This is a genomic window from Pseudomonas sp. GW821-FHT07G06 (assembly GCF_058986625.1).
The window spans coordinates 1-54,803 of the sequence record NZ_JBYSVW010000025.1 but is presented as its reverse complement, the minus strand read 5'-3'; the positions used below and the strand labels follow the sequence as shown (position 1 = coordinate 54,803).

55 protein-coding genes (1 of these 55 running past the window's edge) are annotated in these 54,803 nt (G+C 62.1%); 33 read left to right on the top strand and 22 right to left on the bottom strand.

Annotated features, from left to right (window positions below; genetic code table 11):
• The 4 genes from fae to AC3WJW_RS28305 all read left to right on the top strand — a co-directional run.
• A protein-coding gene (gene fae / locus AC3WJW_RS28320) for a formaldehyde-activating enzyme (protein WP_493728296.1) crosses the window boundary here: on the top strand, nt 1-97 show its 3' portion. It extends 416 nt beyond the left edge of the window; 97 of the gene's 513 nt are visible here — the last part of the coding sequence; the start codon falls outside the window, past its left edge; it ends in the stop codon at nt 95-97.
• Between the two features lie 10 nt (nt 98-107).
• Nucleotides 108-1,142, top strand: a complete 1,035-nt coding sequence (locus AC3WJW_RS28315; protein ID WP_493728295.1) for an aldo/keto reductase — start codon at nt 108-110, stop codon at nt 1,140-1,142.
• Nucleotides 1,139-2,572 (top strand): NAD-dependent succinate-semialdehyde dehydrogenase, encoded by a 1,434-nt coding sequence (locus AC3WJW_RS28310; protein ID WP_493728294.1) that lies wholly within the window; start codon nt 1,139-1,141, stop codon nt 2,570-2,572. Before AC3WJW_RS28315 ends, AC3WJW_RS28310 begins: the two co-directional genes overlap by 4 nt.
• A 165-nt stretch (nt 2,573-2,737) precedes the next feature.
• Nucleotides 2,738-4,102, top strand: a complete 1,365-nt coding sequence (locus tag AC3WJW_RS28305; RefSeq protein ID WP_493728293.1) for an MFS transporter — start codon at nt 2,738-2,740, stop codon at nt 4,100-4,102.
• Between the two features lie 98 nt (nt 4,103-4,200).
• Here AC3WJW_RS28305 and AC3WJW_RS28300 read toward each other — a convergent pair whose 3' ends face one another.
• Nucleotides 4,201-5,067, bottom strand: a complete 867-nt coding sequence (locus tag AC3WJW_RS28300) for a LysR substrate-binding domain-containing protein (protein WP_493728292.1) — start codon at nt 5,065-5,067, stop codon at nt 4,201-4,203.
• 183 nt (nt 5,068-5,250) lie between these two features.
• The gene (locus AC3WJW_RS28295; RefSeq protein ID WP_493728291.1) at nt 5,251-6,429 is read right to left on the bottom strand and encodes a hypothetical protein; all 1,179 of its coding nucleotides are present in this window, start codon (nt 6,427-6,429) and stop codon (nt 5,251-5,253) included.
• 184 nt (nt 6,430-6,613) lie between these two features.
• On the opposite strand from AC3WJW_RS28295, the gene AC3WJW_RS28290 reads away from it, so the two are divergent.
• The 7 genes from AC3WJW_RS28290 (at nt 6,614) to AC3WJW_RS28260 (ending at nt 14,922) form a co-directional block, all read left to right on the top strand.
• Nucleotides 6,614-7,543 (top strand): LysR substrate-binding domain-containing protein, encoded by a 930-nt coding sequence (locus AC3WJW_RS28290; protein ID WP_218500477.1) that lies wholly within the window; start codon nt 6,614-6,616, stop codon nt 7,541-7,543.
• 208 nt (nt 7,544-7,751) lie between these two features.
• Entirely contained in the window at nt 7,752-9,176 is a 1,425-nt protein-coding gene (gene aldA, locus AC3WJW_RS28285; RefSeq protein WP_493728290.1) for an aldehyde dehydrogenase, read from the top strand.
• 191 nt (nt 9,177-9,367) lie between these two features.
• Entirely contained in the window at nt 9,368-10,690 is a 1,323-nt protein-coding gene (locus AC3WJW_RS28280) for an MFS transporter (protein ID WP_493728289.1), read from the top strand.
• 1 nt (nt 10,691) lies between these two features.
• Nucleotides 10,692-11,909 carry a mandelate racemase/muconate lactonizing enzyme family protein gene (locus tag AC3WJW_RS28275; RefSeq protein WP_493728288.1) on the top strand — a complete coding sequence of 406 codons (1,218 nt, stop codon included), beginning with the start codon at nt 10,692-10,694 and terminating at the stop codon, nt 11,907-11,909.
• 157 nt (nt 11,910-12,066) lie between these two features.
• Nucleotides 12,067-13,677 carry a GMC family oxidoreductase gene (locus tag AC3WJW_RS28270; RefSeq protein WP_493728287.1) on the top strand — a complete coding sequence of 537 codons (1,611 nt, stop codon included), beginning with the start codon at nt 12,067-12,069 and terminating at the stop codon, nt 13,675-13,677.
• A gap of 114 nt (nt 13,678-13,791) precedes the next feature.
• Nucleotides 13,792-14,199 (top strand): response regulator, encoded by a 408-nt coding sequence (locus AC3WJW_RS28265; RefSeq protein WP_102701961.1) that lies wholly within the window; start codon nt 13,792-13,794, stop codon nt 14,197-14,199.
• 60 nt (nt 14,200-14,259) lie between these two features.
• Nucleotides 14,260-14,922, top strand: a complete 663-nt coding sequence (locus AC3WJW_RS28260; protein WP_493728286.1) for an HAD-IA family hydrolase — start codon at nt 14,260-14,262, stop codon at nt 14,920-14,922.
• A 107-nt stretch (nt 14,923-15,029) separates the two neighbouring features.
• Here the strand turns inward: AC3WJW_RS28260 and AC3WJW_RS28255 are convergent, their stop codons facing one another.
• On the bottom strand, nt 15,030-15,689 hold the full coding sequence (locus AC3WJW_RS28255) for a methyltransferase family protein (protein WP_493728285.1): 660 nt from the start codon (nt 15,687-15,689) through the stop codon (nt 15,030-15,032).
• 72 nt (nt 15,690-15,761) lie between these two features.
• Nucleotides 15,762-16,706, bottom strand: coding sequence for a GlxA family transcriptional regulator (locus AC3WJW_RS28250; protein ID WP_493728284.1), 945 nt, complete (start codon nt 16,704-16,706; stop codon nt 15,762-15,764).
• 124 nt (nt 16,707-16,830) lie between these two features.
• On the opposite strand from AC3WJW_RS28250, the gene AC3WJW_RS28245 reads away from it, so the two are divergent.
• Together AC3WJW_RS28245 and AC3WJW_RS28240 are read left to right on the top strand one after the other, a co-directional pair.
• On the top strand, nt 16,831-17,622 hold the full coding sequence (locus AC3WJW_RS28245; RefSeq protein WP_493728283.1) for an SDR family NAD(P)-dependent oxidoreductase: 792 nt from the start codon (nt 16,831-16,833) through the stop codon (nt 17,620-17,622).
• Nucleotides 17,623-17,723: 101 nt separating this feature from the next.
• Nucleotides 17,724-18,716 carry a pyridoxal-phosphate dependent enzyme gene (locus AC3WJW_RS28240; RefSeq protein WP_493728282.1) on the top strand — a complete coding sequence of 331 codons (993 nt, stop codon included), beginning with the start codon at nt 17,724-17,726 and terminating at the stop codon, nt 18,714-18,716.
• Here AC3WJW_RS28240 and AC3WJW_RS28235 read toward each other — a convergent pair.
• Nucleotides 18,710-19,030 (bottom strand): DUF2388 domain-containing protein, encoded by a 321-nt coding sequence (locus AC3WJW_RS28235; RefSeq protein WP_493728281.1) that lies wholly within the window; start codon nt 19,028-19,030, stop codon nt 18,710-18,712. The two genes, AC3WJW_RS28240 and AC3WJW_RS28235, sit on opposite strands and share 7 nt — an antisense overlap.
• Nucleotides 19,031-19,161: 131 nt before the next feature.
• On the opposite strand from AC3WJW_RS28235, the gene AC3WJW_RS28230 reads away from it, so the two are divergent.
• Both AC3WJW_RS28230 and AC3WJW_RS28225 read left to right on the top strand, forming a co-directional pair.
• Nucleotides 19,162-20,271 (top strand): NAD(P)/FAD-dependent oxidoreductase, encoded by a 1,110-nt coding sequence (locus tag AC3WJW_RS28230; protein ID WP_493728280.1) that lies wholly within the window; start codon nt 19,162-19,164, stop codon nt 20,269-20,271.
• A gap of 72 nt (nt 20,272-20,343) precedes the next feature.
• Entirely contained in the window at nt 20,344-20,940 is a 597-nt protein-coding gene (locus AC3WJW_RS28225) for a DinB family protein (protein ID WP_493728279.1), read from the top strand.
• Here AC3WJW_RS28225 and AC3WJW_RS28220 read toward each other — a convergent pair.
• The 3 genes from AC3WJW_RS28220 to AC3WJW_RS28210 all read right to left on the bottom strand — a co-directional run bounded on the left by AC3WJW_RS28220 (nt 20,870) and on the right by AC3WJW_RS28210 (nt 23,705).
• Nucleotides 20,870-21,781: a LysR family transcriptional regulator gene (locus AC3WJW_RS28220; protein ID WP_493728278.1), complete on the bottom strand. Its 912-nt coding sequence runs from the start codon at nt 21,779-21,781 to the stop codon at nt 20,870-20,872. The genes AC3WJW_RS28225 and AC3WJW_RS28220 overlap by 71 nt on opposite strands.
• A gap of 175 nt (nt 21,782-21,956) precedes the next feature.
• Nucleotides 21,957-22,319: a DUF6124 family protein gene (locus AC3WJW_RS28215; RefSeq protein ID WP_493728277.1), complete on the bottom strand. Its 363-nt coding sequence runs from the start codon at nt 22,317-22,319 to the stop codon at nt 21,957-21,959.
• Between the two features lie 489 nt (nt 22,320-22,808).
• Complete coding sequence (locus AC3WJW_RS28210; protein WP_493728276.1) at nt 22,809-23,705, bottom strand: LysR substrate-binding domain-containing protein; 897 nt, start codon at nt 23,703-23,705, stop codon at nt 22,809-22,811.
• Nucleotides 23,706-23,821: 116 nt separating this feature from the next.
• Here AC3WJW_RS28210 and AC3WJW_RS28205 point away from each other — a divergent pair, with 116 nt between their 5' ends.
• Genes AC3WJW_RS28205 through AC3WJW_RS28195 form a run of 3 tightly spaced genes read left to right on the top strand, consistent with a single transcriptional unit; the run spans nt 23,822 to nt 26,075 of the window.
• Nucleotides 23,822-24,838: an aldo/keto reductase gene (locus tag AC3WJW_RS28205; protein WP_493728275.1), complete on the top strand. Its 1,017-nt coding sequence runs from the start codon at nt 23,822-23,824 to the stop codon at nt 24,836-24,838.
• Between the two features lie 2 nt (nt 24,839-24,840).
• Nucleotides 24,841-25,638 (top strand): SDR family NAD(P)-dependent oxidoreductase, encoded by a 798-nt coding sequence (locus AC3WJW_RS28200; RefSeq protein ID WP_493728274.1) that lies wholly within the window; start codon nt 24,841-24,843, stop codon nt 25,636-25,638.
• Nucleotides 25,639-25,664: 26 nt separating this feature from the next.
• On the top strand, nt 25,665-26,075 hold the full coding sequence (locus AC3WJW_RS28195) for an SRPBCC family protein (protein ID WP_493728273.1): 411 nt from the start codon (nt 25,665-25,667) through the stop codon (nt 26,073-26,075).
• A 147-nt stretch (nt 26,076-26,222) separates the two neighbouring features.
• On the opposite strand, the gene AC3WJW_RS28190 is transcribed toward AC3WJW_RS28195, so the two are convergent.
• Complete coding sequence (locus AC3WJW_RS28190) at nt 26,223-27,626, bottom strand: sensor histidine kinase (protein ID WP_493728272.1); 1,404 nt, start codon at nt 27,624-27,626, stop codon at nt 26,223-26,225.
• Nucleotides 27,604-28,287 (bottom strand): response regulator transcription factor, encoded by a 684-nt coding sequence (locus AC3WJW_RS28185; protein WP_020796732.1) that lies wholly within the window; start codon nt 28,285-28,287, stop codon nt 27,604-27,606. Before AC3WJW_RS28185 ends, AC3WJW_RS28190 begins: the two co-directional genes overlap by 23 nt.
• A 133-nt stretch (nt 28,288-28,420) precedes the next feature.
• Between AC3WJW_RS28185 and AC3WJW_RS28180 the strand changes: the two genes are divergently transcribed.
• Together AC3WJW_RS28180 and AC3WJW_RS28175 are read left to right on the top strand one after the other, a co-directional pair.
• Complete coding sequence (locus AC3WJW_RS28180) at nt 28,421-28,771, top strand: YdcA family protein (RefSeq protein ID WP_007973747.1); 351 nt, start codon at nt 28,421-28,423, stop codon at nt 28,769-28,771.
• Nucleotides 28,772-28,950: 179 nt separating this feature from the next.
• Complete coding sequence (locus AC3WJW_RS28175) at nt 28,951-29,880, top strand: hypothetical protein (RefSeq protein WP_493728271.1); 930 nt, start codon at nt 28,951-28,953, stop codon at nt 29,878-29,880.
• A 230-nt stretch (nt 29,881-30,110) separates the two neighbouring features.
• On the opposite strand, the gene AC3WJW_RS28170 is transcribed toward AC3WJW_RS28175, so the two are convergent.
• Complete coding sequence (locus AC3WJW_RS28170; RefSeq protein WP_493728270.1) at nt 30,111-30,716, bottom strand: glutathione S-transferase; 606 nt, start codon at nt 30,714-30,716, stop codon at nt 30,111-30,113.
• A 370-nt stretch (nt 30,717-31,086) separates the two neighbouring features.
• Between AC3WJW_RS28170 and AC3WJW_RS28165 the strand changes: the two genes are divergently transcribed.
• The 3 genes from AC3WJW_RS28165 to AC3WJW_RS28155 all read left to right on the top strand — a co-directional run bounded on the left by AC3WJW_RS28165 (nt 31,087) and on the right by AC3WJW_RS28155 (nt 33,807).
• Nucleotides 31,087-31,491, top strand: coding sequence for a TraR/DksA family transcriptional regulator (locus AC3WJW_RS28165; RefSeq protein ID WP_007935965.1), 405 nt, complete (start codon nt 31,087-31,089; stop codon nt 31,489-31,491).
• Between the two features lie 235 nt (nt 31,492-31,726).
• The gene (locus tag AC3WJW_RS28160) at nt 31,727-33,334 is read left to right on the top strand and encodes a methyl-accepting chemotaxis protein (protein ID WP_493728269.1); all 1,608 of its coding nucleotides are present in this window, start codon (nt 31,727-31,729) and stop codon (nt 33,332-33,334) included.
• Nucleotides 33,335-33,603: 269 nt separating this feature from the next.
• Nucleotides 33,604-33,807 carry a hypothetical protein gene (locus AC3WJW_RS28155; RefSeq protein ID WP_493728268.1) on the top strand — a complete coding sequence of 68 codons (204 nt, stop codon included), beginning with the start codon at nt 33,604-33,606 and terminating at the stop codon, nt 33,805-33,807.
• A gap of 5 nt (nt 33,808-33,812) precedes the next feature.
• Here the strand turns inward: AC3WJW_RS28155 and AC3WJW_RS28150 are convergent, their stop codons facing one another.
• The 3 genes from AC3WJW_RS28150 to AC3WJW_RS28140 all read right to left on the bottom strand — a co-directional run bounded on the left by AC3WJW_RS28150 (nt 33,813) and on the right by AC3WJW_RS28140 (nt 34,822).
• Nucleotides 33,813-34,049, bottom strand: coding sequence for a DUF2789 domain-containing protein (locus AC3WJW_RS28150; RefSeq protein ID WP_007973758.1), 237 nt, complete (start codon nt 34,047-34,049; stop codon nt 33,813-33,815).
• Between the two features lie 132 nt (nt 34,050-34,181).
• Nucleotides 34,182-34,412, bottom strand: coding sequence for a hypothetical protein (locus AC3WJW_RS28145; RefSeq protein ID WP_007973761.1), 231 nt, complete (start codon nt 34,410-34,412; stop codon nt 34,182-34,184).
• Nucleotides 34,413-34,573: 161 nt separating this feature from the next.
• Nucleotides 34,574-34,822: a hypothetical protein gene (locus AC3WJW_RS28140; RefSeq protein WP_493728267.1), complete on the bottom strand. Its 249-nt coding sequence runs from the start codon at nt 34,820-34,822 to the stop codon at nt 34,574-34,576.
• 412 nt (nt 34,823-35,234) lie between these two features.
• On the opposite strand from AC3WJW_RS28140, the gene AC3WJW_RS28135 reads away from it, so the two are divergent.
• The 4 genes from AC3WJW_RS28135 (at nt 35,235) to AC3WJW_RS28120 (ending at nt 37,593) form a co-directional block, all read left to right on the top strand.
• Nucleotides 35,235-35,705: a hypothetical protein gene (locus tag AC3WJW_RS28135; protein WP_493728266.1), complete on the top strand. Its 471-nt coding sequence runs from the start codon at nt 35,235-35,237 to the stop codon at nt 35,703-35,705.
• Nucleotides 35,705-35,908, top strand: coding sequence for a hypothetical protein (locus AC3WJW_RS28130; RefSeq protein ID WP_095967984.1), 204 nt, complete (start codon nt 35,705-35,707; stop codon nt 35,906-35,908). Before AC3WJW_RS28135 ends, AC3WJW_RS28130 begins: the two co-directional genes overlap by 1 nt.
• Nucleotides 35,909-36,026: 118 nt before the next feature.
• A complete protein-coding gene (locus AC3WJW_RS28125) occupies nt 36,027-37,040 on the top strand; it encodes an ABC transporter substrate-binding protein (protein ID WP_493728265.1) in 1,014 nt (337 codons plus the stop codon).
• A gap of 115 nt (nt 37,041-37,155) precedes the next feature.
• Complete coding sequence (locus AC3WJW_RS28120) at nt 37,156-37,593, top strand: DUF3995 domain-containing protein (protein WP_493728264.1); 438 nt, start codon at nt 37,156-37,158, stop codon at nt 37,591-37,593.
• Nucleotides 37,594-37,732: 139 nt separating this feature from the next.
• Here AC3WJW_RS28120 and AC3WJW_RS28115 read toward each other — a convergent pair whose 3' ends face one another.
• The 7 genes from AC3WJW_RS28115 to AC3WJW_RS28085 all read right to left on the bottom strand — a co-directional run bounded on the left by AC3WJW_RS28115 (nt 37,733) and on the right by AC3WJW_RS28085 (nt 44,979).
• Nucleotides 37,733-38,095 (bottom strand): Na+/H+ antiporter subunit G, encoded by a 363-nt coding sequence (locus AC3WJW_RS28115; RefSeq protein WP_007973772.1) that lies wholly within the window; start codon nt 38,093-38,095, stop codon nt 37,733-37,735.
• A complete protein-coding gene (locus AC3WJW_RS28110) occupies nt 38,092-38,370 on the bottom strand; it encodes a K+/H+ antiporter subunit F (RefSeq protein ID WP_493728263.1) in 279 nt (92 codons plus the stop codon). Before AC3WJW_RS28110 ends, AC3WJW_RS28115 begins: the two co-directional genes overlap by 4 nt.
• A complete protein-coding gene (locus tag AC3WJW_RS28105; protein WP_493728262.1) occupies nt 38,367-38,855 on the bottom strand; it encodes a Na+/H+ antiporter subunit E in 489 nt (162 codons plus the stop codon). Before AC3WJW_RS28105 ends, AC3WJW_RS28110 begins: the two co-directional genes overlap by 4 nt.
• Complete coding sequence (locus AC3WJW_RS28100; RefSeq protein WP_492583812.1) at nt 38,852-40,537, bottom strand: monovalent cation/H+ antiporter subunit D; 1,686 nt, start codon at nt 40,535-40,537, stop codon at nt 38,852-38,854. The genes AC3WJW_RS28105 and AC3WJW_RS28100 overlap by 4 nt, the downstream gene beginning before the upstream one ends.
• Entirely contained in the window at nt 40,534-40,878 is a 345-nt protein-coding gene (locus AC3WJW_RS28095; protein WP_007973781.1) for a Na+/H+ antiporter subunit C, read from the bottom strand. The genes AC3WJW_RS28100 and AC3WJW_RS28095 overlap by 4 nt, the downstream gene beginning before the upstream one ends.
• Nucleotides 40,878-43,796 (bottom strand): monovalent cation/H+ antiporter subunit A, encoded by a 2,919-nt coding sequence (locus AC3WJW_RS28090; protein WP_493728261.1) that lies wholly within the window; start codon nt 43,794-43,796, stop codon nt 40,878-40,880. Before AC3WJW_RS28090 ends, AC3WJW_RS28095 begins: the two co-directional genes overlap by 1 nt.
• Before the next feature lie 247 nt (nt 43,797-44,043).
• Nucleotides 44,044-44,979, bottom strand: coding sequence for a DMT family transporter (locus AC3WJW_RS28085; protein WP_493728260.1), 936 nt, complete (start codon nt 44,977-44,979; stop codon nt 44,044-44,046).
• A gap of 84 nt (nt 44,980-45,063) precedes the next feature.
• Here AC3WJW_RS28085 and AC3WJW_RS28080 point away from each other — a divergent pair, with 84 nt between their 5' ends.
• Nucleotides 45,064-45,627 carry a helix-turn-helix domain-containing protein gene (locus AC3WJW_RS28080; RefSeq protein WP_493728259.1) on the top strand — a complete coding sequence of 188 codons (564 nt, stop codon included), beginning with the start codon at nt 45,064-45,066 and terminating at the stop codon, nt 45,625-45,627.
• Between the two features lie 14 nt (nt 45,628-45,641).
• Complete coding sequence (locus AC3WJW_RS28075) at nt 45,642-47,048, top strand: FAD/NAD(P)-binding protein (RefSeq protein ID WP_493728258.1); 1,407 nt, start codon at nt 45,642-45,644, stop codon at nt 47,046-47,048.
• 26 nt (nt 47,049-47,074) lie between these two features.
• Here the strand turns inward: AC3WJW_RS28075 and AC3WJW_RS28070 are convergent, their stop codons facing one another.
• Nucleotides 47,075-47,809, bottom strand: coding sequence for a substrate-binding periplasmic protein (locus AC3WJW_RS28070; protein ID WP_493728257.1), 735 nt, complete (start codon nt 47,807-47,809; stop codon nt 47,075-47,077).
• Nucleotides 47,810-48,419: 610 nt separating this feature from the next.
• Here AC3WJW_RS28070 and AC3WJW_RS28065 point away from each other — a divergent pair.
• From AC3WJW_RS28065 to AC3WJW_RS28050, 4 genes are all read left to right on the top strand, one after another.
• Nucleotides 48,420-50,246: a DUF1302 domain-containing protein gene (locus AC3WJW_RS28065; protein WP_493728256.1), complete on the top strand. Its 1,827-nt coding sequence runs from the start codon at nt 48,420-48,422 to the stop codon at nt 50,244-50,246.
• A gap of 11 nt (nt 50,247-50,257) precedes the next feature.
• On the top strand, nt 50,258-51,595 hold the full coding sequence (locus tag AC3WJW_RS28060; RefSeq protein WP_493728255.1) for a DUF1329 domain-containing protein: 1,338 nt from the start codon (nt 50,258-50,260) through the stop codon (nt 51,593-51,595).
• Between the two features lie 158 nt (nt 51,596-51,753).
• Nucleotides 51,754-53,103 carry a DUF1254 domain-containing protein gene (locus AC3WJW_RS28055; protein ID WP_493728254.1) on the top strand — a complete coding sequence of 450 codons (1,350 nt, stop codon included), beginning with the start codon at nt 51,754-51,756 and terminating at the stop codon, nt 53,101-53,103.
• Nucleotides 53,100-54,485: a DUF1254 domain-containing protein gene (locus AC3WJW_RS28050; protein WP_493728253.1), complete on the top strand. Its 1,386-nt coding sequence runs from the start codon at nt 53,100-53,102 to the stop codon at nt 54,483-54,485. Before AC3WJW_RS28055 ends, AC3WJW_RS28050 begins: the two co-directional genes overlap by 4 nt.
• The last annotated feature ends 318 nt before the right edge of the window (nt 54,486-54,803 follow it).

Sequence of the window (54,803 nt, the reverse complement as noted above, 5' to 3'; positions counted from 1 at the left end):
CGCGATCCGTGCCGCCCTCACCGGCAAGCCGGAAACCGCACAGCTCAAGGATGTGGTCAATCACATCAGCAACCCTTTCTACACGCCGAAAGCCTGAGGTCCGCGCCATGCAATACATTCGTTTGGGCAACTCCGGCCTCGAAGTCTCCCGCCTGTGCCTGGGCACCATGAACATGGGCACCCCGGACTGGAAACCGTGGATCTTCGATGAGAAGAAAAGCGAACCGATCGTCAAGCACGCACTGGACAACGGCGTGAACTTCATCGACCTGGCGGACTTCTATTCCGCCGGTGTCGGCGAGGAAGTGGTGGGGCGCATCGTCAAGCGCCTGGCCCGGCGCGAAGACCTGGTGATCACCACCAAGGTCGGCTACGGCACCCGCAGCGGTATCAACGCCAGCGGCCACTCGCGCAAGCACATCATGGACAGCATCGATGCTTCGCTCAAACGCCTGGACATGGATTACGTCGACGTCTTCATGCTGCACTACTTCGACGTCAACACCCCGGTCGAAGAAACCATGAGCGCGATGAATGACATCGTGCGTTCCGGCAAGGCCCGCTACATCGGTGTGTCGACCATGCTCACCGGGCAACTGGCAAAAATCCTCATGGCCTGCGAGCGCAATGGCTGGGTCAAGCCGATCAACATGCAACTGCAACTGAACTGCGCCTACCGTGAAGAAGAACGCGAGATGATCCCGTTCTGCCGCGACCAGGGCCTCGGCGTCTCGGTGTTCAGCCCGTTGGCCCGTGGCCTGTTGACCGGTGACGTGCAGTCGACCCGCAACCAGACGGACTTCTTCACCCAGCAGATGTACAGCGACGAAGCCTCGTTCGAAATCGCTCATTCGGTGCAACGTGTGGCCCGTGCCCGTGGCGTGTCCAACGCGCAGATCGCCCAGGCGTGGGTGGCCAACCACCCGGGCGTGGATTGCATGCTGGTCGGCGCCGACACCACCGAGCAGTTCGACAGTGCCCTGGCGGCCCTGGAAACCAGGCTCGACGCCGAAGAACTGCATGAACTGGAGCGCAACTACACGCCGTGCGACGTGATCAACGATTACACCGCCGGCAAGCGCATCCTGCGTACCGCCCGTCCGGGGCTGGAGCGTTTCAACCTGACCGAGGCCGTGGCATGAGCGCGTTGATTCGTCACGGCAATTTCATCGATGGCCAATGGTCCAGCGGCGGGCAGACTTACCCGGTGCTGAACCCGGCCAACGGCGAGCTGATCGCCGAGGTGCAAAAGGCCGGCGCTGGAGAGACCCGGTTGGCCATCGAAGCGGCCAACCGCGCCTTGCCGGCGTGGCGCAAGCTGACCGCCAAGGAGCGCAGCCAGCGCCTCAAGTGCTGGAGCGACTTGATGCTGGGCAACCAGAAGGAACTGGCCACGCTGCTCAGCCGCGAACAGGGCAAGCCATTGGCCGAAGCCATGGGCGAAGTGGTCTACGCCGCGAGCTTCCTGGAGTGGTTCGCTGAAGAAGCCAAGCGTGCCTACGGCGACGTGATCCCGAGCCACAAGGCCGATGCGCGGATCATCGTGGTCAAGGAGGCCATAGGCGTGGTCGCGGCGATCACCCCGTGGAATTTCCCCCTGGCCATGGTCACCCGCAAGGTCGGTCCGGCGCTGGCTGCCGGTTGCACCATGATCCTCAAGCCCTCGGAAGAAACCCCGCTGTCGGCCTTCGCCCTGGGGGTGCTGGCCGAGCAGGCCGGGATTCCGGCCGGTGTGTTCAACATCGTTTCCGGTGATGCCGTGGCGATCGGTGGCGCGCTGCAAGCGTCGAGCATCGTGCGCAAGCTGTCGTTCACCGGCTCGACCCGCACCGGCAAATTGCTGATGCGCCAGGCCGCCGACACTTTGAAAAAGGTCTCGTTGGAGCTGGGTGGCAACGCGCCGTTCATTGTGTTCGACGACGCCGATCTGGACGCGGCGGTCAAAGGCGCGATGGCTTCGAAGTTCCGCAATACCGGGCAGACCTGCGTTTGCGTGAACCGCTTCTTCATTCAGGACGGCGTGTACGAAGTCTTCACCGGCAAACTCGCCGAAGCCGTTGCAGCCATGCGCGTCGGCAGTGCGTTGGACGGTGAAACCGAACAAGGCCCGCTGATCAACGGCGCCGCACTGGCCAAGGTCGAGCTGCACGTGAGCGATGCGGTGGAGAAGGGCGCCAAGGTCCTGTGCGGCGGTCGTCGTCATGCCCTGGGCGGTACGTTCTACGAGCCGACGATTCTTGCCGAAGCCAGCAGCGACATGCTGATCGCCCAGGATGAAACCTTCGGACCGGTGGCTGCCTGCTTCCGTTTCAAGGATGAAGCCGAGGTGCTGCAAAAGGCCAACGACACGCCATTCGGTTTGTCCGCCTACTTCTACAGCCGCGACATCGGCCGCGTCTGGCGCATGGCCGAAGGCCTGGAAGCCGGCATGGTCGGGATCAACGAAGGAATCATTTCCACGGAAGTGGCGCCGTTCGGCGGCATCAAGGAATCGGGCCTGGGTCGCGAGGGTTCGAAGTACGGTCTGGATGACTACCTGGAAATCAAATACCTGTTGATGGGTGGCCTGTAAGGACGCACGCCGCCCCCTGTAGGAGCGAGCCTGCTCGCGATGGACGTCAACGATATCGCGGGGAGCCTGACACCCCGCGGAGTTCTCAAGTCCATCGCGAGCAGGCTCGCTCCTACAGGGATACACGCTTCATTTCTCCGTCAATAACAACAATTGGAGATTTACATGTCCGTACAACCGGTAAAAATCGACGACCTGCCCATCGGCCGCTTTCACATCAAGATCGCCGGCCTGACCTTCGGCGCACACTTCACCGACGGCTATATCCTCGGCCTGATCGGTATCGCATTCACCTTGCTGAGCCCGCAGATGCAGCTGGATGCATTCTGGCAGGGCCTGATCGGCGCTTCGGCCCTGATCGGCCTGTTTCTCGGCAGCCTGTTCTTCGGCTGGATTTCCGACAAGGTCGGCCGGCAGAAAATCTTCCTGGTCAGCTTCGTGCTGATCACTCTCGCCTCGGTCATGCAGTTCTACGTCGAGTCGGCCATGGCGCTGTTCCTGTGCCGGGTGCTGATCGGCATCGGCCTGGGCGGTGACTTCAGTGTCGGCCACGCCATGCTCGCCGAGTTCGCACCGAGAAAGCACCGTGGCGTGTTGCTCGGTTCGTTCAGCGTGATCTGGACCTTCGGTTATGTCGCCGCGACTTTCGTCGGCACCGCCATGCTCAGCCTCGGCGACGACGCCTGGCGCTGGATGCTGGCCTCGTCGGCGATCCCGGCGGCGTTGATCCTGATCGCCCGTATCGGCACCCCGGAATCGCCGCGCTGGCTGGTCAATCAGGGTCGCATTGCCGAGGCCCGGGCCATCGTCAGGAAACACCTGGGCGAGCACGTCGAACTCGACGAAACCCCGTCCACCGAAACCCGTTCCGGCTATGCGGTGCTGTTCAGTCGTGAATACCGCAAGCGCACGGCGTTCAACTGCCTGTTCTTCGTGTGCATCGTGATGCCGTACTTCGCCATCTACACCTTCCTGCCGTCGATCCTGCAGAAGATGGGCCTGGCCGAAGGCTTTGGCACCGAGCTGATGCTGAACATGCTGCTGATCCTCGGCGCACTGATCGGCATCTGGTGCACCATCAAGTTCACCCGGCGCGGGTTCCTGATCAACTCGTTCATCATTCTGGCGCTGGCGTTGTTCCTGCTGGCGGTATTGCCGGGCAGCGCGGCGTGGCTGATGGTGCTGGTGTTCGGCGTGTTCACCCTGGTGCTGTCGGCGGTGAGCAACCTGGTGGGTGTGTTTCCGGCCGAGAGCTTCCCGACTGAAGTGCGCGCCAGCGGTATCGGCCTGGCCACGGCGGTGAGCCGCCTGGGTTCGGCGATCAGCACGTTCCTGTTGCCGGTGAGCGTGGCGGGGATTGGTTTGAGCCCGACCATGGGCATTCTCGCGGCGATTCTAGCGATTGGCGCGTTGCTGTCCTGGGCCTGGGCGCCGGAGACCAAGTCGCTGACCTTGAGCCAGGCATGCAAGGCGCAGAGTCCGGTGGAGGAGAGCGTGGTGGTAGCGGTGAAAGCCGCAACACCCATCTGACAGATTGGCACGCCCCCTGTAGGAGCTGCCGCAGGCTGCGATCTTTTGATTTTGATTTTTTAAAAACAGGATCAAAAGATCGCAGCCTGCGGCAGCTCCTACACCAGTCCCAACCACTCGGTAAACATCCGCACCTTCGACAAGCCCTGCTTGTCATTCGCCACATCCAGCCAATAGCCATACGGCCCGACCACTTCCACCGGGGTGATCGGCACCAGGCTGCCATTGGCCAGCTCCTTTTCGATCATCTGCCGGTCGATCACCGCCAGCCCGCCGCCCGCCAGCGCGGTGTGGATCACCTGGTCCAGGGTGCTGAATTCCAGCCCTTGCCCGGCATCGATGTCGTCCCGGCCCACGGCCGCCAGCCAGTTCTCCCAGACCTTCAGGCGCTTGCCGTCGTGCAGGATGTGCAGCAATGGAAATTGCCGCAGGTCCGGTGGTTGCTCGCCATTGAACAACTCCGGGCTGGCCACGGCGATGTGCCGCTCCATCACCAGTAACCGACTGCTGCAATGGCTGGCGGCTTCGAGGCCGAAGCGGATATGGCAGTCGATTTCCGCAAGACTCTCGTGGCCCATCTGGTTGGTCACGCTCAGACTGATATCGGGGTAGCGCTGAACGAAGGCACGCAGGTGTGCGGAAAGCCAGCGCGTGGCCCAGGTCGGCGGCGCGACGATGCGCAGGCGTTGACGCAGATTGGGCACGCGCACCGCTTGCAGGGCGCGTTCGATGTGGTCGAAGGCTTGCGCCAGGTGCGGGGAGAGGGCGGTGCCGGTTTCGGTCAGGGTCAGGCCCTGGGGCGTGCGGACGAACAGCGTCACGCCAAGGTAGTCTTCCAGCTGTTTGATCTGCCGGCTGACGGCGCCCTGGGTGACGTTCAGTTCCAGGGCTGCCTGGCTGAAACTGCGATGCCGCGCGACCTCTTCGAAGACGCGCAACATGTTGAGCGAGGGCAGTTGACGCATGGGAGGGGAACTCCGCGAAGGGCAGGTTTATTGTTTTGTTGGAATTTGCGGCCTATCTGACTATTCGAGATGGATTGATGCAAGTGTTGGTGGGTGCAGCGAAAAGATCGCAGCCTGCGGCAGCTCCTACAGGAGATTGCGTACCCCTGTAGGAGCTGCCGCAGGCTGCGATCTTTTCAGCGTTTAGAAGTAATACCCGATGTTCATGTACAACTGGTTTTCCCACTGATCCGTCCCGCCTGCCCCCAGGCTCTGGGTATAGCTGCTGCCACCAATGTACGGATCGTTCTTGCCGAAGATCCATTCCGTGGCGATCCACAATTTGCTGAACGAGAACGAAGTACCGAGGATCGCCCGCTCGGAGGTCTTGAAGTCATCGGCGGATTTGTCGAAGGCGCTGTAGTTGGCGTAGAGCTTGACCCCGCTGATCTGGTCGAACAGGTACTTGCCGGCCACGTCATAGCTGAGGTCCGCCACGTACAGGTTGCCGCGGCTGGCGACGTTGTAGGTGCCGTCGTAACCGCCGAAAGTCACCAGTTCATCGGTACCGGGGTTGCGTGGAGACATCTGCTGGCGCGCTGCCTGCAACTGCACGCCCCAGGGGCCGTTCTTGCCCAGGTAGTGCAGTGCGACGGCATTGCGCCGGCCGTCATTGTCGGTGTCACGGTTTTGAATGCTCGACGTCAGGCCGGACAGGCCGACCTCGGATTTCCACGGCCCCAGGTCCAGCGCCCTGGCCACGCGCAGCACCAGGGTGTGGCGTTCCTGGTTGTCGCTGCCGTCGGTCACGTAGCTGTCGGCTTCCGATACCACGCTGGAGTAGGTGACGCCATTGCTGGTGCCTTTGCCTTGCCACGCCGGACGCAGGTAGTAACCGGCCTGGACGTTCCAGTCGCCGCTTTGCTGGATGTACTTGGCGCCGACCTGCTGCACGTCTTCCAGGCCGATGACGTTGCCCAGGGTTTCGTAGAAGGTGCTGCCGAAGTACGGCTGCAATCCGAACGGCACCGAGTTCAGGCCCACTTGCACCTGCTGGTCGGGGTTGAACTTGTAGCCGGCCCACGCGTACTTGGCGAACTGGATGTCGCCGTAGTTCCTGGTGTACTGGTAGGGATAGGAGCGGCCGTAGAAACGGTACTGCGCCTCACCGATCCAGGTGTCGGAGTTGTACTTGGCACTGAGGAATACGGTGTCGAGGCCGAATTTCTGGATGTCGCGGTCCGGGTCGTAGTCCCAGCGGGCACGCACCGCGCCGCCGAGGTCGAGGTTGTCGGTGACTTGCACGGCCATGGCCGGGGCCGCAAAGGTGCAGAGTAGAGCGAGGTACAAAGGACTGAAGCGCAGGGACACAGGGAAGGGCATGTGGCAGCTCTCGGTTATTTTTATTTGAGATGCCGGCCAGTCTTGCGATCTGAGCTGCGATGAACAAACGATTAAAAATCCGCTGAAACCTTCCTCGAACGCATGTTACTGAAAAAATCCTGTAGGACAATGCATCGCCGCCATGGGATCCTTGCGTCCTGTCACTGGTCCTTGAGAGCCTTTCATGAAACGCAAAATGCCCGGCCTGAATGCGCTCAAAGCGTTCGAAGTGGCCGGTAGCACAGGCAGCTTCACCCGCGCCGCCGAACTGCTCAACGTCACCCAGAGCGCGGTCAGTCGCCAGGTGCGGCAGCTGGAAGAGCAATTGGGCGAAAACCTGCTGGAGCGCCGTCACCATCACCTCGAACTGACCAGCGCCGGCCGGGTTTTGCTGCGGGCATTGCACCAATCCTTCGACAAGATCGAGCTGACGGTGCGCAGCATCCAGCAGAAATCCCATGCCAACCGCCTGCACATCAACGCGCCGCCGACCTTCACCAACCGCTGGCTGATGCCGCGCCTGGGGCGCCTGCGCGAGAAGCATCCAGAGCTGGAATTGAGCATCACCACGCGCCTGCAGGACAGCCTGGCGGAAACCAGCACGCTGGACTGCGCGATCCGGTTCGGCAACGGCGAATGGGATGGCCTGGACAGCTCGTTACTCTTCAAGGAGCGGCACATCGCGGTGTGCGCGCCATCGCTGTATGCGCGGGAGTGGAGCGAGCAGGGTATCGACCTCAATCGCCTGACGCTGCTGCATGTGCTGGCCCGGGAAGACCAGCGCTACCTGACCTGGAAACACTGGCTGGACGCGGCACGCATCCATGGCGTCGATACTCAGGGCGGATACGAATTCGACCTGCTCGACCTGGCGATCCGCGCGGCCATCGATGGCCTGGGCATCACCATCGCCGACTGGCACATGGTCGCGCCGGAGCTGGCCAGCGGGCAGCTGACCCAGGTGCTTAACGTGCATGTCGAAGGCCATCAGTCGTATTGGCTGGTGACCCGGCCGGAACAGTCACTGCCGCAGTTGCAGGTGTTCAGCCAGTGGTTGCAGGAAGAAATCTGGCTGGCGCAAAGGCAGCTCGAACCCTCCACCGCCGTCACCTGAACCCCCCAACCCCCTGTAGGAGCTGCCGCAGGCTGCGATCTTTTGATCTTGCTTTTAAAAGCCAGGATCAAAAGATCGCAGCCTGCGGCAGCTCCTACAGGGTAACGTGCGTTTTTTGAATGTTATCTCGCTCAATAAATCGTTTGTCCAACTTGCGTCGGATGCCAAGACTGCTCGAACTGGATAAAAACAACGATGGGCGATGCACATGCGACTCGAGCGAAACTTTGTTAACGGGCAATTCAATGAGCCGGCCAGCGCTGCGTTGATCGCCGTCTATAACCCGGCCACCGAAGCGCTGATAGGCCACGTCTCGGCCGCCACCAGCGACGAAGCCACGGTTGCCGTCGAAGCGGCCGCAGCGGCGCAGAAAACCTGGGGCAAGCTGACCAGCATCGAGCGCGCCGAACACCTGCGCGCCTTCGCCGATGCCCTGGAAGCCTGCGCCGAGAACATTGGTGAAGCCCTGGCCGCCGAGTCCGGCAAAAGCGTGAGCGATGCCAGCAACGAAGCCCGTTACGCTGCGCAGATCACCCGTTATCACGCCGAATGGGCGCGCCGCATCGAAGGCGAGATCATTCCCAGCGACACACCGAACGAAAACCTCTTTCTGCACCGCGAGCCGATTGGCGTGGTCGCCTGCCTGATCCCGTTCAATTACCCGGTCTACACCCTGCTGCGCAAGATCGCTCCGGCGCTGATCGCCGGCAACACCGTGGTCGTACGCCCGAGCAACAACACGCCGACCTCGGCCTTCGAAATCGCCAAGGCTGTACAGCAATCCGGTGTGCCGGCGGGCGTGATCAATATCCTGACCATGGATCACGCCACCGCCGCCACGGTTTGCACCCACAAAGCCGTGGGGCTGATCACCCTCACCGGCAGCGTCAACGCCGGACGCATCGTGCTCGATTATTGCAAGGCCAACATCGCCAAGCCGTCCCTGGAACTGGGCGGCAAGACCCCGGCGATCATCGAGGCCGACGCCGACCTCGAGGCCGCCGCCAGTGCGATCGTCGCCTCCAAGACCACCCACTGTGGCCAGTTGTGCACGGCGGTGGAGCGGGTCTATGTGCAGGAAAGCGTCTACGACCAATTCCTCGGCCTGTTGAAAGAGAAAATCAGTGCCGTGAAATTCGGCGACCGCGCCACCGATGCCCGCCTGATGGGGCCACTGGTCAATGCCAGTTCGCAACAGAACATCCATGCCATGGTCGAGCGCGCCATCGCCGACGGCGCGGTGCTGGAAACCGGCGGCGTGCTGCCTGAAGGCAAGGGCCATTTCTATCCGCCGACCCTGCTCAGTGGCTGCCGCCAGGACATGGAAATCATCCAGGAAGAAATCTTCGGCCCGGTGCTGCCGGTGCTCAAGTACCGCGACATCGACGAAGCCCTGGCCATGGCCAACGACCACCAGTTCGGCCTGTCGTCGGTGCTGTACACCGAGAACTATCGCACCGCGCAGAAAGTCGCCAACGCCATCGAGGCCGGCGAACTGTACGTCAATCGCACCCCGGCCGACCCGTACCAGGGCTTCCACGCCGGCTGGAAACGCTCGGGCCTGGGCGGCGATGACGGCAAGCACGGCATGCTCGAATTCACCCAGACTCGTCTGGTGGTGATGAAGTACTGATTTACCGGAGCACCCCTCTCGCTTATGTGGGAGCGGGCTTGCTCGCGAAGACGTCTTATCAGTCGACATTGATGGTGCCTGACACTCCGCTTTCGCGAGCAAGCCCGCTCCCACATTGGCCTGAGTACACCTGAGTCATATAAAAACAATTATTCGAGCGCCCGGACCACCGGGTGCCAGAGGTCTACTCGATGTCCAAGCCAGCAACCACTGTTGCCGCTGTTCAGGGTTCGAACGCGGGTTCAAAAAGCCAAAGCGACAAGGGAAGTCGTTATTTCCAACTGATGCTGTTGGTGCTCGCCGCCGGTGCGATCTATCCGATCCTGTACCTGCGCCAGGTCTACCAGACCACCATGCTCGAGGTGTTCCAGATCAGCCACAGCGAGCTGGGCTACCTGTACTCGATGCTCGGCACGATCTTCCTGCTCTCGTATTTGCCCAGCGGCTGGCTGGCGGATCGCATCGCACCGCGCTTCCTGATTTTCTTCTCGCTGGTGGCCACCGGCGCCCTGGGCCTGTGGTACTCCACCGCGCCGTCGATGACCGGGTTGATGATCATCTTCGGTTGCTGGGGCCTGACCACCGGTTTGACCTTCTGGGCCTCGGTGCTCAAGCGGGTGAAGATGATTGCTCATCACACCGAGCAGGGACGGTTCTTCGGCATCCTCGACGGCGGTCGCGGTCTGGTCGAAGCCCTGCTGGCAACCGTCGCCCTGGCGCTGTTCGCCTTTGCCACCGAAACCCGTGGCGAGTCGGTGGCCGAAGGCTTCAGGCACGTGGTCTACCTGTATTCCTTCACCTGTATCGCCATCGGCTGCGTGCTGGTGCTGATCAAGGACCCGAAGGCCATGGAAGACACGCCGGCGGTGGAGAAGGGCAAGTTCAACCTGCTCAGCGACCTGACCACCTTGGTGAAAATTCCTGAACTGTGGCTGGTCACTGCCATTGTGTTCTGCGGTTACCACATCTTCTGGGCCACCTACAGTTTCTCCGATTACCTGCAGGGCGGCGGCATGACCGCGGTCATGGCCGGCACCATCACCACCATCAAGCTGTGGATGCGTCCCATCGGCGGCATCGGCGGCGGCTGGCTCGGCGACAAGTTCTCCAACATTTCGGTACTGGTCGTCGCGTTGTTCCTCGCTTCCCTGGCGATGATCGGCCTGATCGTGTTCCCGGCCCTCAACAGCCTCGGCCTGCTGATCGGCACGGTGATTTTCATCGGCCTGATGACCTACGCCATTCGCGGGCTGTACTGGGCGATCCTGGACACCTGCAACATCCCGCTGCGCATCACCGGCCTGGCCATCGGCATCGTCTCGGTGGTGGGTTACCTGCCGGATGCGTTCATTCCCTTGATCAACGGCTACCTCACCGAGCACTTCCCCGGTGCCTTTGGCTACAAGCTGTATTTCGGCTACATCGCGTTCGTCGGCCTGCTCGGGACCCTGGCGGCCCTCACACTGCGTGCGCGCATCAATCGTAAATCCATGAATAAGAAGACAGGTGCCTGAGATGAAAATCGTCGCCCTTGAAACCCATATCGTTGCTGTTCCGCCACCGCACATCGGCGGGATGTACTGGCTGTTCGTCAAGATCAAGACCGACTGCGGCATCGAAGGCGTCGGCGAAATCTACGCCGCGACCTTCGGCCCAAAGGCCATGGTGCCGATCATCGAAGACGTGTTCGAACGCTACCTGCTGAACCAGGACCCGCACCACATCGAACGCTTTTTCCGCCAGGCCTATTCGAGCGGCTTCACCCAGCGCCCGGACCTGACCATGATGGGCGTGGTCAGCGGTCTGGAGATGGCCTGCTGGGACATCATCGGCAAGGCGGCGAACAAACCGGTCTACGAGTTGCTCGGGGGCAAGGTCCACGAAAAGCTGCGTTCCTACACCTACCTGTACCCGGTCAACAGCAAGGGTGAGTACGACTACGACGACCCGGACCTGGCCGCCGAGTGCGCCATCGAAAACATGAACAAAGGCTTCACCGCCGTGAAGTTCGACCCGGCCGGGCCGTACACCGCGTACTCCGGTCACCAGATTTCCCTGGAAGTGCTGGAGCGCTGCGAAACCTTCTGCCGCAAGATCCGCGAAGCGGTGGGCGACAAGTGCGACCTGCTGTTCGGCACCCACGGGCAGATGGTGCCGTCCTCGGCCATTCGCCTGGCCAAGCGCCTGGAGAAGTACGACCCGCTGTGGCTCGAAGAGCCGGTGCCGCCGGGCCAGGAAGACGCGATGGCGCAAGTCGCGGCCAAGACCAGCATCCCGATTGCCACCGGTGAACGCCTGACCACCAAGTACGAATTCTTCAAGCTGCTGCAGGCCGGCGGCGCGTCGATCCTGCAAATGAACGTCGCACGCTGCGGTGGCCTGCTGGAAGCGAAGAAGATCGCGAGCATGGCCGAGGCGTATTACGCGCAGATCGCCCCGCACCTCTACAACGGGCCGATCGGCGCGGCGGCGAGTTTCCAGTTGGCGACCTGCACGCCGAACTTCCTGATCCAGGAAAGCATCATGACCTGGGGTGGTTTCCATGCCGAAGTCCTGACCAAACCCTTGCAGTGGGAGGACGGCTACATCATCCCGTCCACCGAGCCGGGCCTTGGTGTGGAGCTGAACATGGACGTGGTGCGCAAGCATTCGCCCTACACCGGTGAGCGGTTGCACCTGCAAATGGCGCCGACTCCGGCGGATGTCAAAGACACTTCGCCGGCCAGGGGCTGACGGGAGAGGGCGCAATCCCCCTGTAGGAGCTGCCGCAGGCTGCGATCTTTTGATCTTGCTTTTGAAAAGTCAAAAGATCGCAGTCTCGTTGCACTCGACAGCTCCTACAGGGGGAGGCGCGGTTTTTTTTGTACAACGACTTACGCGGTAACCGTGCATGACATACGACTACATCATCGCTGGCGCCGGCGCAGCAGGCTGCGTTCTGGCCAATCGCCTCTCGGCTTCCGGGAAACACACGGTGCTGCTGCTGGAAGCGGGCGGGAAAGACTCGTCCTTCTGGTTCAAGATCCCGGTCGGCTTCGCCAAGATGTATTACAACCCGACCTTCAACTGGATGTACTACAGCCGCCCGCAAAAGCAACTGAACAACCGTGAGATCTATGCCCCGCGTGGCAAGGTGCAGGGTGGTTCGGGCTCGATCAACGCGATGATCTACGTGCGTGGCCAGGCTCATGACTTCGATGACTGGGCGGCCAACGGCAACGACGGCTGGGGCTTCAAGGACGTGCTGCCGTACTTTCGCAAGCTGGAAAACCACCCGCTGGGTGACAGCGATTACCACGGCGGCAGCGGCCCGATCAGCATCACCCCGATGAAGGGCCAGACCCATCCGATCTGCGATGTGTTCCTCAAGGGCTGCGATGAGCTGGGCTTCCCCATCAGCGACGACTTCAACGGGCCGAAATTCGAAGGTGCGGGCATCTACGACGTCAACACCCGCGACGGCCAGCGCTGCTCCAGCAGCTTCGCCCATTTGCACCCGGCATTGAGCCGACCGAACCTGACGGTCGAGCATTTTGCCCTGGTCGACCGGGTACTGTTCGACGACCGGCAACGCGCTACCGGGGTCGCCATCACCCAGCACGGCGTGGTGCGCACCTTCAGCGCCAACAAGGAAGTGATCCTCTGCGCCGGTGCCGTGGACACACCGAAAATCCTGCAACTGTCCGGCGTGGCCGATCAGGCGCTGCTGGCCAGGCACAACATCCCGCTGGTCAAGCACCTGCCGGCGGTGGGACAGAACCTGCAGGACCACCTGTGCGCCAGTTACTATTACAAGGCCAACATCCCGACGTTGAACGACCAGCTCAGTTCTCTGCTCGGCCAGTTCAAGCTGGGCCTGAAGTACCTGTTTACCCGCAAGGGCGCGCTGGCGATGAGCGTCAACCAGGCCGGCGGGTTCTTCCGTGGCGACGCACAGCAGACCAACCCGAATTTGCAGCTGTACTTCAACCCGCTGTCGTACCAGATCCCGAAGAACAACAAGGCCAGTCTCAAGCCCGAGCCGTACTCAGGCTTCCTGCTGTGCTTCAACCCGTGCCGGCCGACCAGTCGCGGGCATATCGAAATCGCCTCGAAAAACCCGCGGGATGCGGCGCTGATCGACCCCAATTACCTGAGCACCCAGAAGGACATCGACGAGGTGATCCAGGGCAGTCGCCTGATGCGCAAGATCATGCAGGCGCCGGCGCTCAAGGGCATCACCGTCGAAGAGGTGTTGCCGGGACCGGTGGTCGAAACCGACGAGCAGATGCTGCAGTACTTCCGCGAAAACAGTGGCTCGATCTACCACTTGTGCGGTTCCTGCGCCATGGGCCCGGACGAGCAGAAATCGGTGGTGGACAAGCGCCTCAAGGTCCACGGGCTGGACGGTTTGCGCATCGTCGATGCGTCGATTTTCCCCAACGTGACGTCGGGCAACACCCACGCCGCCGTGTTGATGGTGGCGGAAAAGGGCGCCGATCTGATACTGCAGGACGCGTGATGCCGGTCACCTGGTTGTATCAAAAATGAATTTCCGCGGTTTGCGCTGCTCATACCTTTAGGCAGCGGATCCAATTCCGCGAAATCATTGAGGCAATCAGGGAGCGGCACGGTCATGAGTCGAGTACCGACGGCGGACGGACATCGTCCTGGCGGGTTGATTCTGGTGGTCGAGGACGACCCGCTGATCCTGGAGTTTCTCTGTGAGATTCTTCAGGAGGAGGGTTTTGTCGTCGAGCCGCACACCAGTGCGGATGCGGCAGCAGTCTATCTGGAACAACATGCGCCGCAGGTGGGCATGCTGCTGACAGACATCACCATGCCCGGCACGCTCAATGGCGCGGACCTGGCCAACCAGTTCGGCGATCGCTGGCCGGACAAGCCGATCATGATCATGTCCGGTTTCGAAACCCCTGAAAGCTCAGGGGTGCGGCACGCGGTCTCGTTCATCAAGAAGCCCTGGATGATCGGTGGGCTGCTCGATTGTGTGGGCCAGACCTTCAAGTCCAAACGACTCAACTGAGCCGTTCGCAGATGCTACATTGCCGGGCAAATCCGTCCGGCAGCTGCGAGGTTCCTTTCCTTGTCCGATCACCCTGTATTCAACTCGACTTATCGTGCCTTTCTGTTCGACATGGACGGCACTGTCCTGACGTCCATTGCCGCCGCCGAGCGGGTCTGGACCACCTGGGCCGTGCGCCATGGTGTCGATGTCGAGTCCTTCCTGCCGACCATTCACGGCGCCCGCGCCATCGACACCATCAGGCGCCTGGGCTTGCCCGGGGTGGATGCCGAGGCCGAAGCCGCGTGGATCACCGAAGCGGAAATCGACGACGTCGACGGGGTCTTCGAAGTGGCGGGCGCGGCGAAATTCCTGCGGTCCTTGCCGGCCAGGCAGTGGGCCATCGTCACCTCCGCTCCTCGGGAACTGGCGCTGCGGCGGATGGCGGCGGCGGGGATTCCCGAGCCTGAGGTGCTGGTGACTGCCGAGGACGTCACGGCCGGCAAGCCTGACCCCGCAGGTTATCGACTCGCGGCCCGGCGTCTGGGCGTGGAGCCTGTGCAGTGCCTGGTTTTTGAAGATGCCACGGTGGGGATTCTGGCAGCTGAAGCGGCGGGGGCGGATTTGGTTATTGTCACGGCGACCCATGAACAGCCGATCGAGACGGTGCATGGGACGCTGGCAAGTTATGAATCGGTGCGGGTTCTGGTGGATGCCGAAGGTTTGCGCCTGCACGCCATCTAATGTGGGAGCGAGCCTGCTCGCGAAGACGTCGTGTCAGCGGCTATTGATGTTGGCTGACACACCGCTTTCGCGAGCAGGCTCGCTCCCACAGGGGATCAGTGTTCCAGTCAGTAAAGTCCCGGAACCAGCCGCCAGGTGCGGGCGCAATAGGCTTCGTATTCGCTGCCGAACTGCGCCCTGAGCAAGGCCTCTTCCGAGTGAATCCGGGCAATCAGCGGGATCAGGGTCAACGCCGCCAGCAGCAGACCGACCCCCGAGCGAAACGCCAGCGCCCAGCCCACGGCGATGACCATCATCCCCAGGTAACTGGGGTTGCGCAGGCGCCGGTAAATGCCCTCGGTGACCAGTTGATGCCCCGGCTGGATCGCCACCAGCCCGCTGAAGCGCTTGCCCAGCACAAACACCGGCCACAACCGCAGCGCGCCGCCCGCGATGAACAACAGTGCCCCGAGCCAGCGCACGCCTTCACCTCCAAACGTCCAGAAGTCGATGCGGTCGGTATAGGCCGGCACAAAGCCGCTGAGCACGCCGATCACACCGAAGACCGGGAGGACCCAGCGATTGGCCCGGTCTTCGCGTTCTCCCGAACTCAGGTTGACTTCGGTGAACAGCGATGCGACGGCCATGACCAGGGTGGCCAGGGCGACGACAACCAGTGAGCCGTGGCTGAAGTAAGCCGCGAAACCGCCCAGTCCCCAGATCGCCAGGGCGAGGTAGGCGAGGGTGCTGACGACGGCGAAAAACGCCAGTTTGGCCGAGATTTTCATGGCGCCTCCAAAAAAGACCTCCGGTATGTTCAGTGTAGATACCGAGGGTTCCCACGCTGAGCGAGGGGGCGATCAAATCACCTCTGCTCGCGCATTGCGCCGGATCACCTGGGGCGGTTGTCCGAACACCCGCAGGAAGGTTTCGCGCATGCGTCGGCGGTCAGTGAACCCGGTTTCCAGGGCGATCTGGTCGAGGGTCAGGCGTCCGCGTTCAAGCATCTGTCGCGCCGCTTCCAGACGCAGGTTCTCGATGGCCTTGGCCGGCGATTGCCCGGTTTCGGCGCGAAACGCCCGGCTGAATTGCCGGGGGCTGAGGTTGGCCACCTGTGCCAGTTGCTCCACCGAAAGGGGTTGGGCGAGGTGTTCCCGGGCGTAGCCGAGCACGGTCTGGATGCGGTCGGATTTCGGCGCCAGTTCCAGCAGCGCCGAATGCTGCGACTGGCCGCCGGCGCGGCGGTGGTACATCACCAGTTTCTGTGCCACGGCCCGGGCCAGCTCGGCGCCGTGGTCCTTTTCCACCATGGCCAGTGCGAGGTCGATACCCGCGGTCATGCCGGCGGACGTCCAGATCGAACCGTCGATCACGTAGATGCGATCCGCCTCGACCTTGATCGCCGGAAACCGCGCCTGCAGTTCCCGGGCGTAGGCCCAGTGGGTGGTGGCCCGCCGTCCGTCGAGCAAGCCGGCCTGGGCCATCACGAACGCCCCGGAGCAGATCGACGCCGTGCGGCGCGCGCTGTGGATGCTGGTCTTCAGGTACTCCAGCACGGCCTCGGGCGCCTGCTCGATGATCGAGTCGCCGCCGACCACGATGACGGTGTCGAACACGCGCCCGTCGAAGGCCTCGGTGCAAACGCTCAAGCCACCCGAGGCGCGCAGGTTGTGACCGTTTTCCGAGAGCACGCGCACGTCATACAGGGTCTCTGCGGCACTGAAGTTGGCGTATTCGAACACCGGCATGGCGGCCAGCGCCATGGACTGGAAACCCTCGAAAACCACGAACGCCACGCTGATCATCGGCCTGTCCTCAAACGGTTATGTCCGAAAAACGTACTTTAAACGTCATTTGAGACGGGCGTAAGTCCCTTTATAACGGTCCGCACCCGGCGAATCTCTCGCCTCACCCTGGAGGAACCGCACCATGGCTCTCTCATCCAAAGGCACTGCACTGATCACCGGCGCATCATCGGGCATCGGCGCGGTGTATGCCGATCGCCTGGCCCGCCAGGGTTACGACCTGATCCTGGTGGCCCGCAACCAGGCCAGGCTCAATGCCCTGGCCAGTCATTTGAGCGACCAGACCGGGCGCACCGTGGAGGTGGTGGCCGCCGACCTGAAGAACAAGGCGGATTCGCTGCGGGTCGAACAGATCCTGCGCAACGATGCCAGCATCACCTTGTTGGTCAACAACGCCGGGGTCGGTGGCGTCATGCCGCTGCTCGCCAGCCCCGTGGACGACATGGAAGCGATGATCAACCTCAACGTGACGGCGTTGATGCGCCTGGCCTACGCCTCTGTACCCGGCTTCGTTGCCCGGGGCACCGGCACCGTGGTCAATATCGCCTCCATCGTCGCCATCGCCCCGGAAATCCTCAACGGCGTGTACGGCGGGACCAAGGCGTTCGTCCTGGCCCTGAGCCAGTCGATGCAGCATGAACTGGCGGACAAAGGCATACGCGTCCAGGCGGTGTTGCCGGGGGCGACCGCCACCGATTTCTGGAGCGAGGCGGGCAACCCGGTGGAAAACCTGCCGCAGGAGATCGTGATGTCTGCCGAAGACATGGTCGATGCCGCGCTCGCTGGCCTGGCGGCCGGTGAAGCGGTGACCATCCCGGGCCTGCACGATGGCAGCCAGTGGGATCGTCACGAAGCCCAGCGCAAGACGCTGTCCGGGTTGTTTGGCAATTGCGTGGCGGCGCCGCGTTATCGCTGAGACTGTCCCCGGACCGGGTGAACTAAACTTGCAGGAGAGGACCGTTCACCGCTGGCTCGTCGACCTGTTCGGCTAGCCGGTGGCGTGTAACAGGAACCGACATGCTTCATATCCGCACGCCTTTGATCCTGCACCCCGGCCTGTCGACCCCGACCCGCCGTATCTGGCTGAAACTGGAGAACCTGCAACCTGGCGGCTCGTTCAAAATACGCGGCATCGGCTTGCTGTGCAGCCGGGCGGCACAACAGGGCAAGCGCAAGGTGGTCTGTCCCTCCGGCGGTAACGCGGGACTGGCCACGGCCATGGCTGCGGCATGCCTGGGGCTCAAGGCCTGCATCGTGGTGCCGCACACCACCCCCCACAGCACCCGGGCGCGGATCAGCAAGACCGGCGCCGAGGTGATCGAGCACGGCAAGGTCTGGGACGAAGCCAATCAACGGGCCCGTGAACTCGCCCAGGATCCACGCTGTGAATTCGTGCCGGCCTTCGACCACCCGGTGTTGTGGGAAGGGCACAGCACGATGGTCGATGAAATCCTTGCCGACTGCCCGCCGGTGGACGTGCTGGTGGCATCGGTGGGCGGCGGTGGCTTGCTGGCCGGGCTGCTCACCGGGCTGATTCGTCATCGGCACACCGATTGCCGCATCGTCGCCTGCGAAACCGAAGGCGCGGCGTCGTTCGCTGCAGCAGTCGCGGCCGGGCATCCGGTCAGATTGCCGAAAATCGACACGGTTGCCACGTCCCTGGGGGCTGCGCAAGTGGCCGCCTGGCCGGTCAGGCACATCGACGATTTCCCCCATGAGTGCGTGGTGCTCAGTGATGATGAGGCGATCATGGGCGTGGTGCGTTACGCCAATGATTTGCGTCAGCTGGTCGAGCCGGCGTGCGGCGTTTCATTGGCGATCGCCTACCTGGATCACCCGGCGATTGCCGACGCCCATGACGTAGTGATCGTGGTGTGTGGCGGGGTGAGTATCAACGCGCAGCTGGTGGCCGGGTGGGCACGCATGTCCACCGGCACACACGCGAGGCAGGGCTGGAAACGCTATCCCGGTGTCACAAGCCCTACCGCTGGCGATGACGGTCTTCAGTGATCGGCGGCAACGCCTTCCTGGACGAGGATGGCGCGGGCCAGGTCTTCGTCGCTTGCGTTGTTGAGGGCGGGATTGTCCTGACGGAGCTTTTTCAACACCGACTCCAGATAAGCACCACGAATCGCACCGCCGCTGGCGACGAAGCTGGAGGCGTCATCCCGGGCGGGAATCATGAGTTTGTGGTCTTTGAATGTTGAGTACAGCGAGGCGGAAACCCCGGCCGAGGTAGCGACATCTTTGGCATCCACATCGGCCAGAGCCGAACCTGCGGGCAAACAAAGTACCAGTGCAGAGATGATAAATATGCGGCGCATGACGGTGTCCTCCGACAGCATGAAGCATAAGGGATGTACTACATAGTTTAGGATACGTGGCAGTCGACGAGAGTTCCGTGACGGGAGCTCTGAGGCATCGCCGCCGAGAACAGGTGTGGGAGGCAGGGTCGTTGAGCGTCGATATTCAAAGCGTGGTGATCGGGGCCGGAGTCGTCGGGTTGGCGGTGGCCAGGTGCCTGGCCATGAGCGGGCGGGACGTGCTGGTCGTCGAGGCCGGGGCGGGCATCGGCACGGGCATCAGTTCGCGCAATTCGGAAGTGATTCATGCCGGTATCTATTACCCGGGAGGCAGCCTCAAGGCGCAACTGTGCGTGGAGGGCAAGCAGCGTCTTTACGCTTTTTGCGATGAGCACGCCGTTGAATACCGGCGCGTGGGCAAGCTGATCGTGGCCACCGATGAGCAGCAGCGCGCGGCGTTGCAGCGCCTGTTGCAGCAGGGGCGTGTCAATGGTGTCGATGACCTGCAATGGCTGGATGGCCCGCAGGCCCGGGAGCTTGAACCGGCGTTGTCCTGCGTCGCGGCACTGTGGTCGCCCTCTACCGGCATCGTCGATTCCCACGGGCTGATGCTGGCACTTCAGGGCGACGCCGAGCGGTTCGGTGTGACGCTGGCCTTGCACACGCCATTGCTGTCGGCCCTGTGCATCGACCAGGGCTTCGAGCTGCGCATGGGCGGCAGCCAACCCATGACCCTGCACTGCCGCGAAGTGATCAACTGCGCGGGGCTGTCCGCTCCCGAGGTGGCGCGCGCTATCGTCGGTCTGCCTGCACAGTGCGTTCCCCAGGCGCATCTGTGCAAGGGCAGCTATTTCAGTTTCAGCGGTCGGGCACCCTTTCGGCACCTGGTGTATCCGGCCCCGGAGAGTGCGGGACTGGGCGTGCACATGACGCTCGACCTGGGCGGGCAGGCGCGCTTCGGGCCGGATGTCGAATGGGTCGAGCACATTGATTACCGCGTCGAACTCCGTAGGGCCGAGGGTTTTTATCAGGCGATCCGCCGTTATTGGCCGGGCTTGCCGGACAATAGCCTGCAACCGGCCTACAGCGGCATTCGCCCGAAAATCAGCGGGCCGACCGAGCCGGCCGCCGATTTTCTCGTCAGCGGATGTGCCGAACATGGCGTGCCGGGGCTGGTGAATCTGTTCGGCATCGAGTCACCGGGGCTGACCAGTTGCCTGGCGCTTGCCGAGTACGTGGTGAAACGCCTCGACGACCGATGATCAGTGCTGGCCCTGCCTTGCGGGCATCGGGTCTATGCTAGGGAGTGCGCTTACTGCCATCGGAGACCTCTGATGATCACCGTACGCACTGCCTGCCTGCTGGCCGATTACAAACGCTGGGCCAATCAGCGACTGTTTGACAGCCTTGCGGCGCTTCCTCCGGGCGAAGTCAAAAAACAACGGGTGTCGGTGTTCAACAACATGATCGGCACCCTCAATCATGTCTACGTGGTGGACTGCATCTGGCGGGCGCACCTTGAAGGCCGGGGACATGGCTTCAAGACCTCGCACGATCTGCTGCATGCCGACCTGTCGGAACTGCGCCAGGCGCAAAAAGAGATCGATCGCTGGTACTGCGACTGGAGCGCCCGGCAAACCGATGCCTCCCTGGACAAGCCTGTGGAGTTCACCTTTGTCTCGGGCGAAAGCGGCACCATGAGCGCCGGCGCGATGCTGATGCATGTGGTCAACCACGCCAGCTATCACCGCGGCTGGGTGGTGCAGATGTACTTCGAGATTCCGGCCATGCCACCGGTGACCGACATGCCGGTGTACCTGCGCGAATCCGAGCCGGTGCTCCTGCAGTCGATCAACGCCCCTACGGTGGCGCCGCCATGTGCTGTGCAATTTTCGAGCGCAACCAGCGTTCTGCCGGATCGTTATCGCTGACCCCGTTCCAGACCATCGACAGTTCGGACAGGTTGATCTCAAAGGGCGCATCGTCCGCCCGTAACTGGTTGCAGCCTTCGATCAGCGCGCTGGCCGCGTAATCCGGTACGGTGGCGAGCATGTCAGTCCCCGCCAGCAAGGCCCGCAAGCCCGCGAACTGTGGCACCGCCAGCACCACCCGCCGCGAACGGCCGATGCGGGCCAGGTCATTGTCGATGGATCCGCTCAGATCCCCGGAAAACGACACCAGTGCGTGAGGGCGTTCGCAGAACTCGTCGAGGGTCAACGGACCGGGACGGTCATCGCCGCGCAGGATCTTCACACTCAGGTCGCGCAATTTCTTGCGCTTGGCGTTGGCCGGCAATTCCGTGGTGTAGCTGATGCCGACGGAAATCTCGCCGCTGGCCAGCATCGACGACATCAGCAGGAAATTCACCCGGCGCACCACCACCACAACGTTCTGCGCCTCTTCGCGAATCTGCTTGAGCAGCGGCGGAAAGAGCCCGAATTCGGCGTCGTCGGACAAGCCGATGCGAAACACATCGCGACTGGTGGAAGGCTCGAAATCCTTGGCCCGGCTGACCGCCCCGGAAATGGTGTCCATCGCCGGCTGCAACTCCTTGAGAATCTGCAACGCCCGCGGGGTCGGCTCCAGGCTCCGACCGTTGCGCACCAGCAACGGATCGTCGAACAGATCGCGCAGCTTGGCCAGCGACGCACTGACAGCAGGTTGACCGAGGAACAGTTTTTCCCCGGCCCGGGTCAGGTTCTTCTCGAACATCAGGGTTTCGAAAATCACCAGCAGGTTCATGTCCACGCGGCGCAGGTCGTTGCGGTTCATTGTGGCGGGCTCGGTGGGGGTGGGTTTTTTCAGTAAAGCAGCAAACCCTGCGGAATCTAGCGTTCGCTGAATACCTGTGGGAGCGAGCTTGCTCGCGATTGCGGTGCATCAGGCACATCATCGTTTACTGATGCTCCCTCATCGCGAGCAAGCTCGCTCCCACAGGTTCGGCGCTTTATTCAGACGGATCAAGTCGATCCAGCGCCCGGTTCACCGCCAGTTCACCGAGCATGATGACCTGAGCAATGCCCAGCAGCGTGTTGCGATGCGAGCCCTCCAGAAAACCCGCCAGATCGTTGGTCATCACATTGGCCGAGGCCAGCGACTCGCAGGCGTGGGCCAGCAGGGTTTCGGTGTCGAGGTCGGGGTTGATGGTGAACATCGTGGACGGTTTGTGGGGTGTGGCCATGATGTTGGTGGCGGGGTTGAGGTAGTGATTGAGGGCGTGTTCGGCGGCTTCTTGGAATTGCTTGGAGTCGGGGCTTTCGTAGGGGGAGGCTGGATCGGTTTCTGGCGGGTTGGGTGTTGGTTTGATCATCGATAGAACTCCAGTACTGTAAAAATTGGAGCCATCACTTTCGCTACCAAACGAAGGGCGGTGGCCATGCACAGGTTGGTAGACCGGAGTACTGGAACCGGCGCCCCCGAAGAGGCCCTGCGCATGACGACCATAAAAGCAGCAACTGCTTGAAGTGGCGCTACGCGCAGTACTCCGGGCTACCAAACCCGATCGCTGTTTTTCAGCGACCGGCTAACGATAAAGCCCGGACCCAAGGCGCGTAAGCCGGCGGATTCTGGCGTAACCGTAGGCAATGACGCAAGGCGCTGTAGCTTTCATCAAGTAACGCTGACAGCCGTTAAACAAGGTCGGTCAGTCGATGTTTAATATGCGGTTGTCACGACAAAAACATGGCTTTGGGCTGAGCACGAAACCTGTGGGAGCGGGCTTGCTCGCGATGGCGGAGTATCAGCCGAGGCTTTTGTTGGCAGGTAGATCGCAATCGCGGGCAAGCCCGCTCCCACAGTGTTATGTGGTGGACTCTGGCTCCGTCAGCACCTTCCTGAACGTCTCCACCAACGGCCGCAAATTGATCCGGTGCCACGCCGCCCACAGCGGTCGGGTGAGGGAAATCCATGGCACTTCCCGCAGCACCACACCCGGCGGTGCGTTGCGGCTCAAGCCTTTCTGGATCATGGCGATGCCCAGTCCCGAGGCGACCAGTGCCATTGCGGTGAACGGGCCGGTGGCTTCCATGCGGATATCCGGGGTGAAGCCGGCGCGGATGCAGGCGCTGACGAAGTTTTCGCGGCTGGCGACATTCTGGTGTTGCACGCCAATCCACTCCTGACCGGCGAGGTCCGCCGGGGTCAACACGGCCTGTTGTGCCAGCGGATGGTGCTCGGGCAGGGCCAGCAGCATCGGGTCGTCCAGCACCTGAAAACCCAGCAGGTCCGGGTCGTCTTCGGTCGGTGGTTCGCTGACCAGGGCGATGTCCAGGCTTCGCTGGCGCAAGCCTTCGAGTTGTTCGGCCGAGCGCAGGTTGTACAGCGCCACGTGTACGTTCGGCCGGTTGACCCGCAGCACGCGCAAGGCATTGGGCAGCACGCCGGCGTGCATGGCATTTTCGATGTAGCCGATGCACAGGCCGCCTTCCTCGCCGCGCCCCAGGCGTTTGCCGAGGGATTCCAGGCGATTGGCGTGGGTCAGCAGGGCGCGGGTTTCGGCGAGGAAGGTCTGGCCGTCGCGGGTCAGGCGGATGCGTTGCTGGCTGCGCTCGAACAGGGTCAGGCCCAGGCGCTCTTCGAGCTGGGCGATCTGCCGGCTCAGGGGCGACTGGGAAATGTGCAGGCGTTCGGCGGCGCGCCCGACGTGTTCTTCCTCGGCGACGGCGACGAAGTAGCGCAATTGGCGGATGTCGATCATGTCAGACCTTCAGGGACTCAAGTGCTGCACATTATGTCTTGGACGGTCCGATGCTCGCAATCTAGGATCGGCTCAACGGTCAGCCACCTGACCTCTGATACTCAAGAGGATTCACCATGAGCTTGAAAGACAAACTGCCCGGTGCGCTGGGCCTGGGCACCGCACCACTGGGCAACATGTTCCGCGCCATTCCCGAAGACGAGGCGATGGCCACCGTCCATGCCGCCTGGGACGTCGGCGTGCGTTACTTCGATACCGCGCCGTTCTACGGATCCGGCCTGTCGGAAATTCGCCTCGGCGCCGCATTGGCCCGCTACAACCGCGACGACTATGTACTGAGCAGCAAGGTCGGCCGGGTGATCCTCGATGAAGTCGAAGACACCGCCGCCCGTGACCTGGGCGAGAAGAGCGGGGTGTTCGAGCACGGCCTGCCGAACAAAATCGTCAACGACTACAGCGCCGACGCGACCCTGCGTTCCATCGAAGACAGCCTCAAGCGCCTGCAAACCGATCGCCTGGACATCGTCTGGGTCCACGATATCGCCCAGGATTTCTACGGCGATCAATGGCTGGAGTACTTCAACCAGGCCCGCACCGGCGCGTTCAAAGTGCTGACACGCTTGCGCGAAGAAGGCGTGATCAAGGGCTGGGGCCTGGGGGTGAACAAGGTCGAACCCTGCGAGCTGACCCTTGATCTGAGCGAAGCGCAGCCGGACGGTTTTCTGCTGGCGGGTCGCTACACTCTTCTCGACCATGATCGCGCCTTGCAGCGTTTGATGGACGCCGCTCTGGCGCAGCAGGTCGAAATCGTGGTCGGTGGTCCTTACAGCTCGGGCATTCTGGCCGGTGGCGCGCACTTCGAGTACCAGAAGGCCAGCCCGGCGATCATCGACAAGGTCGAGCAGATCAAGCGTATCGCGGCGGCCCATGGCGTCGACGTCAAGGCCGCGGCATTGCAGTTTTCGCTGGCTAACCCGGCAGTCGCCGCGGTGATTCCGGGTTCCAGCCGTCCGCAGCGGATTGCCGAAGACGTGGCCGCGTTGTCGGCGGTGATTCCCGCTGATTTCTGGCAGGCGTTGCGTGAGGCGAAGCTGGTCTCCGAGCGAGCGCCCTTGCCCCTCACTGGAGCTTGAACATGAAGATTGATTTGAGTGGAAAACTGGCAGTCGTCAGTGGCAGCACCGCCGGCATCGGCCTGGGCATCAGCCAGGCACTGGCCGTGGCGGGCGCCACGGTGGTGGTGATCGGTCGCGATACGGCCAAGGTCGAGCAGGCACTGGCGAGCATCCGTCAGCGTGTTCCCGCTGCGCAATTGCGTGGCGTGACCGCAGACCTGGGCACCGCCGAAGGCGCCGAAAAACTGTTCGCCGCCGAGCCACGGGCAGACATCCTGGTGAACAACCTCGGGATCTTCAACACGGTGGACTTCTACGACGCCCCGGACAGTGAGTGGACGCGCTTCTACGAGGTCAACGTGATCTCCGGTGTGCGCCTGTCCCGGCACTACACACCGGGCATGGTCAAGCAGGGGTGGGGGCGGGTGATCTTCCTGTCTTCGGAATCCGGCGTGGCGACACCGGCGGACATGATCAACTATGGCGTGACCAAAAGCGCCAACCTGGCGGTGTCCCATGGCCTGGCCAAACGCCTGGCCGGCACCGGGGTGACGGTCAACGCGATCCTGCCCGGGCCGACCTTTACCGATGGCCTGGAAGACATGCTCAAGGACGCCACGGCCGAATCCGGGCGCAGCGCCCGGGACGAAGCCGATGCGTTCGTGCGCAAGGCCCGGCCGACGTCGATCATCCAGCGCGTGGCGGACGTCGAGGAGGTTGCCAATCTGGTGGCCTACATCGCTTCGCCGTTATCCTCGGCCACCACCGGTGCTGCCTTGCGGGTCGACGGCGGTGTCGTCGACAGCCTGGCCATCTGAACCTTATTGATTGGAGAAAGCATTTCATGGCAACTGCAACAGCCTTCATCGACATCCCGGCTTCGGCCGATCAGGTCTGGCAATTGATTGGCGGGTTCAACTCGCTGCCGGACTGGCTGCCGTTCATTCCCAGGAGCGAACTCAGTGACGGCGGGCGCGTGCGCAGCCTGCAAACGGCGGATGGCGCGGTGGTGATCGAGCGCCTGCAAACCTTCGACAACGCGGGCCGAACCTACAGCTACTCGATTGAGCAGGCACCCTTTCCGGCGACTGATTATCTGGCGACGATCAAGGTCGAGGCGCAAGGCGAGGGCGCGCGGGTGACCTGGTCCGGGCGGTTTGAACCGGTGGGTGTGAGCAATGAGGAAGTGGAGGCGTTGTTCACTGGCATCTATCAGGGTGGACTTGAGGCGCTGCGGGCCAATTACCCGGCCTGATTCACCCAGCGGAAAACACCACCAATCCCCTGTGTGAGCGAGCTCGCTCGCGATGACGGTGTATCAGGTAAAAATATATCGCCTGACACTCCGCTATCGCGAGCAAGCTCGCTCCCACAGGGGGTGATCATTGTTTGTAAGAGTTTGTCAGGCCGGTGGAATCAAACTCTCCCGACAATCAAGCACCAGCCGCGCACCGCCCAGTTCGCTGCTGCCCACCTCCAGCGTAAATCCGTGCAGGCTGACAATCGCCGCGACGATGGACAGGCCCAGCCCGAAGCCGGTTTTTTGATTGCCGGCCTCGGCGCGATAGAAACGCTGGAATACCGCTTCACGCTCCGCCTCGGGAATGCCGGGGCCGGAGTCGAGCACTTCGATCCGTGTATGCCCGCCAGCATTGACCCCGCGCAGGATCACCGCACCACCGGGCGGGGTGAATTTGATCGAGTTGCTGAGCAGGTTCGCCACGGCTTCAAACATCAGCGCCCGGTCGCCATTGAGGGAGGGCAATGACGCGGGCAGGTGCAGCTGGAAAACCAGGCCGTCGTCTTCCGCCAGGGGCAGGTAGAACTCATGCAGTTCCTGCAGCAACGCCACGGGGTCCAGTTGCACGAACCCGGAGCGGCGCCGGCGATCTTCCAGTTCGGAAATCCGCAGCAGGCCACGGAAACGCGCCATCAGCGTATCGGCTTCGGCCAGCACCAGATCCAGTTGCATGGCCTGCGGCGAGCCTTCGCCGGCTTGCTGCTGCATGCGGTAAAGCTGCGCGCGCAGGCGGGTCAGGGGCGTGCGCAGGTCATGGGCGATGTTGTCGCACACGCCCTTGACCTCGTGCATCAGGCGCTCGATGCGTTCGAGCATGGCGTTGACGATGGCGGCGAGCATGTCCAGTTCGTCACGCCGATTGGACAGTGGCAGGCGTCGGCTCAGGTCGCCCGCGACTATGGCTTCGGCACTGGCCTGGATCCCGCGGATGCGGCGCAACGGCCGGCGTCGCAGCAGATACCAGCCGACGATACCCGGCAGGATGGTCAGGGTCACCCCCCAGAACAGTGCGTGAAGAATGATGCGGGTCACGGCGAACAGCGAGCCGTTGTCGCGCACCAGCACCAGCCAGCGGCCGTCGAGGGTGCGGGTCGCCACGGCGTCGCAACTGTCGGCGGGCAGCGTCTGGTCATCATTGTCGCCGTAGGCATCGCAGTCGCGCAGCATGTGGATCTTGCCATCGAGCGGCAAGCCGTCCGGAATGTAGCGCAGGGCGCCGCTGAGGTAATGGTGCCGGGCATCGAACAGGCCGTAGGCGTCGATGCCGCGGATGTCGAAGGCCATGCTGACGGCGAGGGCGTCCACCAGTTGCTCGCCCGAGAAACGCGAAAAAAGGTGCTGGCGCTGCATCAACGAATGCTTGGCCAGGTTGTCCAGGTAAGCGGAAACCTCGTAGTACATGACCCCCATGAGGATCCCGCTCCAGATCACGAACAGCGAACTGTAGAGCGCCAGCAAACGGCTGCTGGAAGAGCGCCAGCCTTTAGACGGGTTCGGCAATGACATAACCCGAGCCTCGCACGGTCCGAATCAGTGGGACATTGCCAGGCGGGTCGATTTTCTTGCGCAGACGGCCGATGTGTACGTCGATCAGGTTGGTGCCGGGGTCGAAGTGGTATCCCCAGACTTCTTCGAAAATCATCATCCGCGAGAGGATTTGCCCGGTATTGCGCATCAGGAATTCCAGCAGTTTGTACTCGGTGGGCAGCAGCGTCAGCAGTTGGCCGTCGCGGCTCGCTTCGTGGCTGATCAGGTTCAGCTCCAGGTCCGCCACCCGCAACGTGGTGGCCTGGGCGGTCACGGTGTTCTGCCGGCGCAGCAGGACTTCGACCCGGGCGGCCATTTCATCGGTGGCGAAGGGTTTGGTCAGGTAGTCGTCGCCGCCGGCGCGCAAGCCGCGCACGCGTTCATCGACGTCGGACAGTGCGCTGATCATCAGGATCGGTGTCGCCACGCCCATGGTCCGTAGCGTGGTGACGATCGCCAGGCCATCGAGCTCGGGCAACATGCGGTCGAGGGTGATCAGATCATAGTTGCCGCTGACCGCCCGCTCCAGCCCTTCGCGGCCATTGTCGACCCAGTCGACGTCGAGGCCGTGGCTACTCAGTTCGGCGACAATTTCCCGGGCGGTCACGGCGTCGTCTTCGATGGTCAAGATGCGGGTCATAAGGCTGGCCTGATTTGCAGTTCAATACGAAGTTGCGAGCATTTTGCCAAGAAAAAACTGCGACTTAATAAATTAACTTTCATCTGGGCGGGGTCCTCGTTCGCAACATTGATATCATTGAGCCATAACTTCAATGGGGTGCTGCATCGTGCGTAACTCGATCCGCCATGGCTGGATGCCGATTTGTCTGTTGTTGTTCAGTGTGTTCAGTTCATCTGCCTGGGCTGGCAATACACCCTGCTCCGGCAAGAAGGGTGGAATCGATCGCTGTGACGGCGATCTGTTCCTGTGTAACGACGGCTCCATCAGCGGCTCGAAAAAAAGTTGCTCGGCCATGTTCGGCGGTCAGACCCAGGCACGTCCACAAGCGTTTATCCAGGACACGCAGGGCTGCTCCTGTGGCACCGGTTCGTTTTGTACCGGGCCAAGAGGCGGCGTTTACTGTCTGACCCCCAGCGGCAATAAAAGCTATAAGCGCAAATAACCAATGCATAAAACCCGTTGGATAGACCTGTTCCTTGCAGTTTGCATGGATCCGGGAAGTTCAAACTTTCTAAGCGATTGAAGCACAACGATTTATTCAAAGTGCGTGACTGGCACGGTGACTGCAATTCCTTCCTCGAAGAGTTGTAACACCATCTTTCTGCCTGGAGCGATATAACAATGAATAGATCCTCTGACGGTTTCTATCCCGCCATGGACGAGTCAACCACGCTGTCCGGCGTGTCCTGGGGAGCGATTTTCGCGGGTGCCGCTGCCGCGGCGGCGTTGTCGCTGATCCTGGTGTTGCTCGGCTTTGGCCTGGGTTTTTCGGCGGTATCGCCCTGGGCCAATGAAGGCGTGAGCGCCAAAGGCCTGGGGATCTCGACCATTGTCTGGCTGGCCTTCACCCAGATTGTCGCTTCGGGGCTTGGCGGTTACATCGCCGGGCGACTGCGGGTGAAGTGGGCGTACATGCACGGCGATGAAGTTTACTTTCGCGACACGGCCCATGGTTTTCTGGCCTGGTGCGTGGCGACGCTGGTGACGGCCACGCTGGTCGCCGGGTCGGTCAGCAGTCTGGTCGGCGGAGGCGTGCAGGCCGGGGCGAACATGGTCGGCGGTGCCGCCAGTGCCGCGACGCAAGCCGTGGGCACTGCGGCGGGCAATACCCAAGGCGATGAGTACGGTTACTTCGTCGACAGCCTGTTCCGTGATGATCGCCCGGTTGCCGTGAGCGATGATGCGGCTCGGGGCACCGTCACCCGGATCTTTGTGCGTTCCCTGAACAGGGGTGAGCTGGCCGCCGAAGACCGGACTTACCTGGCGCAATTGGTCGCGCAGCGGACCAACCTCACTCAGGTCGACGCCGAACGTCGCGTCGATGAGGTCTATGCCCGCACCCAGAAAGCCGTGGCCGACGCCAAGCTGGCCGCTCAACAAGCCGCTGACACCGCTGCGAAAGTGGCGGCGTGGACCACGCTGTGGATGTTCGTTGCGCTGTTGGCCGGTGCGTTCTTCGCCAGCCTTGCCGCAACCTTCGGCGGTCGTCGTCGGGATGCGGTGGTGTATCTGGAAACCGATACCTACGTCACCGCTGCACCGATTCGTTAATCCAGGAGAATTACCATGCGTTCATTACTGCTGTTCTTTCTCGGCGTGCCGATCCCGATCATTATCCTGATTGCGTTGTTTGTGCATTGATTCGACTGCCGCTTCTGCCTTTGGGTGAAGCGGCGCTTTTGCTTAAGCCATCGCGAGCAAGCTCGCTCCCACAGGGAATCACGCTTTCCTGTGGGAGCGAGCTTGCTCGCGATGGCGGTCGATGAGGCGAAATGAATCCGTCAGTCAATCGGCGTACCGACAAACACCTCAAGCCCTTCGGCATACGCCGTGAACGCGGCGATCCGCGGAAACTGCGCCGCACTCACCTGGTCCGGCACCACCAGGTTGGTGAAGCTCCAGGCCACCGCCAGTGTTATGCCGTCCTGCCCGATCGCACCCTCAGTCTTCAGCGGCTGCTTTTCCAGCTCCCGCTCCAGTGCCGACCAGGCCGCCACCAGCTGTCCTTCGACCCGCTGCACCCAAGGCTCGAATTGAATTTCCGCCGGCCGCAGGTTGCGCTCGTAGTAAAGCTGCACGGACTTTTCGCTGGCGGCCAGCGCCAGGCCGATCAGGCGCAACGCGCGCAGACGCTGAGCCGGTTCGACGGGCATCAGGCTGTTATCGGCCAGGGATTCCAGGTAGTCGATGATCAGCGTCGAGTCCATCAACACCTCACCATCATCCAGCACCAGGGTGGGCGCCTTGACCACCGGGTTGATCTCCCGGAATTGTTCGAAGTGGCGGAACACCGAAACCGATTGATGTTCCAGCGTGATTCCCAGGCATTTGGCAGAAATGGCGGCGCGCCTGACATAGGGCGAGTCCAGCATACCGATCAGCTTCATGGTCCTTTCCTTTATATGGCCATTTCGGGAGGGACAACCTTAGCTGAGGTTCGCAGCCGTGCAAATGGCAGGGAAAATGGCCCCGTGCAGGCCGTTTGTCTTCTATATACAGCCGCTCGATTGAATTTCTTGCTATAAACGCACTCCGATTACCGCCTCAAAGCCTGCTGTAGAGCATTTTCAGGGCTTTGTCGGACAAATTCGCTGTCTTTTCAGTTGCTGAGGCCTCAAGTCGGCCGTAGACTGCCGCCCCTCGTAAATTGAGTGCCGGGTGGCGCTTGGAACAAACGGCGCCTTTCCGATGGCCTGCCAAGGTCTGCCGGAACGCTCCCTTATTCGCCTTAATGCACGTTTTTTTATAGAGATATCAATGACAAAGGACAAGTTGCTGGCCATGCCGGCGGATGACTACATGAATGCCGAGCAACATGCTTTTTTCTCCGAGCTGTTGCAGAACATGAAAGTCGAAACCCATGAGCGCATCGAACAGAACCGCATCGCCATCGAAAGCCTGGACACCCCGGCCGATCCGGCAGACGCGGCTTCGGTCGAAGAAGAGCGCACCTGGCTGGTGAACGCGATCGATCGCGACCAGCGCATGCTGCCTCAGTTGGAGCAAGCCCTTGAGCGCATCAAGGAAGACAGCTTTGGCTGGTGCGACGACAGCGGCGAGCCGATTGGCCTCAAGCGCCTGCTGATCAGCCCGACCACCAAGTACTGCATCGAAGCTCAAGAGCGTCACGAGCAAATCGACAAGCACCAGCGTCAGGCCTGATTCTGTTAGGCAGCCCCGTTAATCCGGGGCTGCCTGGAAAAGATCGCAGCCTTCGGCAGCTCCTACATTTGTTCCGTAGGCGTTGCTGAAGGCTGCGATCTTTGTTTTCTGTCGTCTGCGATTTCCCGATTCTTCTATTGATCTGCTGCAACGTTCGCGACTAAAGGCTCATGGATAATGGCCTTATGCCGGCGTTTAATGCGAAGACAACAATTAGAAGTTTTCCGGGGTGACGATGATGACAAGAGACGGGTTTCTGGCTGCGGCAGTGCCTGCACCAGTGCTGTTGCCGAAAAACCGCTGGCTGACACCGACGCTGCAAAGCATCGCCCTGATGCTGTTGTTATGTGGCATGACGTTGGGCGGTTGGTCGCTCTACCTTGGCCTGCCCCTGGCCGTAATGATCATCTGGCTGCCTCGCTTGCGTTCGCGCGCGACCCCACAGGCGGCTTCTCCCGACAACTCCGATGCCATCGGCGAGTTGACTCGCGATCTTTCCTACACGACCAGCCATAACGCGCTCTCGGCCGCCGGGGTGGCGTTCTCGGTTCGGCAACTGGCGGAAAAACTGCAATCGCAGCTCTCGGCGGCGGCACAGATCGTCAGCAACGCCGAGGTCATGATTACTACCGAACACGCCACCTCGCTGCTCAGTCGCCAAGCGCTGAGCGCCGCCAGCGAGGCTCATCAAAGCGGCGCGGTGGGGCGTACGGAACTGATCGAGTCCATTGCCCGCATGCATCAGCTCAGCCAGCGCGCCAGCAACAGCCGTGAACTGATCGAAGCCTTGAGCCTGCGCAGCGATGATATCCAGCGCGTGACCCTGGTGATTCAGTCCATCGCCAGCCAGACCAACCTGTTGGCGTTGAACGCCGCCATTGAAGCGGCGCGGGCGGGGGAGCACGGTCGCGGGTTTGCTGTGGTGGCCGACGAGGTGCGCGGGCTTGCCGCGCGCACGGCGACCGCGACGGGCGAAGTCGGCGAGATGGTGGCCGATATCCAGCAACGTACGGCGCAGGTGGTGGAGCAGATCCGCCAACTGTCCAGCGACCTCGACACCGGCGTCGAGCAGGTCGAGCGCACGGGACAGCACCTGGAGAACATTGCCCGTCTGGCGGCCAGTGTCGAGTCCCAGGTCGGGGAAATCGCCCAGGGCGCAGACACCAACCGTGAACAGCTCGACAGCCTGTTTCACGCCATCGAACAGATGCGCAGCGACCTGGCGGTCAGCGACCAGCAGACTCAGCGTCTGGCCCAGGCCGCGGTGCAAATGGAAGGGCAGGCCGAAACCATCAGCGAGCGACTGGCCGAGGTCGGGCTGGATGATTATCACCAGCGGATCTACGACCTGGCCCGGGAAGGCGCGAGCCGGATTGCAGAGCGTTTCGAGGCAGATATCGAAGCCGGTCGAATCAGCCTGGACGATCTGTTCGACCGCAACTACCAGGTCATCCCCCATACCAACCCGGCCAAGTACCAGACGCGTTTCGACCGCTACACCGATCAGGTTTTGCCAACGATCCAGGAGCCGTTGTTGCCGCGTCACGAAGGATTGGTGTTCGCCATCGCCTGCACCCAGCAGGGTTATGTGCCGACCCACAACCATGCGTTCAGCCAGCCGCTGACGGGGGACGCGCAGGTCGATGCCTTGCAGAACCGGACCAAACGCAAGTTCGCCGACCGCACCGGGATCCGCTGCGGCAGCCATCAGAAGGCCGTGCTGCTGCAAACCTATACCCGCGACACCGGCGAGTTGATGCACGATCTTTCGGTGCCGATCATGCTCAAGGGGCGGCATTGGGGCGGTTTGCGCCTGGGCTACAAGCCGGAAAAACCGCGCTAGAAGCCGCTGATGCTTGAGCGAACTACAAGTAATCTGTGGCGAGGGAGCTTGCTCCCGTTGGACTGCGAAGCAGTCCCTGCTCTTCAGGGAAAAGGAGGGGCCGCTTCGCGCCCCGACGGGAGCAAGCTCCCTCGCCACAGGTACAGTGTTCATCCTTGAGTGATTGTTACAAATCCTGCAACTGACCTGTGCAGCGTTTTGCTGTTTCCTCGTCGAGAATTTAACTAGCATACCTATTAATTAGGTTGCTAATGAAATTCGAGGTCAGCATGCAAGGCAAAGTTGATGTCGCGGTCATGATCGGCAGCGGCGTACCTGCCAATCTGCGCTCCATGGGACGCAAGGTTTGCTGGGTGGTGTTGCTCAATGGCGAGCGCCGGGGCACGGCGTTCTCCAGTCGCGACGAAGCGGAGGAGTGCAAGGCTGCCTGGTTGGCGCAATTGAACGCCGAAAAACCTGACAGCCTGCATTGAAGTGGTCAGTGGGTCTGGTGCATGCGCAGGTTCAGGTCGTCGACCACCCGCGCCCAGTCTGCGTCTTCGCGCAGTTGTTCCTTGAGGAAGCCGGCCTGCTGCGGTGACCAGAACTCGGCGTCGATGAGCTTCTTGTCGTCGGGCAGGGAATGGCCGGCAATGAAGTCGTCGATCGCTTTCTGGCTCGAGTCCAGGCCGAGCTGGTCGAACAGGCCTTTCAAGTCGTGTGTCGGTGATTCCATCTTCATCTCCTTGCAGGTCATCAGTCGGGTCGAGGGGCGAGGTGCGGTCTCCTGGTTTCGAGGGCGCCGCACGGGTGGAGTTCGATCACGATGTTCAAACGCAACACAGAGCATAGACCGCCAATCCGGCTATCAGGCTTTCAGTGCTCCGGCATCGACCGCAGCCTTCAGTTCCCTGGCCGATTCCTGGGCCGCGATGGCGGCGACATCCGGAGTTTTGAACCAGCGATCTTTTTCGACCTGGTGATAGGTCACGGTCTTGAGCGGAGGTTTGGCGCGCATGACAATCACGGCCTGGAATTCACCCTCGACTTCTCTGGCTTCACCCCGGATAAAAAACTCGCCGATATCAAATTCCGTCACGTTGCAGACTTCCCCTGGAAATACATTGTTGTTGTCAACGCCATCCGATTTTTTGCGGATTCGTTTTATTGGGCGGGCAGTATGGCAGTAGTTGCCCGTCGACGGCTGAGATAAGTCGACGGGCAGACCAAACGTCGATGAAAATCAGCGCGGCGGGCCTGTCAACCGTGTGATTCAAGAAAACGAGCGAGGGCACAGGCTTCGTTATGATTGGCTCGGAAACCTCTTACGCAGCCTGTAGAAATATCCTTGATGTGAAAGAAGGCAATGCCCGCCATCACCACCTGAAATCGCGGGCGGGAAGGGACATCGGGGAGCGGTTCAGAGCGGCCGAACGGTATCGGCTGCGAGATCGCTGTTGTTTTCGAGTCAGGCAGCAAGGGATAGGCAAAGTGTGTCAGTGTGCACATATGAAGTCCTTTTCATTGTTTTACCGACGTATGTACGTCGTTTTGGCTAGTCTCCAGGAGCATCGCTGCTCTAGAATCACCCTGACTGGTGGGTGAATGATGTTTATCTAAAGCAATTTTTTGCTGACGATATGTAGGAAATTTTTTTCTCTTGGTGAGATTTTTCCCAGAAGTTGATAGTCCATAATTTTCTGGCAGCAGGAAGGGCGTTTTCCTTCAGCCTGTGACGAACGCCAGTCAGGACGACGCGAGTGACGTTCCAGTAGTCTTCTCAAGCTTCGTGATGAATGAGTGCACTGCTCATTCAGGACTTCAATCCGGGTTCTCTGGCTACACCTTCGGCATTGCCGCTTTTTTGGCTGTGCGTTTATTTTCGCGTACGGCGCCATTTTTCAGATGTGGGGATGTTTCCTTGGCAGTAAGTAATCTCGATATGCATGCCTTGTTCGTGCTGGGCGATTTGCGCGCAAAGCTGGTCAAGCAGTTTCAGTCACGTTTCGTTTACATCACCGAACAGAACGCTGAAGGCATTTACATTGCCGAAATCGACACCGAATCAGCCCTGGTGGTGGACGACAAGCCCGGACTCAAACTCAAGGTCGGCGATCATTTCAGCGCCTCCGTGCTGCCCAGTCGCGAAGGCGGCAAGCTGGACATCAGGTTCCGCGACATCAAGCTGACGGTTTACGGAATTGGCGATTACGCCTTCGTGACCAGCGCCGACGGTCAGGGGGTCGTGTTCAAGGAAGGTCACAGCGTGGTGATGGTGTTTGCCGCCCATCAACAGTTGCAGGAAGGCCTGACCAAGACCCTCAAGGCCGTGACCGCCAAAGTGGCCAAGTGGCGCAAGGGCGAGCTGGTGACCTTCAAGGCCAGCGAGTGATGACCCTGACCCGCGCCGACTTCCACGAACAGAACCTGGCCAGCGCTCAAGACGAAGCGCGGCGGCTGTTCGAGCACAAGCCCCTTCTGCAAGGAGCCTGGCTGAACTGGGTGGCGTCACAGCTTTACCAACTGCAACCGGCGCCCTACGCCAGCATGGTCAGACGAGAGCTGACGCGTTTGCAGGAAACTTCCGAAAACTGATCCACGCACCTCGAAAACGGGAACCTCTACTACAGTCATTGGACTGAGTATTCAGAGGCTTCGCGGTCTACTGCCAGGCCATCCTGCTATTGCTGTGAACAGCACGAGGTGCAAAAGCATGAACGGATTACGACGGTTGCTGGCTGCTGTCCTGGCCACTTTCGGTTTGCTGGCGACACCCGCCCCGGTGTTTGCCGCCCAGGCGCCGATCCACTTCGCCGACCTGAACTGGGAAAGCGGCAGCCTGATTACCGATGTCCTGCGCATCATTGTCGAGAAGGGCTACGGGCTGCCCACCGATACCTTGCCGGGTACCACCATCACCCTGGAAACGGCGCTGGCCAACAATGACATCCAGGTCATTGGCGAAGAGTGGGCCGGTCGCAGCCCGGTCTGGGTCAAGGCCGAAGCCGAAGGCAAAGTCGTCAGCCTCGGCGACACGGTCAAGGGCGCTACCGAAGGCTGGTGGGTGCCGGAATACGTGATCAAGGGCGATCCGGCCAAGGGCATCAAGCCGCTGGCGCCGGACCTGCGCAGCGTCAGCGACCTGCCGCGCTACAAGGACGTGTTCAAGGACCCGGAAGCCCCATCCAAGGGGCGTTTCCTCAACAGCCCTATCGGCTGGACCTCGGAAGTGGTCAACAAGCAGAAGCTCAAGGCGTACGGGCTGGAGGACAGCTACGTAAACTTCCGCAGCGGTTCGGGCGCGGCCCTGGATGCAGAGATCAGTTCGTCCATTCATCGTGGCAAGCCGGTGCTGTTTTACTACTGGTCGCCCACGCCGTTGCTCGGCCGCTTCAAGCTGATTCAACTGGAAGAGCCACCGTTCGACGCCGAAGCCTGGAAGACCCTGACCGACGCCGACAACCCCAATCCACGGCCGACCCGCTCCCTGGCTTCGAAACTGTCGATCGGCGTGTCCACTCCCTTCCAGAAACAATATCCGCAGATAGCCGAGTTCTTTGCCAAGGTCGACTTTCCGATCGACCCGCTGAACAAGGCGCTGGCCGAGATGAGCGAGAAACATACGCCGCCACGTCAGGCGGCGCAGGCGTTCATGAAGGCCCATCCGGACGTCTGGCGGGCCTGGCTGCCCAAGGACGTGGCGGACAAAGTCTCCGCCGCCCTGTAGGAGCTGCCGCAGGCTGCGATCTTTCGATCTTGTCTGAAAAAGCAAAATCAAAAGATCGCAGCCTGCGGCAGCTCCTACAATGTTCTGTTCAAATCCCTTTCAAGGATTCCTGACCATGACCTTGCTGTTGGCTCAATGGCTGGTGACGATCTTCGCCGTGATCAGTCTGGTGCATGTGTATTGGGCGTTGGGTGGCGAGTGGGCGGCGGTGGCGGCGGTCCCGCAAGTACCGCAGGAGGGCAGCACAAAACTGAGGCCGGCGTTCAAGCCGCGAGGCTGGATCACGCTGGTGGTGGCCGGGGCATTGCTGTTGATTGCCGTGCTGGTGTGCCTGCGGGTGGGTTGGTGCCTGCCACCCTTGCATCACTGGTCGTTGCAGTGGGTGATCAGCGCCATTGCAATCTTGCTGTTTGCCCGGGCCATTGGCGATTCGGAGCTGGTGGGCTTTTTCAAGGAGGTCAAAGGCTCGAAATTTGCCCGGCTCGACACCTGGGTTTATTCGCCCTTGTGTGTGGTGTTGGGGGCGGGGTTGTTGGCGGTGGCCTGGGTCTGATACAGCGACGTTTCTGTAGTGATAGTACTGGCCTCATCGCGAGCAAGCTCGCTCCCACAGGTTTTGTGTGCGCCACAAATCCACTGTGGGAGCGAGCTTGCTCGCGATGAGGCCGGTCCAGTCGATGCAAATCCTTGGTCTAACTACCACTCTCCGTACGCCGACTACTCACCTCAGCCGGCACATCATCCCCGGCCATGCGCTTGCGAAACAGCGCCGCCCGGGCCAGCAGCAAGGTGGTCACCGGCACGGTAATCGCCAGCAGGATCGGAATCAGCCAGGCGTGCAGGACCGGCGCGGACTTGAGCGCCGAAAAATAGATGATCGAAGCCAGCGCCACGCACCAGGCCCCGAGCGTCGAGGCCAGGGCCGGTGGGTGCATGCGCTGGAAGTAATCCTTCATGCGCAGCAGACCCGTGGCGCCGATCAAGGCAAACAAGCTGCCGAGCACCAGCAGGATCGCCACCGGGATTTCCACCCACAACGACAAGGGCGTATTCATTCGATCACCTCTCCACGCAGCAGGAATTTCGCCAGGGCGAACGAGCCGACGAAACCGAACAGGGCGATCAGCAGCGCCGCCTCGAAGTAGGTGTCACTGGCATAACGAATACCCAGCGTCAGCATTATCAGCATCGCGACGATGTACAGGTAGTCCAGCGCCAGGACCCGGTCCTGGGCCGACGGCCCTTTGAACAGGCGGATCAGGGTCAGGATCATCGCCAGGGAAAACAGGAACAGGCTCAGCAGGATCGCGTTCGCCAGCAAGGGGCTCATTCGAAGATCTCCATCAGCGGACGCTCGTAGGTCGCCTTGAAGTGCTGGATGAACAGCGCCTCGTCGTCCAGGTCGAAGACGTGCAACAGCAGAATGCTGCGGTCCAGCGCCAGCTCCGACCAGACCGTACCGGGCACCACCGTGGTGATCATCGACAGCGCGGCCAGGCCGTTGGCGTCGCGCAAATCCAGCGGCACCTTGATGAATTGCGAGCGTGGCGGGCGGCGCCCGGCATTGAGCACGCCCCAGGCCACGGCGAAGTTGGACGCCAGCACGTCACGCCCGACCAGCAGGACCAGGCGCAGGATCACCCCGGGACGACGGATGCGCACCGGCAGCGGACGCAACCTGCGCATCATCAGCGGCGCGCAGAACCCCAGCGCCGCCCCCAGCAGCAGATTGCCGGGACTGGTCGACAGGTTCAGCAACAGCCACAGCAGGCACAAGGCCAGCGACAGCAAGGGGGCGGGAAACAGGCGCTTCATGGTTGCACCTCCTGTGGGGTCGCCTTGGCCGTGGGGTTCGGTACGACGCGGGTGTCGAGCACCGCCATTACGTATTGCTGCGGGTTGTACAAGGCATCGGCGGCGGCCTGGGTGTAGCGCAGCAGCGGATCGGCCTTGAAGGTCAGCGCAATGCTCAAGCCCAGCAGCGCGAAGATCGGCACGCATTCCAGGCGTCGCAGCAGGGGCGATGGTCGTTCCGCCGGCGTCCAGAAGCGCTGGATGCCCAGGCGCGAGAAGGCGACCAGCGATGCCAGCCCCGACACAATCAACAACACCAGCAGGCCCCACGCGGCGTTGGAAATCGGTGCGTCGCCGCTGTTGCCCAGGCCCAGCGGATTGAGCAGCGCGCCGATCAACCCGAGTTTGCCGATAAACCCGGAGAGCGGCGGCATGCCGATGATCAGCAAGGCGCAGGCGATGAAGCTCAGGCCCAGAAACGCCATGGTCCACGGGATCACCTGGCCGACCACGGCTTTCTGGTCGTCGTCGAGGTTGGTGCCTTTGGGGGGATGCAGGGATTCCAGAGGGCGGGGCAGCAGTTCGGCTTCATCTTCGAGCTGTATCTCGTTGGCCGAGCGCGAGCGCTCGATCAGTTCGGCCAGCAGGAACAGCGCGCTCAACGCCAGGGTCGAGCTGAACAGATAGAACAGCGCTGCGCCCACCAGGTTCGGCTGGGCGAAACCGATGGTCGACAACAGGATGCCCGCCGACACCAGAATGCTCAGGCTGGCCATGCGCTCCAGGCGTTGCGCGGCGAGGATCGCAAGGGCGGCGCAAACGATGGTCGCCATGCCGCCGTAGATCAGCCACTCCCCGCCAAAGAACGCCGATGCCCCGGCCTGGGCGGAGAACAGCAGCGTCCACAGGCGCAGCAAGGTGTAGACGCCGACCTTGGTCATGATCGCGAACATCGCCGCCACCGGCGCGCTGGCCGAGGAATAGGCCGGCACCAGCCAGAAGTTCAACGGCCACATGCCGGCCTTGGCCAGAAACGCGACGGCCAGGATCCCCGCGCCGGCGTGCAGCAAGCCCCGGTCAGCTTCGGACACCAGCGGGATCTTTACCGCCAGATCGGCCATGTTCAGCGTGCCGGTCACCCCATAGATCAGCGCCGCGCCAATCAGGAACAGCGACGAGGCCAGCAGGTTGATCGAAATGTAATGCAGCCCCGACGACACCCGCGCCCGGCCCGAGCCGTGGAGCATCAACCCGTAGGACGCGGCCAGCAACACCTCGAAGAACACGAACAGGTTGAACAGGTCCGCGGTGAGGAATGCGCCGTAAAGCCCCATCAACTGGATCTGGAACAGCGCGTGGAAACTCGAACCGGCGCTGTCCCAGCGGGCCATGGCGAACAACAGGGCACTGACGCCGATGATGCCGGTCAGCACCAGCATCAGCGCCGAAAGGCGATCGACCACCAGCACCAGGCCGAACGGCACTTGCCAGTTGCTCGGCAGGTACACGCCGATGGAGCCGGGCACGCCGGTAGTTTGCGTCCATTGCAACAACGCCACGGCAATGCCCAGCCCGAGCAGGCTGGAGAACAGATTGATCCTGGCCTTGAGCGGCCGGTGCTTCTCGCCGAGCATCAGCATGATCGCGGCCGTCAGCAACGGCAGCAGGATGGGCGCGACGATCAGGTGGGTCATCGCCATCATTCCCTGGGCTCCCGGCCATCCACATGGTCGGTGCCGGTCAGGCCCCGGGACGCCAGCAGCACCACCAGGAACAGCGCGGTCATGGCGAAGCTGATGACGATCGCCGTCAGTACCAGCGCTTGCGGCAACGGGTCGGTGTAGTGCAACAGATCCTGCGGCACGCCGTCCTTGATGATCGGTTCCTTGCCGATGAACAGGCTGCCCATGCTGAAAATGAACAGGTTGACGCCGTATGACAGCAGGCACAGGCCCATGACCACCTGGAACGTCCGTGGGCGCAGGATCAGCCAGACGCCGGACGCGGCCAGGACGCCGATGGCGATTGCGATGACTTCTTCCATCAGACGGCTCCCTTGGCGGCAACGGATTTAGGCTGGGCAGCGGTTTTGTGACCGCGCACCGATTGGTGGGCGAGGGCGGTGAGGATCAACAGGGTCGAGCCGACCACCACGCCGTACACGCCGATGTCGAAGAACAGCGCGCTGGCCAGGTGGATGTCACCCAGCAGCGGCAACGAAAAATGCCAGGTATGGGTGGTCAGGAACGGGTAGCCGACCAGCATCGCACCCAGGCCGGTGGCCGTGGCAAACAGCAGTCCGGTGCCCATCCAGCGCAGCGGTCGCAGGCTCATTTGCGCCTCGACCCACTGCGTGCCGGCGACCATGTATTGCAGGATGAACGCCACCGACATCACCAGCCCGGCGACAAAGCCGCCGCCCGGTTGATTGTGCCCGCGCATGAACAGGTAGAACGACACCACCAGCGCCACCGGCAACAGCAGGCGCACCAGCACCGCCGGCACCATCATGAAGCCGAGCGCGGTGTCGCTGGCGTGACGCGGGTTGACCAGGTCGGTGACCACATCCGGTGCGAGCAAACGTTGCTGGGCCGGCAGCTGCAGGCTTTCTTTCGGCGGGCGGAAGCGGCGCAGCAGGGCGTAGACGGTCAGGGCCACGGCCACCAGTACGGTGATTTCACCGAGGGTGTCGAAACCGCGGAAGTCCACCAGCATCACGTTGACCACGTTGCTGCCGCCACCTTCGGGCAAGGCGCGACTCAGGTAGAAGGAGGAAATGTCGTTGGGGGTCTGGCGCGTCAGCATGGCGTAGGCCAGCAAGGCCATGCCGACACCGACCACGGTCGACAGCAGCAAGTCGCGGATCCGCCGCACTCGCGCGCGGCGCAGGCTGCCCGGCAACGGCGAGACTTCTTCGATCCGTCGTGGCAGCCAGCGCAGGCCCAGCAGGATCAGCACCGTGGTCACCACTTCGACCGCGAGTTGGGTCAGGGCCAGGTCCGGCGCCGAGAACCAGACGAACGTGACGCAGGTCATCAGGCCGCAAACGCTGACCATGGTCAGGGCCGCCAGACGGTGATACTTGGCCTGGTACGCCGCGCCGAGGGCACAGGCGATGGCCAGCAACCACAGGGTGACAAAGACGATCGAGCCGGGAATCTTCGGCCGGTCGCCCCAGTGCAGGCTGCTGTGCAGCATGGGAATCAAGCCGGCCAGCACGGCGGCGAGCACCACCAGGAACAACTGCATCTGCAGGCGCCGGGTACCAATCCGCGGCTCCAGGCGACGGGCCAGGCGCATGCTGGCGACCAGTGCCCATTCGAACAGGTGCTTGCCGTCCAGGCGACCCATGACGGGCGGGCGGTTGAAACGTCCACGCTTGAATTGATTGCGCAGCAGCAGGTAGAGCACGGTGCCGCAGGACAAGGCGATCAGGCTCATGATCATCGGCGCGTTCAGGCCGTGCCAGATGGCCAGGCTGTATTCGGGCAGGGTGCCGCCGACCACCGGTTGCGCCGCCGCCGCGAGCAGCGGGCCGACCACCTGCGCCGGGAAGATCCCCACCAGCAGGCACGTGAACACCAGCAACTCGACCGGCGCACGCATCCAGCGCGGTGGCTCGTGGGGGGTGTGAGGCAAGTCGGTCGCGGGCGGACCGAAGAACACATCCACGGTGAAACGCAGGGAGTAAGCCACGCTGAAGGTGCCGGCGATCGTTGCCACGATCGGCAGGCTCAACTCGACCCAGCGCGTGGCATTGATGAACACGGTTTCGGCGAAGAACATCTCTTTGGAGAGGAATCCGTTGAGCAACGGCACGCCGGCCATCGAGGCGCTGGCGACCATGGCCAGGGTGGCGGTGAACGGCATCAGCTTGTACAGGCCGCTGAGTTTGCGGATATCGCGGGTGCCGCTTTCGTGGTCGATGATGCCGGCGGCCATGAACAACGAGGCCTTGAACGTCGCGTGGTTGAGGATGTGGAACACCGCGGCGACGGCGGCCAGCGGGCTGTTCAGGCCGAGCAGCAGGGTGATCAGGCCGAGGTGGCTGATGGTCGAGTAGGCCAGCAGTCCCTTGAGGTCGTTCTGGAACATCGCGCAATACGCCCCGAGCAACAGGGTGCAGGCACCGGCGCCGCTGACGATGTAGAACCATTCTTCACTGCCCGAAAGCGACGGCCATAGCCGCGCGAGCAGAAACACCCCGGCCTTGACCATGGTCGCCGAGTGCAGGTACGCCGACACGGGCGTCGGCGCGGCCATGGCGTGGGGCAGCCAGAAGTGGAAGGGGAATTGCGCGCTTTTGCTCAAGGCGCCGATCAGGATCAGGGGCAACAGGATGGGGTAGAGGGCATGGGCACGAATCAGGTCGCCGGCGGCCAGGACCTTGTCCAGGTCATAGCTGCCGACCACATGGCCAAGCAGCATGACCCCCGCCAGCAGGCACAAACCGCCCGCACCGGTCACCATCAGCGCCATGTAGGCACCGCGTCGGGCATCGGCGCGATGGTGCCAGTAGCCGATCAGCAGGAACGAGAAGAGGCTGGTCAGCTCCCAGAAAAACACGATCTGGATCAGGTTGCCGGAGATCACCAGCCCCAGCATCGCGCCCATGAAGGCCAGGAAAAACGCGAAGAAGCGCGGCACCGGATCATTCGGCGACATGTAGTAGCGGGCGTACAGCGACACCAGGGTGCCGATGCCCAGCACCAGCAGGGAGAACAGCCAGGCGAAACCGTCCATGCGCAGGACGAAGTTCAGGCCCAGGCTGGGCAGCCAGGAAAACTCTTCGCGAATGACGCCGCCATGGGCGATCTGCGGGTACAGGAAGGCGACCTGAATGCTGCCGATCAGGGCGATCAGGCCAGCCAGCAGGGATTCGGCGTTACGGGCATTGTGCGGCAGCACGGCCGCCAAACAGCTGCCTATGAAAGGCAGAAGCAGTAGAACTATCAGGGACATAGGCTTCTAATCTGCGGAAGTTTGTGAAGCATCATACGTGCCAGCTCCCGGATCGCCAAACGCCAAGCTGTCGCAGAATCCTACACGGTAGACGGAAAAGCCCTGTTTAACATTGTTTCCGGTAGAAGGGTTTCGCCTGTGCCGACGCCTTCGCGAGCAGGCTCGCTCCCACAGTGGGAATGCGTTTCCCCTGTGGGAGCGAGCCCGCTCGCGAAAGCTATTCAACAAACAAAGCAGAGGCTACGGCTTAACCCTGTGTTTCCCGCTCCAGTTCTTCTTCGACCGCAGCCGCCTTACCCTTGGTCTTCAACTCACTGACTATCACCGCCGCCACAATCAACCCGGCCCCGACCAGGGCAATCGCCGGCAGGCGTTCCCCGGCGATGCGCCCGACAATCCCGGCCCATACCGGCTCGCCGGCATAGATCAGGGTGGCGCGGGTCGGTGACACGCTTTTCTGTGCCCAGTTCATCGCCACCTGAATCGCCGCACTCGCCGCCCCGAGGCCCAGTGCGCTGCACAGCAGCAACCAGGAAAAGTCCGGAATCGCCTCGTTGGTCGGCACCACCATCAGGAACGACAGCACCGACGTGACCGCCAGTTGCACCACTGTTACCCGGCGCACATCGACCTGGCCGGCATAGGTGCTGATCAGGATGATCTCGGCCGCAATGGCCACGGCGCTGATCAGGGTGGCGATTTCACCGGGGCTGAAGTTGAACGACGCACCGGCCGGCCCGGACAGCAGCATCAGCCCGGTAAAGGCCAGCATGATACCGATGCTCGGCATCAACCCCGGACGCCGTCCCAGCACCAGCCATTGCAGCAATGGCACGAACGGAACATACAGCGCGGTAATGAATGCAGATTGGCTGCTGGGAATGCTTTGCAAGCCGACCGTCTGCAAGCCGTAGCCGAGCATGATCGCCACGCCGATGAACGACCCGGCCTTGAGCTCGAACAGGCTCAGGTCGCGCAGGTGACGCCAGGAAAACAGGGCGACGATGCTCGCGGCGGCGGCAAAGCGCAGGCCGACGAAAAACATCGGGCCGCTGACGGTCATCGCATGCTGGACCAGCAGGAAGGTTCCGCCCCAGACCATCGTGATCAGCACCAGCACGCATTCGGCCTTGCTGAACCTTGTGAAACGGGAAGATGCCTTTGGAGAATTCACCGACGTCATGACCTTGCACGCTACTGGAGGGGGACGCACAATGCGCCGAATGTTGCGCAGTATACTGCCCAACCCCACTCAGTGAGCAATATAGTGCACAAAGATTCTACCCAACGGGCTTCGGTCCTCCAGCACGTCAGTCAAAATGTTCGTCGTTTGCGTCATGCCGCCGACCTGAGCCAGACCGCGCTGGCGGAAAAATCCGGTGTCAGCCGCCGAATGCTGGTGGCGATCGAGGCGGGGGAAAAGAATGTCAGCCTGACCACCCTCGACCGGGTGGCCGAAGCCCTCGACGTCGCCTTCAGTGATTTGATCCAGGCCCCCGATGCCCGCGATCCCAGCCGTATCAATGAGCTGGCCTGGACCGGCACGATCCCCGGCAGTAGGGCAGTGTTGCTCTCCAAGGCCAGCGCCAGCCGCGAAGTCGAGCAGTGGGAGTGGTGCCTGCAACCGGGCGAAGTGTATCCCTCGGAGCCGGACGCCGATGGCTGGAGCGAACAGATTTATGTCTTCGAAGGTTGCCTGACCGTTATGCTCGGCGACCGGCCACAGAATATTGCGGCGGGTGAATTCTTCATGTTCGCCAGCAACCAGCCGCACTGTTATCGCAATGACGGGACGGTAGCGACGCGGTTTGTGCGAAATGTGGTGATCTGAACAGGGAGAGCAGGATGGGCCAGACCTTGAACAATGACGCCGATGTCCTGATTGTCGGTGGCGGCCTCAGTGGCGCAATGCTGGCGGCGCAATTGATGCGATTGCCCGGCCGACGTCGGGTGCTGGTGATCGAACCCCGTGCCGAGTTGGGGCGGGGCGAAGCCTACAGCGCGGTGGAACTGGGCCATACGCTCAACGGCAACGCGGCGCGGATGAGTGTCGACCCGGACAACCCCGACGACCTGACCCAATGGCTCACCGACTACATTGCCGGCGGGGGCTGGCCGGAGTCGGACCAGCAGCATGTGCCGATCAGCGAATTGTTTCCGCCTCGGGGAATCTTCGGTCTGTACGCCCGGCAACGCCTGGCCGAAGCGCAGGCGGTGGGCGCCTTGGTCGGTTCGACGGTCGAGCATGTGCAGTCCGAGGTGGTTGATTTGCAAGTCGATGCAGACGCCGTGCGTTTGACCTTGAGCGACGGCCGATGCTTGCAAGGCGCTTTTGCGGTACTGGCCACCGGGATGTTTCCCGCCGCGCGCACGCCACAAACCCAATCCAGCGGCTTGAATGCGGCCGCCCTCGATCCGTGGGACGTGGCGGCGATGCAGCAGCTCGACGCGCAATCGACGGTCATGATCATCGGCTCGGGCCTGACCATGGTCGACGCCGTGGTGTCCCTCGAGCAGGCCGGACATCGCGGGCCGATCGACGTGTTTTCCCGCCATGGGCTGCTGCCCCATGTGCGCCGCCAGCCACCGGCCTGGGTGGATTTTCTCGCCGAGGATCAGGACATACGCACACCTCGCCAGTTGCTGCGCGAATTGCGTCGACACTGCCGGGACGCCATCGCCCAGGGCATCGACTGGCAGGCGCCACTGGACACGGTACGGGCACACATCGGCCGCTTGTGGCATCAGGCGACGGATGTGCAGCGTCGGCAGTTCGTGCGGCATGTGCGGCCCTGGTGGGAAAGCCATCACCACCGCTCGCCACCCTTGAGTGCCGAACTGGTCGAGCGCTTGTATAAAGAAGGACGGTTGCGTATTCACGCAGCGTCCTACCAGGGCCTTGAGCCTTCGATCAATGGCGGGGTGAGCATCCGCCTTCGACGACGCGGCGAGGCGCAGGCCTGTGTGGTCAGCGGTGCTGCCCTGATCAACTCCAGCGGTATCGAATACGACTGGCGCCGGGTCGCGCGACCGCTGCCCCGGCAACTGCTCGCCCGTGGCCTGGTGCGGCCGGGGCCTTTGGCCCTGGGCATCGCGGCAGAAGTCGATGGCGCGGTGCTGAACGCGCAGGGGCTGCCCGCCAGCCGTCTGTTTGCCATGGGCCCGCCGTTGCGCGGAATGTGGTGGGAAAGCACGGCCGTCACTGATGTGGCGAGCCAGGCCAAGGCGCTGGCCGAGCGACTGGTGCGCTAAGGCCGTCCATTCAACACGCCGCGCCGTCAGCGTGGCGTGTTGGCGCTCAGCCAGCGTTGTTTGAGTCGCTCCAGGCTTCCGTCCTTGCGCATCTGATCCAGCGCCCCTTGCCAGCGCGCCACTTCACGGGCATCGGTTTGCAGGGAAAACGCAATGTAACTGCCTTGCTGCATCAGCGGAATCTGGTAGTGCAATTGACCGGGTGGCAGGCCTTCTTCACGGGCCAGGGTGGCGATGGACAGGGTGTCGGCCACCACATAGTCGGCACGCCCCAGACGCGCCAGGCGCATCATTTGCTCGGGTGTCTCGACGCCATACAGATTGTTCAGACCCTGCTTCTGCAAGTAGTTGTAGGCCAGCCATTTGCGCGGCACCGCAATGGCGCCGTGGCTGCCGGCTTCCAGCAGGCTGTGCACCGGTTGCCGGGTGCTGTCGGCGGAGTACAGCGCCGTTTCGACGTCCAGCAACGGGCCGACCCATTGATACAGGCCATCGCGCTCGGCCGTGCGCAACACGGTGAAGACGCCGGTGGCCGGTTCGCTGCCGGCGACATGCAAAGCCCGCAGCAACGGCAATTGCTGCAGATGCACGCGATCCCCGGTGCGCTCGGCCAGTGCCCGCACCACGTCCACGCCAAAGCCCACCATTTCGCCGCCTTGCTGGAAATGCAAGGGTGGATGGTTGTCGGTGAGCAGGTTCAGGTCTGCCGCGTATGCGCTGAAGGTGAGGAGGTACAGGAGGCAAACGGCAAAGCGTTTCATGAATCGTCCTTGATGAAATGAAGCGCAGAGCTTAGTACGGGCGTACTGCGACTGTCCCGCACAATTGTCGGACTTTGTTGGCTTGGTTCGGGATTTGTTGATTTGGTTTTGGGGCTGGTGCATTTCCGTTTTTTGGGTAACACCTCCACTCAGCCTGCCGAGCTAACGCCCGGCCTGTTGAGTGGTGGGGCTGTACGCGGGCGGCCTTATGGCCGACCCATCTGTTTCGGCTAAACACACACCCTGTAGAAGCTGCCGCAGGCTGCGATCTTTTGATCTTGATCTTTCGCCCCTTCGACATTGTGAAAAATAAAAATCAAAAGATCGCAGCCTGCGGCAGCTCCTACAGGGAAACATGCACGTATCAGAACCAGGCCGCCTCGTTTTGGCTTTTGATCCTCTTGCCCCCTCGAGAGGCCGAATGCAAGGGGCAAGAGCCCTTGGTTTTTGGGGCTGTTACCGAAAAAACGGATATGTACGCCTTGAAAACATAAGCCTCCCGCCCCGCAGATCATCCCCGATGATTATTTTTTGTCGGCCATCGCTTGCGTGTCGCGCTCGATAGTTGGGCACCGTGTCCGGGCTGAGCAAACCTGACCGGAGCCCAATAATGATAAAAAAAAGCTCGGCCACAGCCGGAGTCCGCCAACGACTTCACCGGCTTGGCCATACCCGCCCGCGACCTCTTGCGTTGGCGATTTTTGCCGTACTCACGGGGCCGGCCTGCGCCACCACCTTTGACCTCAACGAAGACTGGAGCCTGTCGACCAAGACCAGCCTGAGCCTGGGCAGCAGTTGGTCGACGCAAAACCCCGACAAAAGCCTGATGACCCGCGCCAATGCCTTGCAGGCCCAGGGCGTGAATGCCAATGGCAGCAGCGTCAGCGCCGATGACAACCGGCTGAACTTCGAGAAGGGCGATCCCATCTCGCAGCTGTTCAAGGGCCTCACCGATTTCAGTCTCGATGGCCAGGGCCAGGGCGCGTTCCTGCGCTTCAAATACTGGTACGACCACGCCTATGAAACCGGCAATGGCCGCTTCAAGGATTTCGACGATTCGGGCTGGGACGACTTGTCGAAGTTCAAGGGCTTCCAGGTCCTCGACGCCTACGTCTGGAAAGACTTCCAGGTGGCCGAGCATCCGCTGAACGTGAAGGTCGGTAACCAGGTGTTGTCCTGGGGCGAGGCGCTGTTGATCCAGAACGGCATCAACGTGATCAACCCGCTGGACATCTCGGCGTTCAACCGTCCCGGCGTGGAAATCAAGGAAGGCCAGTTGCCGGTGGAGATGGTGTCCTTCAGCTTCGGTCTGACCGACACCACCAACCTCGAGGGTTTCTACCAGTACAACTGGCGGCCCAGTGTCCTCGACGGTTGCGGCACTTTCTTCGCCAGCAGCGACGTGATTCAGCCGGGGTGCGGGCCGCTGTACCTGAGCCAGGTACAGACCGATGATCAGATGCAGGCCGCGGGGTTGTACGCCACCTCCCGGGGCAATGAGTCGCCGTCCGATTACGGTCAGTTCGGCTTCGCCCTGCGCCAGATGATCCCGGCGCTGAACGATGCCGAAGCGGCGATCTACTACATCAACTATCACTCGCGGTTGCCGTATTTCACCCTCAACGCCAGGAACACTTCCTTGCCCGGCACCTTTCCCGGTGGCACCCAGGCGCCGAGTTATGCGGCGGCCTTTCCGGAAAACATTCACCTGTACGGCATCAGTCTCAACGGCGTCGAACCGGTCACCGGGATTTCCCTGGCCGGCGAGTTGAGCTACCGGCCGAACATGCCACTGGCGATCAACGCACCCGACGTCAACGTCGCCGTGATTTCCGGGCCGGGGGGCAGCTCCTGGGTGCAATTGCCGGCCGGCTTCAGCACCACCAATGGCAGCCAGTTCGATGCCTGGGAACGCAAGGGCGTCTGGCAGATGACCGGTTCGGCCACCCAGGCCATCGACAACGTGCTGGGCGCCACGCGCCTGAGCCTGTTCGGTGAAGCCGGTGTCGTGCACATCGAGGATCTGGGGGACGAGCGCCTTGGCCGTAACGCCGCGTTCGGCCGCAGTGCTCCGCGCAACGGCACGCCGTGCAACACCGTGGCCTCCGGGGTCACCAACCAGTACTGCACCGACAAAGGCTTTGCCACCGAGTGGTCGTGGGGTTATCGCCTGCGCGCCAGCCTCGAATACAGCGATGTGTTGCCGGGCATCAACCTGATTCCGGCCGTCAACTGGCGACATGACGTCGAGGGTTATTCCTACGATCCGCAAGGGCCGTTCCAGGAAGGCCAGCAAGCGTTGGGCGTGAGCCTGACCGGCGTCTACATGAACGATTACAGCGTGGAACTGGCCTACAACGCCTTCTTCGGTTCCAACGACTACAGCACCCTCGACGACCGCGATTTCGCATCCGTCAGCTTCAAGGCAGACTTCTAAGGAGAACCGTTATGCGTATGCAATTGTGCGTGCTGGCCCTGGCCTGCACCGTCGGCCTGGCTCAGGCCAAAGGCACCGATTCGGCGGCCCTGGGCAAGACCCTGACCCCCATGGGCTCGGAAATGGCAGCCAATGCCGACGGCAGCATTCCGGCCTGGACCGGTGGCCTGGCGAGCAACGCCGGCACCGTCGACAGCAAGGGCGGCTATAGCGACCCTTATGCGGCCGAGAAGCCCTTGTTCACCGTCACGGCGAAGAATGTGGCGCAGTACGAGAAGTTTCTCAGCCCCGGGCAAATCGCCTTGTTCAAGCGTTTTCCCGACACCTACAAGATGAACATCTACCCGACCCATCGCAGCGCCAATCTGCCCAAGGATGTGCTGGCGGCAAGCCGCGACAACGTGGCCAAGACCAGCATGGCCGATGGTGGCAACGGTCTGCATGACTACGCCAGGGGCATTCCGTTTCCGCTGCCCACCGAAGGCCTGGAGGTGATGTGGAACCACATGACCCGTTATCGCGGCGGCAGTTACGAGCGCATCAGCAGCGCCGCGCTGGTGCGCGAAAACGGTGCCACCAGCTACGTTCGCAACCAGTCGCTGATCAACTTCGCCGACACCGTGAGTGGCCTGGAGGCGGGCTCCAACGTGCTGTTCATGTTCAAGAGCCGGGTACTGGAACCGGCGCGTCTGTCCGGCGAAGCGGTGCTGGTGCATGAGCCGATCGACCAGGTCGCCGAGCCGCGTTCGGCCTGGCAATACCTGCCGGGGCAACGTCGCGTGCGCCGTGCGCCGATGATCGCCTATGACAACAGTGCCCGTTACAGCAATGGCCTGATCACCGCCGACAACGTCGACGGCTACAACGGCGCGCCGGACCGTTTCGACTGGAAACTGGTGGGCAAGCAAGAGCTGTTCATTCCTTACAACAGCTACAGGATCGGCAGCCGCGACCTCAAGTACGACGCTGTGATCCAACCCAACCACGTCAACCAGGACCTGGCCCGCTATGAGAAGCATCGGGTGTGGGTGGTGGAGGCGACCCTCAAGCCGGGTGCCCGGCATATCTACGCCAAGCGCCGCTTCTATGTGGACGAGGACAGCTGGCAGATCGCCCAGTCGGACCAGTACGACAGCCGCGGTGAACTGTGGCGCAGCGGTGAACTGCATGCGATTCAGCAATACGACCACGGCTTCACCTACAACGTGCTGGAAACCTCGTACGACCTGATCTCCGGACGCTACTACGCCGGCGGCCTGGCCAACGAAGAGACCGAACCGATGCGCGTGGGCTTCGCCGCCAAAACCGACGACTACACCCCGTCGGACCTGCGGCGCTGGGCCAAGTAACCCTTTACCTGACCATCGCACATCCAGGGTGGGAGCGAGCCTGCTCGCGAAGAGGGCTTGCCAGTCGACTTGTATGTCGCCTGACACGCCGCTTTCGCGAGCAGGCTCGCTCCCACAGGAGACGGTGGTGTGCTCTGTATCTGCCAAGGAGATCTACCGTGCGCTACTGGATATCCGCACTTGCCCTGGGCGCAAGCCTGGGTACCGTTCACGCTGCAACCCTCGATCAACCCCAGGCGAAGGCACTGGCCCAGGAGGCCTACGTGTTCGCCTACGCCACCGTCGAGCACGACAAAGTGCTCAGCGCCATCGCCGCCAGGCTGCCGTTCAACCGGCTCTACAGCGAACCGCGCCTGCTCGGCCCGCAGGACAACAAAGTGGTGTCGCCGAACAACGACACCTTCTATTCCCGAGCCTTGCTTGATTTGCGCAGCGAACCGATGGTGCTGGACGTGCCGACCGTGCACGGGCGCTACTACAGCTTTCAACTGGTCGACATGCGCACCGACAACCTCGACTACATCGGCACCCGCGCCACGGGTGATAAAGCGGGGCGCTACCTGATCGCCGGGCCGGACTGGAAGGGTGAAGCGCCATCGGGTTTCAGCGGCGTGATTCGCTCGCCGAGCCGGCTGGTGTTCCTGTTGGGGCGCACCGAGGTCAAGGGCGAAGCCGATCAGAAAGACGCCGCTCAAGTGCTGAAGGGCTACGCCTTGCAGCCACTGTCCACCGTGAGCGGGGGCGCGGCGCCTGAACCCTTGGCAGCGCTGCAGCTTCCAGCGTATGCGGACACCAAACAGGGGCCGGCGCAGGCGCTGTTCAGCACCTTCAACGCCTTGGCGCCGCTGCACCAGTGGAGCGCCAGCGAGCAGGAAAAGCTGGCCCGTTTCGCCGCCATCGGTGTGATGCCGGGCGTCACATTCCAGGCGCCGGCGGATTTGCACGAAGCCGTCGCCCAAGGCGCCGAAGCCGGTCGCGAGCAAGTGCGCGCAGCGTCCAGCCAGCTGTCGGTGGAACAGCAGGGCTGGTTGCCGTCGCCGTCCAACGTCGGCAAGTTCGGCGACGACGACCTGACCCGTGCCGCGGTTGCCTGGCGCTACATCTACGCCAACGATGCGGTGGAAGCGCTGTACCCGATGGCGCTGCACGATGCCCGGGGGCAGATGCTCAGCGGCCAGCATGCCTATCGCCTGCATTTCCCCGCCGGGCAATTGCCGCCGGTGAATGCGTTCTGGTCACTGACCTTGTATGACGGCAAAACCCAACTGCTCGCCGCCAACCCGATCCAGCGTTATGCCTTGGGCGACCGCAGCCCTGGTCTACAATACGATGCCGACGGCGGCTTGACCCTGACCCTGCAAGCCGATGCGCCCAAGGATGCGCCGCAGGGCAACTGGCTGCCGACGCCACAAGGTCCGTTCAACCTGCTGTTGCGCCTGTATCTGCCCAAGGGCGGGGCATTGGACGGGAGTTATCGGTTGCCGACGATTGCGAGGATCGAGCCATGAACCTGATATTCAGTCGCCGCCGGGTGTTGAGCTGCATGGGGGTATTGGGAGGCAGCCTGATGTTTCCGCGCTGGTTGCTGGCCGCTGATTCCGATGACCTTCGCCAGATTGCCAAAGAGGCGTGGATTTACGCGTACCCCATGCTCATGCATTACCAGACCATGGAAAAACAGGCGCTCAATGCGTCTGCGCCGGAGTACGTCGGCGGCTTCAATCGCTTTCGCCATTACAGCGAGTTGTACACCCCGAACAACCGCGAAATCGTCACGCCGAACAACGACACGCCGTACTCCTGGGCCTGGCTCGACCTGCGCAGCGAGCCGCAAGTGTTGAGTGTGCCGGCCGTGCCCGACGACCGCTATTACGTGCTTCAACTGGTCGACCAGTACACCCACAACTTTGCCTATGTCGGCGTGCTCAGCACCGGGCGTGAGGCGGGAAACTACCTGATCGCCGGACCCGGCTGGCAAGGACAGATACCGGACGGCGTCACGGCCGTGCTGCGCAGCGAAACCGAAATCGTCATGGTGCTTGGCAGAACGGGCCTGAAAAACGCCGAGGACCTGCCGGCGGTGCGTGCCTTGCAGCAGCAATACGGCTTGCGTTCGTTGCATGAATACATCGGCAGTGCACCGCCGGTGGCTGCGCCAGCCATTGACTGGCAACCCTGGGACAGCAAGACCGGGTTGGGGCTTGGGTTTATCCCGGTGTTGAACCAGATCCTCAGCCTGTGTCCGACGCAACCGTCCGAGCAAGCCTTGCGCGCACGCTTTGCGCGGATCGGCATTGTGCCCGGCCAGGGCTTCGACCCGGCGACGTTGCCGCCAGCCACCCGCAAGGCATTGCTCGCCGGGATTCAGGACGCCCAGGCGCAACTGCAAACGGCGGTGAGCCAGGTCCGCACCACCCTCGGCCTGTTCGGCACTCGCGAAGCGCTGGACGGCAATTACCTCAACCGCGCTGTTGCGGCGAATGTCGGCATTTACGGCAACAGTGTGGAGGAGGCCTTCTACACCGGCACTCGTGTGGATAATCAGGGGCAACCCTTGCAGGGCGGGCGAAGCTATCGCCTGCGTTTCGCACCGGGTCAATTGCCGCCCGCCAGCGAGTTCTGGTCGCTGACCTTGTATGACTTGCCGGACCGTCAACTAGTGGCCAACCCGATCAATCGTTACTGCCTGAGCAGCCGGGATCGTTTGCAAGCGGATGCGGATGGTGGGGTGACGTTGATCCTGCAGAACACCCCGCCGGCTGAGCAGAGCAACTGGTTGCCGACGCCGGCGAGCGGGGCGTTCACCCTGGTCCTGCGGCTGTATGGGCCCGGGCAGCAGGTGGTCAATCAGCGTTGGCAAATGCCGGTGGTTGAGGTGGTGTCTGCCTGAGCCGCGCCCCTGCATTGGATCTGTGTCGTTCACACGTTGTGGACAAGCTGGATCCCTGTGGGGGCTTGACTGCGAAGGCGGAGTGTCGGGCGGTGTGGATTTTTACGGGTGTACATATCCGTTGCTGCGGTAACGGCCACTTACGGTTCCGCTCTTACAGCGGGTCACTTTTGGCAAACGCCCCAAAAGTAACCAAAAAGTCTCGCCCCTTACGTACGGCCCCTCGCTGAGGCTCGGGGTTCCTTCGCTGCGGTATTCATCCGGGGGCATTGCCCTCCGGTCGGCTTCGCTTCGACCTACATGCAATGAGTTCGACTG

What these genes read in the sequence shown, in the direction of transcription:
- AC3WJW_RS28095 (WP_007973781.1), bottom strand. Translation starts at nt 40,878, where the DNA reads ATGGAAGAAGTCATCGCAATCGCCATCGGCGTCCTGGCCGCGTCCGGC.
- AC3WJW_RS28090 (WP_493728261.1), bottom strand. Translation starts at nt 43,796, where the DNA reads ATGTCCCTGATAGTTCTACTGCTTCTGCCTTTCATAGGCAGCTGTTTG.
- AC3WJW_RS28125 (WP_493728265.1), top strand. Translation starts at nt 36,027, where the DNA reads ATGAACGGATTACGACGGTTGCTGGCTGCTGTCCTGGCCACTTTCGGT.
- AC3WJW_RS28185 (WP_020796732.1), bottom strand. Translation starts at nt 28,287, where the DNA reads ATGACCCGCATCTTGACCATCGAAGACGACGCCGTGACCGCCCGGGAA.
- AC3WJW_RS28265 (WP_102701961.1), top strand. Translation starts at nt 13,792, where the DNA reads ATGAGTCGAGTACCGACGGCGGACGGACATCGTCCTGGCGGGTTGATT.
- AC3WJW_RS28085 (WP_493728260.1), bottom strand. Translation starts at nt 44,979, where the DNA reads ATGACGTCGGTGAATTCTCCAAAGGCATCTTCCCGTTTCACAAGGTTC.
- AC3WJW_RS28180 (WP_007973747.1), top strand. Translation starts at nt 28,421, where the DNA reads ATGGGGTGCTGCATCGTGCGTAACTCGATCCGCCATGGCTGGATGCCG.
- AC3WJW_RS28175 (WP_493728271.1), top strand. Translation starts at nt 28,951, where the DNA reads ATGAATAGATCCTCTGACGGTTTCTATCCCGCCATGGACGAGTCAACC.
- AC3WJW_RS28190 (WP_493728272.1), bottom strand. Translation starts at nt 27,626, where the DNA reads ATGTCATTGCCGAACCCGTCTAAAGGCTGGCGCTCTTCCAGCAGCCGT.
- AC3WJW_RS28155 (WP_493728268.1), top strand. Translation starts at nt 33,604, where the DNA reads ATGCAAGGCAAAGTTGATGTCGCGGTCATGATCGGCAGCGGCGTACCT.
- AC3WJW_RS28275 (WP_493728288.1), top strand. Translation starts at nt 10,692, where the DNA reads ATGAAAATCGTCGCCCTTGAAACCCATATCGTTGCTGTTCCGCCACCG.
- AC3WJW_RS28315 (WP_493728295.1), top strand. Translation starts at nt 108, where the DNA reads ATGCAATACATTCGTTTGGGCAACTCCGGCCTCGAAGTCTCCCGCCTG.
- AC3WJW_RS28110 (WP_493728263.1), bottom strand. Translation starts at nt 38,370, where the DNA reads ATGAGCCCCTTGCTGGCGAACGCGATCCTGCTGAGCCTGTTCCTGTTT.
- AC3WJW_RS28215 (WP_493728277.1), bottom strand. Translation starts at nt 22,319, where the DNA reads ATGATCAAACCAACACCCAACCCGCCAGAAACCGATCCAGCCTCCCCC.
- AC3WJW_RS28050 (WP_493728253.1), top strand. Translation starts at nt 53,100, where the DNA reads ATGAACCTGATATTCAGTCGCCGCCGGGTGTTGAGCTGCATGGGGGTA.
- AC3WJW_RS28235 (WP_493728281.1), bottom strand. Translation starts at nt 19,030, where the DNA reads ATGCGCCGCATATTTATCATCTCTGCACTGGTACTTTGTTTGCCCGCA.
- AC3WJW_RS28240 (WP_493728282.1), top strand. Translation starts at nt 17,724, where the DNA reads ATGCTTCATATCCGCACGCCTTTGATCCTGCACCCCGGCCTGTCGACC.
- AC3WJW_RS28210 (WP_493728276.1), bottom strand. Translation starts at nt 23,705, where the DNA reads ATGATCGACATCCGCCAATTGCGCTACTTCGTCGCCGTCGCCGAGGAA.
- AC3WJW_RS28065 (WP_493728256.1), top strand. Translation starts at nt 48,420, where the DNA reads ATGATAAAAAAAAGCTCGGCCACAGCCGGAGTCCGCCAACGACTTCAC.
- AC3WJW_RS28070 (WP_493728257.1), bottom strand. Translation starts at nt 47,809, where the DNA reads ATGAAACGCTTTGCCGTTTGCCTCCTGTACCTCCTCACCTTCAGCGCA.
- AC3WJW_RS28140 (WP_493728267.1), bottom strand. Translation starts at nt 34,822, where the DNA reads ATGTGCACACTGACACACTTTGCCTATCCCTTGCTGCCTGACTCGAAA.
- AC3WJW_RS28150 (WP_007973758.1), bottom strand. Translation starts at nt 34,049, where the DNA reads ATGGAATCACCGACACACGACTTGAAAGGCCTGTTCGACCAGCTCGGC.
- AC3WJW_RS28100 (WP_492583812.1), bottom strand. Translation starts at nt 40,537, where the DNA reads ATGATGGCGATGACCCACCTGATCGTCGCGCCCATCCTGCTGCCGTTG.
- AC3WJW_RS28220 (WP_493728278.1), bottom strand. Translation starts at nt 21,781, where the DNA reads ATGAACCGCAACGACCTGCGCCGCGTGGACATGAACCTGCTGGTGATT.
- AC3WJW_RS28205 (WP_493728275.1), top strand. Translation starts at nt 23,822, where the DNA reads ATGAGCTTGAAAGACAAACTGCCCGGTGCGCTGGGCCTGGGCACCGCA.
- AC3WJW_RS28115 (WP_007973772.1), bottom strand. Translation starts at nt 38,095, where the DNA reads ATGAATACGCCCTTGTCGTTGTGGGTGGAAATCCCGGTGGCGATCCTG.
- AC3WJW_RS28170 (WP_493728270.1), bottom strand. Translation starts at nt 30,716, where the DNA reads ATGAAGCTGATCGGTATGCTGGACTCGCCCTATGTCAGGCGCGCCGCC.
- AC3WJW_RS28195 (WP_493728273.1), top strand. Translation starts at nt 25,665, where the DNA reads ATGGCAACTGCAACAGCCTTCATCGACATCCCGGCTTCGGCCGATCAG.
- AC3WJW_RS28280 (WP_493728289.1), top strand. Translation starts at nt 9,368, where the DNA reads ATGTCCAAGCCAGCAACCACTGTTGCCGCTGTTCAGGGTTCGAACGCG.
- AC3WJW_RS28075 (WP_493728258.1), top strand. Translation starts at nt 45,642, where the DNA reads ATGGGCCAGACCTTGAACAATGACGCCGATGTCCTGATTGTCGGTGGC.
- AC3WJW_RS28250 (WP_493728284.1), bottom strand. Translation starts at nt 16,706, where the DNA reads ATGATCAGCGTGGCGTTCGTGGTTTTCGAGGGTTTCCAGTCCATGGCG.
- AC3WJW_RS28130 (WP_095967984.1), top strand. Translation starts at nt 35,705, where the DNA reads ATGACCCTGACCCGCGCCGACTTCCACGAACAGAACCTGGCCAGCGCT.
- AC3WJW_RS28310 (WP_493728294.1), top strand. Translation starts at nt 1,139, where the DNA reads ATGAGCGCGTTGATTCGTCACGGCAATTTCATCGATGGCCAATGGTCC.
- AC3WJW_RS28245 (WP_493728283.1), top strand. Translation starts at nt 16,831, where the DNA reads ATGGCTCTCTCATCCAAAGGCACTGCACTGATCACCGGCGCATCATCG.
- AC3WJW_RS28105 (WP_493728262.1), bottom strand. Translation starts at nt 38,855, where the DNA reads ATGAAGCGCCTGTTTCCCGCCCCCTTGCTGTCGCTGGCCTTGTGCCTG.
- AC3WJW_RS28305 (WP_493728293.1), top strand. Translation starts at nt 2,738, where the DNA reads ATGTCCGTACAACCGGTAAAAATCGACGACCTGCCCATCGGCCGCTTT.
- AC3WJW_RS28165 (WP_007935965.1), top strand. Translation starts at nt 31,087, where the DNA reads ATGACAAAGGACAAGTTGCTGGCCATGCCGGCGGATGACTACATGAAT.
- AC3WJW_RS28120 (WP_493728264.1), top strand. Translation starts at nt 37,156, where the DNA reads ATGACCTTGCTGTTGGCTCAATGGCTGGTGACGATCTTCGCCGTGATC.
- AC3WJW_RS28290 (WP_218500477.1), top strand. Translation starts at nt 6,614, where the DNA reads ATGAAACGCAAAATGCCCGGCCTGAATGCGCTCAAAGCGTTCGAAGTG.
- AC3WJW_RS28160 (WP_493728269.1), top strand. Translation starts at nt 31,727, where the DNA reads ATGATGACAAGAGACGGGTTTCTGGCTGCGGCAGTGCCTGCACCAGTG.
- AC3WJW_RS28300 (WP_493728292.1), bottom strand. Translation starts at nt 5,067, where the DNA reads ATGCGTCAACTGCCCTCGCTCAACATGTTGCGCGTCTTCGAAGAGGTC.
- aldA (WP_493728290.1), top strand. Translation starts at nt 7,752, where the DNA reads ATGCGACTCGAGCGAAACTTTGTTAACGGGCAATTCAATGAGCCGGCC.
- AC3WJW_RS28255 (WP_493728285.1), bottom strand. Translation starts at nt 15,689, where the DNA reads ATGAAAATCTCGGCCAAACTGGCGTTTTTCGCCGTCGTCAGCACCCTC.
- AC3WJW_RS28060 (WP_493728255.1), top strand. Translation starts at nt 50,258, where the DNA reads ATGCGTATGCAATTGTGCGTGCTGGCCCTGGCCTGCACCGTCGGCCTG.
- AC3WJW_RS28270 (WP_493728287.1), top strand. Translation starts at nt 12,067, where the DNA reads ATGACATACGACTACATCATCGCTGGCGCCGGCGCAGCAGGCTGCGTT.
- AC3WJW_RS28200 (WP_493728274.1), top strand. Translation starts at nt 24,841, where the DNA reads ATGAAGATTGATTTGAGTGGAAAACTGGCAGTCGTCAGTGGCAGCACC.
- AC3WJW_RS28295 (WP_493728291.1), bottom strand. Translation starts at nt 6,429, where the DNA reads ATGCCCTTCCCTGTGTCCCTGCGCTTCAGTCCTTTGTACCTCGCTCTA.
- AC3WJW_RS28225 (WP_493728279.1), top strand. Translation starts at nt 20,344, where the DNA reads ATGATCACCGTACGCACTGCCTGCCTGCTGGCCGATTACAAACGCTGG.